General features: G+C 43.2%; 55 protein-coding genes and 1 other annotated feature (2 of these 56 cut by a window edge). Of the genes, 19 read left to right on the top strand and 36 right to left on the bottom strand.

From position 1 onward, the window contains the following. Both MHH63_RS09630 and MHH63_RS09625 read left to right on the top strand, forming a co-directional pair. Positions 1-949, top strand: the 3' portion of a protein-coding gene (locus MHH63_RS09630) for an MFS transporter (protein WP_341171437.1). The gene continues 287 nt to the left of window position 1, outside the view; 949 of the gene's 1236 nt are visible here — the last part of the coding sequence; the start codon falls outside the window, past its left edge; it ends in the stop codon at positions 947-949. 61 nt (positions 950-1010) lie between these two features. Beyond that, positions 1011-1763 carry a YdcF family protein gene (locus MHH63_RS09625; protein WP_076129828.1) on the top strand — a complete coding sequence of 251 codons (753 nt, stop codon included), beginning with the start codon at positions 1011-1013 and terminating at the stop codon, positions 1761-1763. Here MHH63_RS09625 and ybaK read toward each other — a convergent pair. The 5 genes from ybaK to MHH63_RS09600 form a co-directional block, all read right to left on the bottom strand. Further along, positions 1752-2225: a Cys-tRNA(Pro) deacylase gene (ybaK, locus tag MHH63_RS09620; protein WP_341143226.1), complete on the bottom strand. Its 474-nt coding sequence runs from the start codon at positions 2223-2225 to the stop codon at positions 1752-1754. The two genes, MHH63_RS09625 and ybaK, sit on opposite strands and share 12 nt — an antisense overlap. Before the next feature lie 100 nt (positions 2226-2325). After that, positions 2326-2577: a YolD-like family protein gene (locus MHH63_RS09615; RefSeq protein WP_036688306.1), complete on the bottom strand. Its 252-nt coding sequence runs from the start codon at positions 2575-2577 to the stop codon at positions 2326-2328. An 85-nt stretch (positions 2578-2662) separates the two neighbouring features. After that, on the bottom strand, positions 2663-3481 hold the full coding sequence (locus MHH63_RS09610; RefSeq protein WP_076301595.1) for an SPL family radical SAM protein: 819 nt from the start codon (positions 3479-3481) through the stop codon (positions 2663-2665). Beyond that, positions 3478-4011: a methylated-DNA--[protein]-cysteine S-methyltransferase gene (locus MHH63_RS09605; RefSeq protein ID WP_076301596.1), complete on the bottom strand. Its 534-nt coding sequence runs from the start codon at positions 4009-4011 to the stop codon at positions 3478-3480. Before MHH63_RS09605 ends, MHH63_RS09610 begins: the two co-directional genes overlap by 4 nt. Then, positions 4001-4621 carry a bifunctional transcriptional activator/DNA repair enzyme AdaA gene (locus tag MHH63_RS09600; protein WP_341171436.1) on the bottom strand — a complete coding sequence of 207 codons (621 nt, stop codon included), beginning with the start codon at positions 4619-4621 and terminating at the stop codon, positions 4001-4003. Before MHH63_RS09600 ends, MHH63_RS09605 begins: the two co-directional genes overlap by 11 nt. Before the next feature lie 58 nt (positions 4622-4679). On the opposite strand from MHH63_RS09600, the gene MHH63_RS09595 reads away from it, so the two are divergent. Together MHH63_RS09595 and MHH63_RS09590 are read left to right on the top strand one after the other, a co-directional pair. Beyond that, positions 4680-4811, top strand: coding sequence for a hypothetical protein (locus tag MHH63_RS09595; protein ID WP_256716016.1), 132 nt, complete (start codon positions 4680-4682; stop codon positions 4809-4811). 23 nt (positions 4812-4834) lie between these two features. After that, complete coding sequence (locus MHH63_RS09590; protein WP_341171435.1) at positions 4835-5377, top strand: MerR family transcriptional regulator; 543 nt, start codon at positions 4835-4837, stop codon at positions 5375-5377. A 148-nt stretch (positions 5378-5525) separates the two neighbouring features. Here MHH63_RS09590 and aspA read toward each other — a convergent pair whose 3' ends face one another. Continuing rightward, positions 5526-6950, bottom strand: coding sequence for an aspartate ammonia-lyase (gene aspA, locus MHH63_RS09585; protein ID WP_036689072.1), 1425 nt, complete (start codon positions 6948-6950; stop codon positions 5526-5528). Between the two features lie 399 nt (positions 6951-7349). Further along, positions 7350-9026 (bottom strand): hypothetical protein, encoded by a 1677-nt coding sequence (locus MHH63_RS09580; RefSeq protein WP_341143227.1) that lies wholly within the window; start codon positions 9024-9026, stop codon positions 7350-7352. A gap of 229 nt (positions 9027-9255) precedes the next feature. Between MHH63_RS09580 and kduI the strand changes: the two genes are divergently transcribed. Genes kduI through kduD form a run of 3 tightly spaced genes read left to right on the top strand, consistent with a single transcriptional unit; the run spans position 9256 to position 11678 of the window. Next, positions 9256-10089, top strand: a complete 834-nt coding sequence (kduI, locus tag MHH63_RS09575; RefSeq protein ID WP_036688322.1) for a 5-dehydro-4-deoxy-D-glucuronate isomerase — start codon at positions 9256-9258, stop codon at positions 10087-10089. A 34-nt stretch (positions 10090-10123) separates the two neighbouring features. Continuing rightward, the gene (locus MHH63_RS09570; protein ID WP_076129821.1) at positions 10124-10879 is read left to right on the top strand and encodes a DeoR/GlpR family DNA-binding transcription regulator; all 756 of its coding nucleotides are present in this window, start codon (positions 10124-10126) and stop codon (positions 10877-10879) included. A gap of 43 nt (positions 10880-10922) precedes the next feature. Next, positions 10923-11678, top strand: a complete 756-nt coding sequence (gene kduD / locus MHH63_RS09565; RefSeq protein WP_036688326.1) for a 2-dehydro-3-deoxy-D-gluconate 5-dehydrogenase KduD — start codon at positions 10923-10925, stop codon at positions 11676-11678. 422 nt (positions 11679-12100) lie between these two features. Here the strand turns inward: kduD and MHH63_RS09560 are convergent, their stop codons facing one another. Both MHH63_RS09560 and MHH63_RS09555 read right to left on the bottom strand, forming a co-directional pair. Beyond that, positions 12101-12541 (bottom strand): hypothetical protein, encoded by a 441-nt coding sequence (locus MHH63_RS09560; RefSeq protein WP_076307739.1) that lies wholly within the window; start codon positions 12539-12541, stop codon positions 12101-12103. A 2-nt stretch (positions 12542-12543) separates the two neighbouring features. Next, positions 12544-13068, bottom strand: a complete 525-nt coding sequence (locus MHH63_RS09555; RefSeq protein WP_076307738.1) for a hypothetical protein — start codon at positions 13066-13068, stop codon at positions 12544-12546. A gap of 142 nt (positions 13069-13210) precedes the next feature. Between MHH63_RS09555 and MHH63_RS09550 the strand changes: the two genes are divergently transcribed. Together MHH63_RS09550 and MHH63_RS09545 are read left to right on the top strand one after the other, a co-directional pair. Then, on the top strand, positions 13211-13861 hold the full coding sequence (locus tag MHH63_RS09550; RefSeq protein ID WP_076190947.1) for an NUDIX hydrolase: 651 nt from the start codon (positions 13211-13213) through the stop codon (positions 13859-13861). Continuing rightward, positions 13858-14403, top strand: coding sequence for a GNAT family N-acetyltransferase (locus tag MHH63_RS09545; RefSeq protein WP_076129818.1), 546 nt, complete (start codon positions 13858-13860; stop codon positions 14401-14403). Before MHH63_RS09550 ends, MHH63_RS09545 begins: the two co-directional genes overlap by 4 nt. Before the next feature lie 49 nt (positions 14404-14452). Here the strand turns inward: MHH63_RS09545 and MHH63_RS09540 are convergent, their stop codons facing one another. Continuing rightward, the gene (locus tag MHH63_RS09540; RefSeq protein ID WP_339187517.1) at positions 14453-16528 is read right to left on the bottom strand and encodes a beta-galactosidase; all 2076 of its coding nucleotides are present in this window, start codon (positions 16526-16528) and stop codon (positions 14453-14455) included. Positions 16529-16683: 155 nt separating this feature from the next. Here MHH63_RS09540 and MHH63_RS09535 point away from each other — a divergent pair, with 155 nt between their 5' ends. The 5 genes from MHH63_RS09535 (at position 16684) to MHH63_RS09515 (ending at position 21175) form a co-directional block, all read left to right on the top strand. Further along, the gene (locus MHH63_RS09535; RefSeq protein WP_254847677.1) at positions 16684-17589 is read left to right on the top strand and encodes a helix-turn-helix transcriptional regulator; all 906 of its coding nucleotides are present in this window, start codon (positions 16684-16686) and stop codon (positions 17587-17589) included. Between the two features lie 68 nt (positions 17590-17657). Next, positions 17658-18530, top strand: a complete 873-nt coding sequence (locus MHH63_RS09530; RefSeq protein ID WP_341171434.1) for a glycoside hydrolase family 43 protein — start codon at positions 17658-17660, stop codon at positions 18528-18530. A 20-nt stretch (positions 18531-18550) separates the two neighbouring features. Then, positions 18551-19537 (top strand): phosphotransferase enzyme family protein, encoded by a 987-nt coding sequence (locus tag MHH63_RS09525; protein WP_341143228.1) that lies wholly within the window; start codon positions 18551-18553, stop codon positions 19535-19537. Between the two features lie 187 nt (positions 19538-19724). Further along, a complete protein-coding gene (locus MHH63_RS09520) occupies positions 19725-20462 on the top strand; it encodes a glycosyltransferase (RefSeq protein ID WP_076190936.1) in 738 nt (245 codons plus the stop codon). Beyond that, positions 20459-21175, top strand: a complete 717-nt coding sequence (locus tag MHH63_RS09515; RefSeq protein WP_076190933.1) for a glycosyltransferase family 2 protein — start codon at positions 20459-20461, stop codon at positions 21173-21175. The genes MHH63_RS09520 and MHH63_RS09515 overlap by 4 nt, the downstream gene beginning before the upstream one ends. Before the next feature lie 100 nt (positions 21176-21275). Here MHH63_RS09515 and MHH63_RS09510 read toward each other — a convergent pair whose 3' ends face one another. Both MHH63_RS09510 and MHH63_RS09505 read right to left on the bottom strand, forming a co-directional pair. Continuing rightward, positions 21276-22886 carry an S-layer homology domain-containing protein gene (locus MHH63_RS09510; RefSeq protein ID WP_341171433.1) on the bottom strand — a complete coding sequence of 537 codons (1611 nt, stop codon included), beginning with the start codon at positions 22884-22886 and terminating at the stop codon, positions 21276-21278. A 94-nt stretch (positions 22887-22980) separates the two neighbouring features. Beyond that, complete coding sequence (locus MHH63_RS09505; RefSeq protein WP_339243897.1) at positions 22981-24414, bottom strand: MDR family MFS transporter; 1434 nt, start codon at positions 24412-24414, stop codon at positions 22981-22983. Positions 24415-24644: 230 nt separating this feature from the next. On the opposite strand from MHH63_RS09505, the gene MHH63_RS09500 reads away from it, so the two are divergent. Beyond that, entirely contained in the window at positions 24645-25349 is a 705-nt protein-coding gene (locus tag MHH63_RS09500; RefSeq protein ID WP_076304461.1) for a TetR/AcrR family transcriptional regulator, read from the top strand. 85 nt (positions 25350-25434) lie between these two features. Here the strand turns inward: MHH63_RS09500 and MHH63_RS09495 are convergent, their stop codons facing one another. The 4 genes from MHH63_RS09495 to MHH63_RS09480 form a co-directional block, all read right to left on the bottom strand. Continuing rightward, positions 25435-27036 carry a hypothetical protein gene (locus tag MHH63_RS09495; protein ID WP_341171432.1) on the bottom strand — a complete coding sequence of 534 codons (1602 nt, stop codon included), beginning with the start codon at positions 27034-27036 and terminating at the stop codon, positions 25435-25437. After that, positions 27029-27742 carry an ABC transporter ATP-binding protein gene (locus tag MHH63_RS09490; RefSeq protein ID WP_076217841.1) on the bottom strand — a complete coding sequence of 238 codons (714 nt, stop codon included), beginning with the start codon at positions 27740-27742 and terminating at the stop codon, positions 27029-27031. The genes MHH63_RS09495 and MHH63_RS09490 overlap by 8 nt, the downstream gene beginning before the upstream one ends. A gap of 2003 nt (positions 27743-29745) precedes the next feature. After that, a complete protein-coding gene (locus tag MHH63_RS09485) occupies positions 29746-31485 on the bottom strand; it encodes an ABC transporter ATP-binding protein (RefSeq protein ID WP_076218623.1) in 1740 nt (579 codons plus the stop codon). Beyond that, positions 31482-33218 (bottom strand): ABC transporter ATP-binding protein, encoded by a 1737-nt coding sequence (locus tag MHH63_RS09480; protein WP_076127896.1) that lies wholly within the window; start codon positions 33216-33218, stop codon positions 31482-31484. The genes MHH63_RS09485 and MHH63_RS09480 overlap by 4 nt, the downstream gene beginning before the upstream one ends. A gap of 150 nt (positions 33219-33368) precedes the next feature. Here MHH63_RS09480 and MHH63_RS09475 point away from each other — a divergent pair, with 150 nt between their 5' ends. Then, positions 33369-34238 (top strand): LysR family transcriptional regulator, encoded by an 870-nt coding sequence (locus MHH63_RS09475; RefSeq protein ID WP_076272312.1) that lies wholly within the window; start codon positions 33369-33371, stop codon positions 34236-34238. A 9-nt stretch (positions 34239-34247) separates the two neighbouring features. Here the strand turns inward: MHH63_RS09475 and metG are convergent, their stop codons facing one another. Then, complete coding sequence (gene metG / locus MHH63_RS09470; protein ID WP_341171431.1) at positions 34248-35894, bottom strand: methionine--tRNA ligase; 1647 nt, start codon at positions 35892-35894, stop codon at positions 34248-34250. Positions 35895-35938: 44 nt separating this feature from the next. Beyond that, positions 35939-36200 (bottom strand) — a binding site (T-box leader). Between the two features lie 125 nt (positions 36201-36325). Here metG and MHH63_RS09465 point away from each other — a divergent pair. Then, a complete protein-coding gene (locus MHH63_RS09465; protein WP_076182589.1) occupies positions 36326-36790 on the top strand; it encodes a DUF4362 domain-containing protein in 465 nt (154 codons plus the stop codon). A 61-nt stretch (positions 36791-36851) separates the two neighbouring features. Here MHH63_RS09465 and htpG read toward each other — a convergent pair whose 3' ends face one another. After that, complete coding sequence (gene htpG / locus MHH63_RS09460; protein WP_076127889.1) at positions 36852-38732, bottom strand: molecular chaperone HtpG; 1881 nt, start codon at positions 38730-38732, stop codon at positions 36852-36854. A gap of 280 nt (positions 38733-39012) precedes the next feature. Between htpG and MHH63_RS09455 the strand changes: the two genes are divergently transcribed. Continuing rightward, the gene (locus MHH63_RS09455) at positions 39013-39435 is read left to right on the top strand and encodes a VOC family protein (RefSeq protein WP_076179899.1); all 423 of its coding nucleotides are present in this window, start codon (positions 39013-39015) and stop codon (positions 39433-39435) included. Here the strand turns inward: MHH63_RS09455 and MHH63_RS09450 are convergent. Then, complete coding sequence (locus tag MHH63_RS09450; RefSeq protein ID WP_076127886.1) at positions 39406-40281, bottom strand: LysR family transcriptional regulator; 876 nt, start codon at positions 40279-40281, stop codon at positions 39406-39408. The two genes, MHH63_RS09455 and MHH63_RS09450, sit on opposite strands and share 30 nt — an antisense overlap. A 121-nt stretch (positions 40282-40402) precedes the next feature. Here MHH63_RS09450 and dapA point away from each other — a divergent pair, with 121 nt between their 5' ends. Continuing rightward, positions 40403-41299: a 4-hydroxy-tetrahydrodipicolinate synthase gene (dapA, locus tag MHH63_RS09445; protein WP_341171430.1), complete on the top strand. Its 897-nt coding sequence runs from the start codon at positions 40403-40405 to the stop codon at positions 41297-41299. Positions 41300-41448: 149 nt separating this feature from the next. Here dapA and MHH63_RS09440 read toward each other — a convergent pair whose 3' ends face one another. From MHH63_RS09440 to yfmH, 17 genes are all read right to left on the bottom strand, one after another. Then, positions 41449-42837: a DEAD/DEAH box helicase gene (locus MHH63_RS09440; protein WP_081383205.1), complete on the bottom strand. Its 1389-nt coding sequence runs from the start codon at positions 42835-42837 to the stop codon at positions 41449-41451. Positions 42838-43480: 643 nt separating this feature from the next. Next, entirely contained in the window at positions 43481-44053 is a 573-nt protein-coding gene (pduL, locus tag MHH63_RS09435; protein WP_036688383.1) for a phosphate propanoyltransferase, read from the bottom strand. A gap of 138 nt (positions 44054-44191) precedes the next feature. Further along, positions 44192-45157, bottom strand: coding sequence for a dipeptidase (locus MHH63_RS09430; RefSeq protein WP_341171429.1), 966 nt, complete (start codon positions 45155-45157; stop codon positions 44192-44194). Positions 45158-45278: 121 nt separating this feature from the next. Beyond that, positions 45279-45539 carry a stage V sporulation protein S gene (locus tag MHH63_RS09425; protein WP_019910496.1) on the bottom strand — a complete coding sequence of 87 codons (261 nt, stop codon included), beginning with the start codon at positions 45537-45539 and terminating at the stop codon, positions 45279-45281. A gap of 199 nt (positions 45540-45738) precedes the next feature. Further along, entirely contained in the window at positions 45739-46533 is a 795-nt protein-coding gene (locus MHH63_RS09420; protein ID WP_076276224.1) for a TIGR00282 family metallophosphoesterase, read from the bottom strand. A 211-nt stretch (positions 46534-46744) separates the two neighbouring features. Beyond that, on the bottom strand, positions 46745-48289 hold the full coding sequence (gene rny / locus MHH63_RS09415) for a ribonuclease Y (RefSeq protein WP_370510565.1): 1545 nt from the start codon (positions 48287-48289) through the stop codon (positions 46745-46747). 316 nt (positions 48290-48605) lie between these two features. Then, on the bottom strand, positions 48606-49331 hold the full coding sequence (locus tag MHH63_RS09410) for a regulatory protein RecX (protein WP_076127881.1): 726 nt from the start codon (positions 49329-49331) through the stop codon (positions 48606-48608). Between the two features lie 110 nt (positions 49332-49441). Further along, the gene (recA, locus tag MHH63_RS09405) at positions 49442-50506 is read right to left on the bottom strand and encodes a recombinase RecA (RefSeq protein WP_076127879.1); all 1065 of its coding nucleotides are present in this window, start codon (positions 50504-50506) and stop codon (positions 49442-49444) included. A gap of 300 nt (positions 50507-50806) precedes the next feature. Continuing rightward, entirely contained in the window at positions 50807-52093 is a 1287-nt protein-coding gene (locus tag MHH63_RS09400; protein ID WP_036688393.1) for a competence/damage-inducible protein A, read from the bottom strand. A 108-nt stretch (positions 52094-52201) separates the two neighbouring features. Further along, positions 52202-52789: a CDP-diacylglycerol--glycerol-3-phosphate 3-phosphatidyltransferase gene (gene pgsA, locus MHH63_RS09395; protein ID WP_036688397.1), complete on the bottom strand. Its 588-nt coding sequence runs from the start codon at positions 52787-52789 to the stop codon at positions 52202-52204. A gap of 155 nt (positions 52790-52944) precedes the next feature. Further along, positions 52945-53436: a YajQ family cyclic di-GMP-binding protein gene (locus MHH63_RS09390; protein WP_076127877.1), complete on the bottom strand. Its 492-nt coding sequence runs from the start codon at positions 53434-53436 to the stop codon at positions 52945-52947. A 210-nt stretch (positions 53437-53646) separates the two neighbouring features. After that, a complete protein-coding gene (locus tag MHH63_RS09385; RefSeq protein ID WP_169744781.1) occupies positions 53647-53808 on the bottom strand; it encodes a hypothetical protein in 162 nt (53 codons plus the stop codon). Positions 53809-53887: 79 nt separating this feature from the next. Beyond that, positions 53888-54820, bottom strand: a complete 933-nt coding sequence (locus tag MHH63_RS09380; RefSeq protein WP_076179903.1) for a helix-turn-helix domain-containing protein — start codon at positions 54818-54820, stop codon at positions 53888-53890. A gap of 93 nt (positions 54821-54913) precedes the next feature. Continuing rightward, positions 54914-55681, bottom strand: coding sequence for a DUF3388 domain-containing protein (locus MHH63_RS09375; protein ID WP_036688406.1), 768 nt, complete (start codon positions 55679-55681; stop codon positions 54914-54916). A 177-nt stretch (positions 55682-55858) separates the two neighbouring features. Next, on the bottom strand, positions 55859-56122 hold the full coding sequence (locus MHH63_RS09370; protein WP_036688409.1) for a DUF3243 domain-containing protein: 264 nt from the start codon (positions 56120-56122) through the stop codon (positions 55859-55861). Positions 56123-56259: 137 nt separating this feature from the next. Next, positions 56260-57027: an elongation factor P 5-aminopentanone reductase gene (gene ymfI, locus MHH63_RS09365; protein WP_036688412.1), complete on the bottom strand. Its 768-nt coding sequence runs from the start codon at positions 57025-57027 to the stop codon at positions 56260-56262. Next, positions 57028-57671 carry the 3' portion of an EF-P 5-aminopentanol modification-associated protein YfmH gene (yfmH, locus tag MHH63_RS09360; protein ID WP_076179904.1) on the bottom strand. Its footprint extends 637 nt past the window's final position, so the window shows 644 of its 1281 coding nt (coding positions 638-1281); the start codon falls outside the window, past its right edge; the stop codon is at positions 57028-57030.

Below are 57671 nucleotides of genomic sequence, written 5' to 3'. Positions count from 1 at the left end.
GGGTTCCGCGATTGGATACTTAGTTTTTGGGATAGGAGGAGCGTTATGGGTTCTCTTTGTTGGACATTTAATAGAAGGTATAACCGGCGGAAGCATAGGTACTATCTTCGCCTATTTTGCTGACATCATTCCACCAGAACAGAGAACCAAATACTTTGGCTGGGTGAGTGCGGTTGTTGGTGTAGGCACCGTCATTGGTCCAACGCTAGGCGGTTTACTTGCCAAGTTTGGTTATTCTGTACCTATGTATTTCGGAGCAATAATAACCTTATTAAATGTTGTTTACGGATTCTTTTTTATGCCTGAGAGCCTTGACAAGAACAATAGACTAAAAGAAATTACCTTGGTAAGACTGAATCCATTTACACAGCTTGCAAGCATATTGTCCATAAAAAACTTAAAAAGGCTACTGGTCTCAGCATTCTTACTCTGGATACCCAACGGATCTTTACAGGCTGTTTTTTCACAATTCACAATGGATACTTTCAGCTGGAAGCCTGCACTAATCGGACTGATGTTTTCAATTATGGGCTTCCAAGACATCATTTCACAGGGTTTCATCATGCCTAAGCTTTTGCTGAAATTTAGGGATAAACAGATCGCAATTCTTGGAATGGTTTCGGAGATTATAGGCTACAGCCTTATTGCACTATCTGCTTTGTTCTCATACTATCCGCTTTTTATCGCTGGAATGTTTATATTTGGTTTTGGGGATTCGATCTTTGGGCCTTCATTCAATGGGATGCTTTCCAAGTCTGTCGATTCTAGTGAACAAGGGAGGATTCAAGGAGGTAGCCAATCTATTCAGGCTTTAGCAAGAATGATCGGGCCTGTCATTGGAGGGCAAATATATGTATCACTTGGCCATGCTGCACCCGCTTTTATGGGGATGATCCTGATAGCTGCGGCAATATCCGTTTTGTATAAGGATGCGCATGTAAATATGTAATCTTGCAATCTCATGTTACAATACAACCTGAACTTATATTTTTAGAAGGCGGTTGATACTGTTGATTTACATCATCAAATTTGTATACAGCTTTGTGCTTCCTCCCGGCCTGTTTATCGTGCTTCTGCTAGGTTTAGTCATTTGGTTATGGAAAAAAAACCGCCGGCCAGCACTAGTTCTACTCGGGGTTACACTATTAATGTATTTCTCCATGACACCCTTAGTCAGCGATGCGCTGATCGGCAGTCTAGAACGGAAATATCCGCAGCCGGAAACTTTGCAAGGAGATGTCATCGTCGTACTCGGCGGGGGCGCCAGCTCTGGCACACCGGATATAGACGGCGAGGGCAATTTATACGGATCAGCGGCAAATCGCCTGCTTACTGCTGTTCGCCTCCATCGGCAGACAGGTCTGCCAATCTTATTTTCTGGCGGACAAGTATTCTCCGACAGTGGTAATGAAGCGGATATCGCGCAAAGACAACTACTGGGTCTCGGCATACCCGAAGAGGACATCCTGATCGAAAATCAATCCCTCAACACGGAGCAAAACGCTGTAAATACCGCAGCCATCCTGCAACAAACCGGACTTATAAAACCTATACTAGTTACTTCAGGTTTTCATATGTCCCGAGCGATGTTGCACTTTAAGAATGCAGGGCTAACAGCGCAAGCCTATCCTACGGATTATATCGCCAGCGCTGATATTGCACTGCAGCCCGCCAAGTTCAGTCCATCCCCAGGAGCGATCTCCACAACAGGGTTAGCATTGAAGGAATATTTAGGCCAGCTTGCTGCTCGGCTATTTGATTAGTTCTGTAAATTTCGCATGTACAACCTCAGCGAGTAACTGTGGGGCTACATCCATTTGCTGGCCAATCTTCCCAGCGCTGACAGCCATCGTTTCCAGCCCTTCTGCGTTGCTGTCAATGAACGTGGGGTACAGCTTTTTCATTCCAACAGGTGAACAACCACCGCGGATATACCCTGTCCATTTCTGCAGATCCTTCACTGGCAGCATCTCAATTTTTTTCTCTCCGGCGGCTTTGGCCGCCTTTTTGAGATCCAGCTCTTCGGCAACTGGGATAACAAATACATAAAGATTTGCACCGCTATGAGCGACCAACGTTTTAAAAACCGTCTCTGCCGCCTTTCCAATCTTCTCAGCCACAGCCGTGCCATGGATTAGTCCATCTTCATTGTCATAGGCGAACACTTCATAGCCGATTTTTTTGGCATCCAGCATTCGCATCGCGTTGGTTTTGGTTACTTGCATTGTTGACCTCCCTTTCTATATCCTCTATTCCTTACCTTTATGATCAAAGAGGCCCCAAAGCTATGATAGCTTTCAGGACCTCCTGTTGCTGCCGTGCCCATTAATCTCTGGGATAATTAACCTGCATGATATCCATAAAAGGAACTTTTATGATTTCTTCATGGTTACTGAGGTGTACTTTCCCGGTTCGCGAATCCATTTCCACGATCATGCCGCGTACCTCTTCTTCTTTTCCCCATACGGTCAATAAAATCTCAGAACCTTCTTGCTTAGCTTCAACTAACTGATTACCTAACTCCTCAAGCACAAATTCATCTCTTGTGGGCCGCTTGGCCACCTTTGCTTTTGCCACACTAATCCTCCAATAAGCTATTACGGATATTAAGTATATTAAATACTAAGTATGAATGCTCTCATTTATTATACCATGTTTCAGATTAAGGCTCGAACCCCTTCTGGCTCAAGAATAGCTCCTCTTCGGAAAAAACTTGCTGAAGTCCTTCATACACTCTGCGATATGCTGCAGGATCATACCAATCTTCCAGTTGCAGCTCTTCATATAGGGAATAAATCCCTAATCTCCGTGTGCGTTTGCCGCCGCTGCCGTCGCCCATAAAATAGTCATCCACACAGACTCTATCCACCAAAGCCCTTAAGGTTGCTGGAAAAGTTGGACTGCTTGGCAGTACTGGCGCTATAGTAGCTTGAATGGGGATGCCAGCTTCACGTAAAAGCTGTAACGTCTTCAGTCTTGCAGCAATGGGAGGAGCGCTTGGTGTGAATTTTTGGCGAATATCTTCTCGGTCTGTTTCTACAGTTATACTTACACGAACCTTATCCTCTAAACGTAATAATAAATCTATATCTCTGCGAACCAGCGGACTACGCGTCTGCACGAATAGGAAATCGGGCGGATCTTGAACCATAACCTCCAGTAAAGATCTCGTCACCTCTTCCTTGTGCTCTACCGGTTGATAGGGATCTGTGCTTGACGACATAAAAATAGAGACGGGACCTTTCGCCTTCGCTTTGTGCAGTTCTTTTTGTAAAATTGCAGCCGCTTCTTGTTTAACATCTACCCACGTCCCCCACTCCTCTTTGCGGAACAGCGAGACAGGCATCTGACGTACATAACAATAGGAACAGCCATAAGTGCAGCCCGTATATGGATTTAAGGAATGACTGTAGCCTGACAGATAACCTGTTCCTTTATTCAGCAAGGTTTTTGGGGAGGTGTAATTGGACTCTATTTTCATATATCTGCTGTATACTCTCCTCTCTCCAACTGAAGTAGCTTGGTCTTCATATCCAAACCACCCCGGTATCCTGTTAATGTCCCATTCTTTCCAATAACCCGGTGGCAGGGCACCGTAATCAGAATCGGATTCGCGCCAATGGCAGTCCCTACCGCGCGTACCGCAGCTGGTTTTTGAATATGTGTAGCAATATCTGAATAGGACCAGGTTTGCCCATATGGAATTTCACATAACGCCTTCCATACCGCAAGCTGAAAAGGAGTTCCCTGATAATCAAAAGGAATGCCGAAGCTCTGCCGGTTCCCTTGCAAATATTCACTAAGCTCCCTCAAATAAGGCGCCATCTTCTCATCGTTCTGCACCAGTTCACTCCCCGGAAAACGACGTCTAACCCATTCGCTTAATTCCTCAAAGGGTTGCTGCTGCGAACCCACATAACTTAACCCCTTCTCAGTGGCTGCAATATAAAAACTCCAATCCTTATCGGTTAATAATGTCCAGTATAGAATAGCATTTTTTTTATTCTCCATGATTCGGTCCCTCCAAATTAAAATCAGAAGCCAACGTTACTTTCTGTTTGTTAAGCTGACGAAACTGTGTGGGCGTATACCCTGTTTTTTTCTTATATAAAGTAATAAAATACGATGTATTGGGCAGACCCACGCGCAATGCAATCTCAGCAACTGCCTGCTCTGTAGTAAGCAAATACTCAGATGCCTTAGCGATTCTCTTTTGCTGTATATAATCCACAGGAGTGATTCCTGTTACTTTCTTAAAGGTTCGATGTAAATGATAAGGACTGCCATGACATACCTCAGCTAACGTTTCAAGGGTGAGGGGGGCCATATAATTATGATCAATGTACTCCGTCATCACAGCTACCCATTCCTTATCAGGAAGACGCTCACCTGTCGGTTTACATCTTTTGCAAGGACGAAATCCGGCTGCCAGCGCTTGTTCAGCATTCTGAAAAACACACGCATTCTCCCGATTGGGTGCTTTGGATTTGCAGGAGGGTCGACAAAAAATTCCTGTAGTCTTCACCGCATAAAAAAATATGTCGTTATAAGCAACATCGTTTTGCAAAATAGCCTGCCATTGCTCCTCAGTCATTTGTTTCTCATCTTCAATCCTGTTCATCGCCTTCACCTCTAATGCAATTATACCCCTGAGCAGGCTCATCTGTACTCAATTTGGAATGGAAAAGCAAGATAGTGAAATCCAAAAGGGTGAGATTGCTCGTAATTACACTTTGTTTAGCGAATACGCACTACCTTTGTCAACCGTGCAGGGAGCCGCTGCTGGACAACGAATATTACTCATAACATGACTACGTGAACTGGAGGAATCGAAATGTATATCTTAAAAACAAAAGATGCCGCAGAGCTGCTGTCAGTTAGTCTAACCACAATTAAACGTTGGGCTGCCATGTTCCCTGATTTTTTTCCAAAAGACCGATTTGGCCATTATGTGTTCTCGGAGCAGCAAATCGACCTGCTCAATCATATTAAAGACCGTATTAATCACGGAGAGGCCTTGGAATGTATACAACTCACACTCACGAATGAGCAGCAAATTTCCACATCACAACAGGAAAATCCACTACAGCACACAGATGCTGAGCCTATGAAGGATATCTTGTCTCGCATCAACAATGTTGAACGTGCACTCGATCAAAAAGCCGATGAAGTAGTATTGATCCAACTGCTCCAGCAGCGTGAGGAGCTTGAGGACCTACGAATAATGATCAAGCAAATCGCGGCATCAATAGAACCGTTGCAAGTGTCTAACGGCAAACCGCTCACCTCTTATGAAAATTCCCAGTCCACTGCCTCTACCAGGCTAACGGCTCCGCCAAGAAAACGCGGCCTGTTACGTTCTTTATTTTTCTTTTAAGCCTGAAATGTAAAAAAAGAACCTACTTCAGACAATCGCGAAGTAGATTCATATAAATTAAAAACATATTTAAGCTCTCCCCCTGTCACCTTAAACGGTGGCGGGGGTTTTCTTTTTCCAAGCAAAAAGCTCACTCCTCCGGAACATCCTACTCTTTATGCAATAAAGCTGCTCCTGCAATTCCCGGGTGTGTCATTTCGTATGGATCCAGAATCAGATTAAGCTCTTCTTCGGTCAGCACATTATATTTAATGCACAATTCCCGTACAGATTCCCCAGTCAAAATCGCCTCTCTAGCGATCCGCGATACCACTTCATACCCCAGATGCGGGTTCACAGCCGTAATGATTCCGACACTCCGCTCCACGTCCCGCTCAAGCTTTTCCTTATTGGCTTCAATCCCAGCCAGACAGAAGTCTGTGAAGACTTGGAAGGAATTGTTCATGATGCTGATGGACTGAATAAGATTGAACACAAGCACTGGCTCCATAACATTCAGCTCCAGTTGACCCGCTTGGGAAGCCAGACAGATCGTATGATCGTTCCCTATAACTTGAAAAGCCACCTGATTAATGACCTCTGCCATAACCGGATTAACTTTGCCCGGCATAATTGAAGATCCAGGCTGGCGTGCAGGCAATGAAATCTCATTAAACCCAGTCCGCGGACCGGAGGCCATCAACCGCAGATCATTAGCGATCTTGGACATGTTCATCATGCACACTTTTAGGGCAGCAGACACTTCTGTATAGGCGTCCGTATTTTGGGTGGCATCGACGAGATGATCTGCCGTTACGAGCGGTAATTCACTGATCTCAGCTAAGTGCTCTACCACCAATTCAATATAACGAGGATCAGCATTTAATCCTGTACCCACTGCTGTTGCTCCCATATTGACTTCATACAAATGATGGCGTGTATGCTCAATACGTTTGATATCTCTTTCAAGCACTCTGCGATAAGCCTCGAATTCTTGACCCAGACGAATCGGCACTGCATCTTGAAGATGTGTCCGCCCCATTTTTATCACAGGATCGAATTCATCCGCTTTTACCGCAAACACATCATGCATTCTGTGCATCGTTACAAGTAGCTGCTCCAGCAGTGAAAGTGTGGCAATATGAATTGCCGTCGGAAACGCATCATTTGTAGACTGCGCCATATTTACATGTGAATTGGGACTTAAGTGACGATAGTCTCCCTTTTCATGGCCAAGCAGTTCTAAGGCACGGTTAGCAATAACCTCATTCGCATTCATATTTAACGAGGTTCCCGCACCACCCTGAATAGGATCTACAATAAATTGTTCATGCCACTGACCCTCGATGATTTCTTCTGCTGCTTTCACTACAACTTCTCCAAGCCCTCGATAGAGACGGCCAACTTCCATATTTGCAAGCGCAGCGGCTTTTTTTACAATCCCCATCGCTTTAATTAACTCTTTGTGAACCCGATAGCCCGTAATAGGAAAGTTCTCGACTGCGCGTAGTGTCTGAATCCCATAATAAGCGTTCTTATCTACCTGTTTACTGCCTAGAAAGTCATTTTCTACACGAAATTCAGTTTCAATCACTGTTATATCCCTCGCATTCATTATGATTAGGTTTATTAGAAAATAAGTAAGCGCAATCATTTCTATCTCACTTAGATATTAACCTTTATTGTGACAAATGTCTCTCAGAAAAATAGGGTTTAATGTAATTAATTACTATTTAGTAACCTAACACCGCTATTCTAAAGGGAAATGTGCTTAGGGAGGATTGAATTACCAAATCGTTAGGTCTAGTTTATCCAGATAAATCGTCGCTCACCCCAATTATAAGTATTTTGGACAAAATCACGTTTACAGATACTTAGGTATCTATTGCGGGCTGTGCAATGGGGCATCACATCCTTTCATGTAGCTCCTTATTAAAGAAGCCGGCCAAAAAGGCCGACTCGGATTACTATTTATCACAGTAATTGTGTTTTTTTATACTGAATAATGATCTAATGAGATCTGAATTCCATTAAGCTGAGCTTGCGGTAATTCTAACTCCCTACTAATACTCAAAACTAAGCTTTCACCATCCATGTTGGTATAATTCGCTGCTAATACCTCTCCCACTTCGAAATTCCTTTCTTTATGAGCCATAGCTGCGGCAAAAGCCTCTAAACCAATAATACCACATTCGGCAGCTTTCTTAATGCCCAATGCTTCAACGATCACACCGCCCGGCATCCCTGCGACGGATACCTCTATGAATCTGGACCGTTCCTGCAGCTGATAAGGGTGAGATAAATAAATAACAAAATACGTCTCACCAACTTGCCCGTACAATGTATACGGCTCTTGTTTCCATTCCCCTTGGGGAAGTACACCTATGATCGTATTCTTCTCACCCTGGGGGATTGGGAATAAAGAAATGATGACATTCTTGTGATAGAGAACCTCCATATAACGGCTTTGATGGCGGGGATCTCCCTCATTGTAGCCTTGTCCCGGGTGGAAGAAATACAGCTGATTTGCGCTTCCCTCTCCACTCACAGGTAACGAAAAAGCCCAGCGAAGCTGCTCATTATCGAATTCCTCAACCCGCTCCCACATCCCGCCTGCTGCAAACTCCTCTGTAATATAAGCATAGGAATGAAGCAAAGGCTGCGGCTGTGGATCCGTTGGGACAACCTTCTGAGTAATCTTCCCTACTTCCACTGGTGTCTGGCGATTCATGGCTGCGGCTAATATTTCATCGGATACTTGATAGAATAATAAACCGGCATACTCAGTGCGCGGCATCCTCTCAGGCAGCTGGAAGTCTCCAAACTGAACATAATCATGAAGTACATTAGCATCGCCGGGAACATCATGCGGCCAGCCTCTAGAATGCGCACCAACCCAAGCACCACGCAGATAGAATTCAGCTCGTACATTCCATAGATGGTCAAGCATTTCTTTAAGGCTTGTAGTAAGCTCCGTATCCTCAGGCAGGACAAGTTCCAACGCGCAGGTGAATGCCTGTACCCAATGCCAAAACCACGGAAGACTGCCGTATTCCGGCATCCCTTTAGTACGAATATAAGTCAGCGTATCCTTCAGACTCTGCCGGCCATCCTCAAGCAATATTTCATCCGCAAACAGGGTGCCAAAAATCAGCTTAGCAGCTGTATATTTAGCTTCATGATGCCCAAAAGTAACCACCGGCTTACGGTAGAAATCACTGCGATAAATATGTCCAAACGCTGTATTCAGAACTATGCGAAGTTGAGCATTTAATGCTCCTCCGTATCTTTTGCAAAAATACGCCAGCAGGCTGCCCATAAGCTCCACTGGTAACTCATGCGGTGACGCATCTCGCGGAACCGGATTCAAACCGAGCGGCCAATGACCGTATAACTCTGTGCCGGGCTGCCGGTTCTGAAGCATTAAAATCTCCAGCAGTACATCCTGTGCTTTCTGTTTCGCTTGCTCACGATCAAAAGGCAGCTCAAAAGAATCATCAACAGCCACTGCAAAAAGATACGAAGCATAATAAAAGTTATTTCGCACATCATCATGGAACCAGAGTCCACTTTCCAATAAAGGGCGTTGCTCTGCTTCCAGTGCTATATTAAAAATAATTTCTTGCTGACGTTCCTTATAAGTACTCTGGATATTTTTCAACCCCGGCATTACTTTTCAACCTCCATCATTTCAGTTTTATATCATCTTCCGTCATTCATGAAAATCGAGCATAATAGCTCTATTGTGCACACTTTTCGTTCATTTTGCAATTGGAAAAACCAATAAATAAACATAAATAAACGAAATAAAAAAGATTAGTACTTGTAAAATGAACATAAATGGACTAAAGTGTACCTATACGAACGATAATATGTACACAAAGGAGATTGAACATTCAATGGAAAGACGTTTCGCATCCCATCCTAATGAAGTAAAACAATTTGACACTGAGCGCCTCCGTAAGGAATTCCACATTCCCGTTATTTTTGCTCCTGATGAGCTAAAGCTTGTCCTAACCCATGAAGATCGTATGATCGTTGGTGGAGCTAATCCTGTAAAAGAAGAGGTTGCGCTAACTACTGACCTTAAAGAACTTGGGGTTACTTATTTCTTGGAACGCCGAGAACTGGGCATCATCAATGTCGGTGGTAAAGGCTCCGTGGTTGTAGATGGCACAGAATATGAAGTGGATTTCAAAGAATGTCTTTATGTAGGTCAAGGTTCTAAAGATGTAGTCTTCAAAAGTGCAGACGCTTCCAAGCCTGCTAAATTCTATTTGAATTCTGCTCCTGCCCATCAGTCCTACCCTACTACCAAAACCACACTGGCCGATTCTGAATCCGGTGCGATGGGTGGTCTGGAGAACTCTAACGAGCGGACAATCCACCGCTTCATTCACACAAATGGTGTGCAAAGTGCCCAACTGGTTATGGGTATGACCCAACTGAAACCAGGCAGCATGTGGAACACCATGCCAGCACATACCCATCCACGCCGGATGGAAGCCTATTTCTATTTTGATCTTCCGGACGATTCCGTTGTGTTCCACCTGATGGGAGAACCTGACGAAACCCGCCATATCGTAATGCATAACGAACAAGCCGTTATTTCTCCAAGCTGGTCCATCCACAGTGGTGTCGGCACTCATAACTATACTTTTATCTGGAGTATGGCTGGCGATAATAAAAGATATGATGATATGGACCCCGTATCCATGAAAGAATTACAATAGAGATAAATCAACTACGGAAAGATGAGGCAGGCGGATGAACCCGATACGACGACACGAGATGATTATGGAAGTTATGCTGAACCAAAAAGATGTAACGGTGAATGAACTGAGCGATAAGCTTCAGGTTACTGGAAAAACAATACGCGAGGATTTAAGCAGGCTGGAGGAACAAGGGCTGATCGTACGTGTACATGGCGGAGCTGTGTTGGCACAAAGCGACCAGTTTGGTATTTTGCCCTCCAAGGATCCGCTGGATAAATACTCTGACGAGAAGACGGAGATTGCCTTGCGTGCGCTTGCTCATATTGAACCGGACGATATTATCGCTCTTGATGGCGGTAGCACTACGCTTGAAATTGCTCGGCGTTTGGACAATATGCCACTAACGGTAGTCACCAATGATGTATACATCATCAGCGAACTGGTTCCCAAAGATAACATCCGTCTGGTCGTTCCCGGTGGTTATCGTGTCCGTAATATGTTGGCTGGTCCTGAAGCCGTCTCCTATGTACAAAAGCTTAATATTCAAAAAGCATTCCTTTCATCGACTGCTATTCATATAGAGCATGGGCTCTCCATTTATACCGGAGATTTAATTGAGTTCAAGCAAGCCCTTGTATCTACAGCCCGTAAGGTATTCGCGGTTGTAGATCATCATAAATTCGGCCATACTGCACTGCGTACCTTTGCTTCCCTACAAGAAGTTGACGTGATTCTGACGGACAAAGGGCTCTCCCCCGAAACGGCAGATCAGTTCCGCAGTGCAGGCGTTACCATTGAATGCGGGTAAACCCGGAATAACAATCCATTTACAATAAAGGGGCGTAATTTATATGTCATCATTATTCAGCTTGGCAGGTAAAACAGCTATTGTAACAGGCGCAGCTCAAGGTCTTGGACAAGGAATCGCGCTTGCATTTGCAGAAGCCGGTGCAGACGTTGCATCTGTCTCCCTTAATTCGAGTGAAGAAACCGTAAATGCAGCAAAAGCTTTTGGAGTAAAAGCAGTTAGTATCGAATCTGACTTAAGTGATCACAGCAAGCTGCAAAGCACTTTTGACCAAGCGCTAGAGCTGACCGGACATGTTGACATTCTCGTAAACTGCGCAGGAATGATCCGCCGTGCACCGGCAAAAGATCATAGTGAAAAAGACTGGTTTGATGTCATCAATTTGAACCTGAACACAGTTTTCCTTCTGTCGCAAATCGCAGGCCGCCACTTCCTGGAAAGAGGATCCGGCAAAATCATTAACATCGCCTCCATGCTCTCCTATCAAGGCGGAATCAATGTCCCTGGTTACACTGCGAGTAAACACGGGGTTGCGGGTCTTACTAAAGCTTTTGCCAATGAATGGGCAGGCTCCGGTTTGAACATCAATGCAATTGCACCAGGCTATATGGCTACTGAAAATACCGCACCAATCCGTGCCGACCAAAGTCGTTCGGACTCTATCTTAGACCGTATCCCTGCAGCACGTTGGGGAACGCCTGATGACGTTAAAGGCCCTGCTGTATTCTTGGCTTCCGCAGCATCTGACTACTTGAACGGTCACGTTCTTAATGTGGATGGCGGATGGATGGCTAGATAATCCATACAAAAATGGGTGTCCCATAGGGGCACCCATTTTTTGTGTGGATATGAAGCACTATCAGACTCAACTGAACAATCTGCACACGCAGCAGCTAAAGAACTCAACTGAACAATCTGCACATGCAGCACCTAAAGGACTCAGCTGACCGATCTGCACACGCAGCAGCTATCAGACTCAGCTGACCGATCTGCACACGCAGCAGCTAAAGGACTCAGCTGACCTTATACACCGTTTTATCCGCTATTTGGATAGCTATCGGACCTCATAGCCGCTATTGGCGCAAAAAACACCAATTATAAGCTCTTTCATGAGCAATAGCGTCGTTGGAGTCCGAAAACCTGCTCAAAAGGCGATAAATTCGCAAATAGGGGCATCTGGGTCCGAAAATCTCAGTATCAGTGGTTGTGGATCGTTCTACATCATTTAAATAAGCTTGCAATGGAATTCACATCAAAATCACTAGTCATTCTAAAGTTTCCCGAACTGTATTTGTCCTTCTTATCAAGATCTGTCACATACAGGAAGTTAGTATCCGTAAGATTCATGCCAAACCTCAAGCTGTTATTTACAATAATACTTATCCAGTAGGTCTCCGTAGATTTGTCCAAAGCACTACTTCTTCTCAATTTTACATCTGAAAAAGCATAAATGATCTTTTCAATTTCCTTCGGATCTTCAATCACTACCTTTTCATCCACTAAAGATTTCTCAATCTCGATTGAGGTGATTTCAGTTTCATCGATTTGATCCAACACTAAATTCTCAAATGAATTATAACTATGGTAGAGATTAATGATTACAGGGATTTCGATTAATAAAAAAATAAGTACGAGAAATACATAACGTTTCTTGATATTCATAATTATGAACACCCTATTTCTACAAACTCCTCTGGATGAGTGCGAATATATTCGCCGATAATTCTATGCGTATTTGGTGTCAGGTTCTTATATCGTTCGAATAACTCACTAATTACTTCTAACAGCTGAGGGTCTCGATCCAAATCCGTGATGGCCGCATCCGCCCACTCTTTACCCAGTCGATGATTTCTTTCCTCGAGAAATGTCTTTGTTTCCTGAAGCAAAAGAATCATGGGTGAATCGTCAAAAAATCGTATGCCTCCTATCACCCCTGTCCAATACCCTGGCAGGTCTTGCATGTAGGAAATCCAAGCATAATATTCCCCTTCGGAATTACAGCTGTGACCATATAGCACTCTGAACATGCATAAGGCTTGTTGCCCCTCTGTGAGCTTCGAGATCACTTCTGATTTGGTCGATGGCGATTTTCCGCGAATCAGCTGAAAGGTAGGCTCCATACAGGCCCATCCTAACCTTTCATCACTTAAAGTGTCCAAGTCTTCCCGCTTCATGGCTAATAAATTCATTTAACTCCTCCTTTGATTAACATCCAAAAATATACATATATTTCTTAACGATGTCAATAAAAATCACTTGGGGACATTAAGCAATTCGATCGTTTTTATGATAGGCTTTAAGCAGTAGATATTTTCACAAAGGAGCTTTTCTATGCATAATGAGATACTTACTATATTTGATGAAGCGGGTCACCGAATCGGTACAGCTCCACGGGCAGAAGTACATCGGTTAGGACATTGGCACGAGACCTTCCACTGCTGGTTTATAAGCAAAACCCAAGAAATCCCCTATATTTATTTACAGCTTCGTAGTGAGCAGAAACAAGATTATGCAGGATTGCTGGACATCACGGCCGCTGGACATTTGCTGACACACGAAACGGTAGAGGACGGGATTCGCGAGGTTCAAGAAGAACTCGGTTTGGAGCTAGCTTTTGATGAACTGATTCCCTTAGGTACGATTCCTTACAGTATGATCAAAGAAAATCTTATCGATAAAGAACGAGCGCATGTTTTTGTTTATAACAATCCTTATCCTCTGGACGATTTTAAGCTGCAAGAAGAAGAGGTCGCAGGAATAGTTATCACAAAGTTTGCCGACTTCCGAAGCTTTTGGCAAGGAGAAATACATAGTCTACAAATCAATGGTTTCAAAGTGGATTCAAACGGACAAAAAATCAACATTCAACAAAGTGTGGATCGGACTCATTTTGTGCCTCATGAAGCAGCCTATTTCACTCGGATCATTGAGGGCATCGAAGCAATAATTCTAACATCACCCATCGTCACGGAGGACATATGATCATTAATCCTCAAACATTTACAGTGAATGGAATCCAATACAGCATTAGATCTGCGGCCTCTCATGATGCTAAAGTGTTATCTGAATTAAGGGTGCGGATCGATGGAGAAACCGAGAATTTAGATCGGGAACCAGGCGAAGCCTTTATTGACGAAAAAGGGTTTGAACAGCTTATTCAAGCCGATTCTGAGAAAAATAATAACCTTTTTCTAGTCGCAGTAGTTGATAATCAAATCGTTGCGTTCTCCAGATGCGAAGGTTATCCCTTAAAAAGATTTGCTCATAAAGTAGAATTTGGAGTATGTGTGCTGCAGGATTATTGGGGATATGGTATTGGAAAAAATCTTCTCGCCGAATCGATTGCCTGGGCTGACACTAATGGTATTCAAAAGATCACCCTAAATGTGCTGGAAACGAACACCAACGCTATTAAGCTATATCAAAAGCTTGGCTTTGAAATTGAAGGGATTTTAAAGAAAGATAAACTTCTATCGGACGGCAAATTGTATAACACCATTATGATGGGAAGAGTTAAGAACTGATTCTATTCAAAAAAAAGGCAGAACCTGAAACTCAGGTCCTGCCTTTTTATTATACTAATGCTTTACGCTTCAACATCGCAAGTCCATTCACCGCTAGATTCAATAGGGCCGGAGCTGAAAGACCTGTTTCCAAGTCTGTGTATTCCGCTCCATCCAGCTCTACCGTTTGCGGACTGCCGCTGAAATTTTGCACAAAAACATAATCACTTTCGCCATCTGTGCGAAGTTGTGCAGTCACACCTGCTGGAAGCTCACTATCCATCGCACGGGTAATTCCTGCCTTAGATGTGATCGCTGCGTATAGCTCAACATAGAACGAAGTGTCTTTCACACGGGTAGCAAGATGGTACGCATTTCCTTCACCAAAACGATTGACTGTAAGCGCTGGACGGCCCGCATAGAAATCGTTGCGATAATGCCCCAAAGCCTCTGCACCTTCCAAATGAATCAGCTCGGCTATCTCATGCGCATCGTAGTCACCGCTTAGCTTAAGTTTATTACCGGCCTCCATCACTAACCCGTTCAGATCACGGCTGTGCAGCCCTTCTGTCTCCTCTGCCCAAATCCCCAGTGTTCTGCGCAGTGGACCAGGGAATCCTCCCAGATGACATAAATCCGTTTCGTTAACTACTCCTGACCAATAGGTTGCGAGGAATGTGCCGCCTTGCTCCACATATTTCTCAATGCGCTTTCCATTCTCTTCACTAATCAGGTATAACATAGGGGCAACAACCAGCTTGTAAGCAGACAGATCATCTCCAGAGCCTATAATATCAACTGGAATGCCCAGCTCCCAAAGTGCACGATAATGCTGTAGCACCGTCTCCTCATAACGTAATCCGGAATTACGGATGCCTTGCGCATCCTTTATCGCCCAGCGGTTGTCCCAATCGAAAATAATCGCCGTCTGCGCCGGAGTGGACGTACCCACTACTTCCGTCATTCCCGCCAGCGTCTTTCCTACTTCCGCTACATCTTGGAATACTCGAGTCTCGGAGTGGCCACTGTGGTCTACAACTGCGCCGTGGAACTTCTCACTTGATCCGCGGCTTTTGCGCCATTGAAAATACTGCACAGAATCCGAACCATGCGCTACCGCTTGCAAGGAAGACAGCTTGTGCATTCCGGGACGTTTCAGCTTACTGACCGATTGCCAGTTCGTAAGGGATGGCGTGCTTTCCATCAGCAGGAACGGTTTCTTTTTAAAAGAGCGCATTAAGTCGTAGTGCATCGCCGTCCATGCTGCCAATCTAGTATCGTCACCGTCTTCGGTATAATGCCAGTCTGGATAAGCGTCCCATGAGACCACATCCAGGATTTTGGCCAGCTCGCGGTAATCAATGCCATCGATCATATGCATATTCGTCGTGATAGGCAGCTCTGGATTGTAAGGACGAACCGTATTGATCTCGTGCTGGCAGAAATCAATTGTCCGTTCACTAACAAAACGCCGCCAGTCAAGATTCAAGCCGTGTACTTGTGTCTCACCATGTGGAGCTGGGGATTCAATCTGTGACCATGAAGTGTAGGTATGGCTCCAAAAAGTAGCCCACCAAGCATGATTCACCTCATCCAAACTGTTATTATATTTCACCTTCAACCATTCTCTAAAAGCATCCTGGCAGAGCTCGCAGTGACACTCCCCACCGAACTCATTCGAAATATGCCAACCGATAATGGCTGGATGCTGGCTGTACCGTTCCGCTAGCTTTGCATTCAGAATTGCAGTTTTCTCCCGGTACACTGGTGAGGTAAAGCAATGGTTATGACGGAAGCCATGCAAATTGTGAACACGGTTACGCTCCACTCTTAAGACTTCTGGATATTTTTGCGACATCCATGCTGGGCGGGCACCACTTGGCGTTGCCAAGATAGCGTAAATCCCATTCTCTGCAAAAGAATCAAGTACACCATCCAACCATTCGAAAGTGAACACACCCTCTTCAGGTTCAAGAGATACCCACGAAAAAATGCCTACGGACATGACATTGCAGCCCGCCAGCTTCATTAATCGGATATCCTCACGCAATACTTCCGGATATTTCAGCCATTGTTCAGGATTATAATCAGCACCGTGCAGCATGACACCAGCTTTTCTGCTTATCGGGGAATGTTTTTTATTCATTGTGTACGATCATCCTCTCAATTCTGCCCATTTATAGAATGGGACTATTCTCTGATGATAGGCTAGAAGCGTAAGCTATCTTATTCAGGAATCATCATTTATACTATTTATAATATAAGAAAATTCATTTCAATCAGTAGGAATATAGTCTCGAAGTGATAGCACAAAATGAAGATGAGGTGATAAACCTGCTACCTTTTTCTCTGATTGAATTACCGCGCGACTCTGGAACGTTGCCCCTATCCCCCTACTCTGTAGGTCGCCATATCCAATTCCATCATGTGCGCCCAGCAGGATTTCCTGTGTATCAAATCTTTTTAATCCGGACCGGAACCGGGTTATTTCGTGATCTGGAAAGTGGCACAGAAATCATACTGGAACCGGGGATGGCTTTTGCCTTCCCGCCCGATCGTGGTCATGAATATTATCCTACCTCTCATGAACCGTGGCATGTTGGCTTTATCGGCTTTCAAGGCAGTCAAGCTCATGGATTGCTGGAAGCGCTTGAACTGCTCCCTTCTGTTCCTTATCGAACGGATCGTTTTGAACAATGCTGGGAAGAAATCGGCCAAATCTGGCATACGGTGAATTCTCCTGCCCCCAATCGGCAGGACGAGATGTGGATGCAAGAGTTGTCTATCACACTCTATAGACTGCTCTTGATGCTGCGCCCTGCCAAGAGTTCAGAAGTCTCCGGTAATCGTCTAGCCTTCGAGTCGGTCCGAAATGAAGCCCTAACTACAGCCGTCGGGCTGATCAACGAACATTACACAGAACCGCTTCTGATCTCCAATCTTGCAGCAGCAGTCGGGTACTCTGTGCAGCATTTCCAGCGTTTATTTGTGCAGGAATATGGGGTCACTCCGCATAAGTATTTGCAGAATCTGCGGCTGGAGCGGGCGCTGCAATTAATGACGGAGGATGTGGAGATCCCCGTTCAAGATATTGCGCTTCAGCTGGGCATGGAGACTAATTATTTTATACGTGTCTTCCGAAAAAACTACGGCTGTACACCCGGAGTAATGAAAATACGTTTGCTACAAGACGAGCAAATGAAGTAACGCTTCCAAGCCTAAAGAAGATATTGTGAAATTAAGCAAATGATAGCTTGTAAATTGGGGGCACCTTAATGAAAACATTATCTGATATTAACTTTAGAGATCCCTATATCCTATCTGTTCCTGAACTTGGTCAATACTATTTATTTGGCACAGATGGCTTAACAGCTTGGAGTGGCGCACCTCACGGCTTCGATGTATATATCAGCTCAGATCTTCAGGAATGGTCCGGACCCATTGCTGCCTTTCGTCCAGATCCTGATTTTTGGGCTGATCATCATTTCTGGGCACCAGAGGTTCATCGCTACAACGGAAAATATTATATGTTCGCTTCTTTTAAAAGACATGGCGTTCCACGGGGGACACAAATATTAAGCGTGGAAACACCTGAGGGTCCTTATCTCCCTATCAGCAATCATCCGATTACCCCTGCTTCTTGGGAGTGCCTTGACGGAACGTTATATGTAGATAAAGAAGACAAACCTTGGATGATCTTTTGCCGTGAATGGATTGAAGTGACGGATGGAGAAATGTATGCCGTTCGGCTGAAGGAGGATTTAAGTGCTACTATTGGCGAATCTATGCTGCTTTTCCAGGCTTCACAAGCTCCTTGGACGGTAGGTGGCAAAGAAGGGCAATACGTAACTAACGGTCCTTTTATGCATCAGACTAGCAGTGGTGAGCTGCTTATGTTGTGGTCTAGCAGTGGAGCTAGTGGTTATGCCATGGGTTTAGCCCGATCCGTCAGCGGTGACATTAGTGGACCTTGGCAACATGATCCTGAGCCTCTTTATGCCAAAGATGGCGGACATGGAATGTTGTTTCGTGATTTGACGGGCAGACTTATGCTGGCCATTCATGCCCCAAATCTCAACCCACAAGAACGGCCGCTGCTTATTGAGGTCCAGGAAAGCTCCAGAACGATTTCGATAAAATCATTGTAATGTAGAACGGAGTAGAACCCTTGGAACAAAAGATTAAGTCTTTATTTAATGACCAGATTGTAAGTGCTGCCTGCACGAAATACGGTATCCCCATAGATGAGCTAAGCTTCATTGGCGGATTTCAAAATTTTGTTTATGAATATCAACTTAGCAATCATCAATATATTCTAAGATTTACTCATAGCTCGCTGCGCAGTATGGAATTGTTAACGGCTGAACTTGAATGGATTCTATACCTGGCTGATCATGGCGTTTCCGTATCAAGACCCGTAGGTTCTCTTCTGGGTAATCTAGTTGAGCAAATAGAGATTGGTGATTCATGCTTTATGGTATCTTCCTTTGAAAAAGCACAAGGGAAACGAATAGGTTACCCAGACTGCCTGAAGGATCTAGACCTCTATGAGCAGTGTGGCATGATCACTGGACAAATGCACAGATTAGCAAAATCTTATAAACCACAGTCCAAAAGACATGCGTGGCATCAGAACTACTACCTGCAGAATGTAACCAGGTTTATTCCTCCATCCCAAAGTGGCGTTTTGGAAAGCTGTAAGGCGCTTATGGATCAGCTAAAGCATCTCGACGCTGATATAAATACCTATGGTCTCATCCATGGGGATATCAATGTAGGCAACTTTTTGGTCGACAATGGCAAGCTGACCTTGTTTGATTTTGATGAAGCTCAGTACAGCTGGTTTGTAGAAGATATCGCCATTCAACTGTATTATCTAGTCTACGTTTACGGGGATGATAGCATGGAGGACAGGCAGCTTCAATGTCAGCGTTTTATGGAGCATTTTCTAAAAGGCTACGTTAAAGAGAACAGGATTTCAGAAAATGAGCTGAAGCTAATTCCTCTTTTTCTTCGATTAAGAGAGATTATTGTTTATACAGGGATGTACCGGAGTTTTGATATGTCTAACCTAGATGATTGGACCAAAGATTATTTAACGCAGAGTAAGGCGAGAATCGAGAATAGCGTATCCATCATTGAATCTTATTTCTGAACAAACATCCAAAGCGTTTCATATGAATTGTCTCTCTTACAAAACCCACAGCTATCACTGTGGGTTTTGTGTTCTTTAAACAAGTCCATTTTTGCTTGTAAGAGGTTGATATGCCGTTACTCTATCCTAACTTGGACATATCGTATTATGAGACTTTTCCCAAAAATGCATATGAGGGGTTGGTTAAATGAGTGCTGTACCTCACAACAAAGCGAAGCAACAAGGTGTTTCCATTATTACCTGTACCAATCGCCATAATTATTTAAACAACCTACTCCAAAATTTCAGCAGACAAAGATATGCAAATAAAGAACTTATCATTATTATCAATAATAATAAAATTCCACTTCCCCCCTACCAAACCTTAGCTAAAAAACACAAAAATATTAAGATATATCGTAAACCTGAACAGCAATCCCTCGGTTCATGCTTAAACTATGCCGTAACAAAATGCAAATATCATACCATCGCCAAATTTGATGACGACGATTATTATGCCCCTTATTATTTGACGGAAAGTATTCTGACCTTAAAAAGAACTAAAGCTGATATCCTAGGAAAACGGGCTCACTATATGTATTTACTAGGTTCAAAGACTTTGATTCTTCGTTTCGCAAATGATGAACACCGAATGGTTACCCATCTCCCTGGCGCTACGCTCGTCTTCAAACGAAAAGTATTCGATCATGTGAAATTTCCTAATAAAAACGTAGGTGAAGATGATCTCTTTTGCAGCAGAAGCAAAAAGAAAGGTTATAAGGTTTATTCTGCAAGTAAAAATAACTTCGTTGCCATACGTAGAAAAAACTCTTCAAAACATACATGGATCATCAGTGATAGTACACTAATAGCTAACCATAAGATCATCCGGAATATTAAAAACTACAGGAATTTTGTTGGACGCCGTCCAAAGATTTCGTTATGAAATTAACTGCTGAATCTACTTCATCTGCTGTGTCTATTCTAACTTGTACAAAACGAATGGATTGTATTAAAACAATATTTGATAACTATCAACGACAGAATTTCAAATCTAAAGAGCTTATCGTGATCATTAATAATGATAGCTTGAAAATAGAAGACTATATACATGCTGCAAAAAAACATAAAAACGTACGGATCTATAAACTACCAGAATATCGTTCACTGGGGTTTTGTCTGAATTTTGGTGTGCACTTAGCGAATTATAGTTGTATCGCTAAATTTGATGACGACGATTATTACTCTGCCAACTATTTAACGGATAGTATGAACATCCTCCATAAAACTAAAGCTGATATCGTTGGAAAACGAGCTCACTATATGTATTTAACTGATAAGAAGCTACTTTTGCTTCGTTATCTTCATATGGAAAATAAACAGGTAACCAATGTTCAGGGTGCGACCCTACTCGTAAAACGAAATGTCTTCCAGCAGATTTCCTTTCCAGATTGGAATAAAGGTGAATGCGTTAAGTTTTGTGCGGATTGTGCTGCACAGGGCTTTAAGATCTATGCAGGAAATAAGTATAACTTCGCTGCGATTCGTAGAAAAAACTCCAAAGATCACACTTGGGTCGTTAGCGACAAGAAACTTCTAGCTCAAAATGTTAAAGTTCTAAACGTGAAAAACTTCAAAAAATACGTAACGCGAGGCTGATTTAATCAATCTAATTCTACCAGCTATGCATTAATAACCCTATAAAAAGACTGGACAGCAATATAGCTAAGCGGCTATTCGCATCCAGTCTTTCATATTTTTAAAAAGTATAATCGTAAAATTTCTCTGCATTCCTTAAGCTGGACCATACATCAGAGCTTTCACCGCCTATATACCAATAAGCTACTCCAGCAAGTTTTTTAGTAACCGCTAAGTTGTATTTTGTTATTAATGAACGCCCATCCTCAATCCAGATCGTATGTTTTATAGCTTGTTTCGAGTAGCCCGCGACATATTGTCCCAGCGAAGGATTCCACACGGGTCTCGATGCATAGCTGCTGATAATCTGATTTTGCTCCGGAAGCGTAATATATTGAGAGGATAAAACCGTCCCCTTCTGGTTCAATGTCCAATCCCGATTATATAAGGGCAATGCCAATATAACTTTTTGACTAGGTACAACTTTTAGGATTGTATTCACAGCCTTTTGATCATAAGAAAGCGAGGCATTGGACCCCGGAACTTGACTCCCGTCATAATGCTCATCATAACCCATCATCACCATATAATTCACTTGCTTGCCTAGGGCAGCATAGTCAAAAGCTTCTGTCCAGTCCGTTCCAAGATCAGGAGATACATCCATCGACAGGATAACATCGAGCGAATGCATTTTCTCGGCTAATAAAGTAATAAACGAAGTCAAATACACACGATCTTCGGCCGCTACATTTTCAAAATCTATATTTAGTCCATCTAATCCATATTTACTCACTAAAGCAGCTAACTGATTAACTGCCGTATTCCTTGCGGTTGTACTCAACAGCATCTGATGCGTCGCTTCTTGATCCGATCGATTGCCAACCATCGCCCAGACTTGCTTTTTATTCTTTTTTGCCCAAGTTACCAGCGAGGCATCTGTCGAATCCGTTACTGCCCCTGTTTTTCCAACATAATACCAACGTGGTGATAATGTATTGACGTTCGATTGCAGAACATGATTCTCAAATTGTGCCGTCGTGAGACCATACTGCCAGCCTATAACAATACGTTTGTCCGGACTACTTTCCAGCTCTGCCGCCCAGCTTGTATGTTGCAGCACCCGATCCATCAGCACTGCCGTCTCTTGCCTGGTTATCGGGTCAGTGGGCCGAAAATTCCCGCTATTATCGCCTTTCATTAATCCGCGATCATTAACCTTAGCAACAGCAGCACTTGCCCAGCTAGCAATTTGTTGCCGATCCTTAAAATTAGTTTGTGCGGCAGTTGCAGTGTTTGTTTGCTTTAGAGCTTTGGCTATCCACACAGCCGCTTCCTGCCGAGTGACTGCTTTTGCGGGTGCAAAAGTAGTTGCCGAAGTGCCGTTTGCCAGTTCAAGCTGAACCGCGGCTTGGATCCAGCCGTAATACCAAGCGCTTTTGGCTACGTCGGTATAAGGAGATACCGGACTCAACGCTGGATCAAGCTTCAACAGTCGATCAAGAACTGTTATAAATTCAGCTCTAGTAATCGATTGAGTAGGTGAAAATTTAGTATTCGAGGTGCCAGTTAATATATTCCGGTTATATAAATCTATGATTTCTTTTTTTGCATAACTAGTGTTTATATCCTCAAAAGGAACCCCGTTATCGGCCGATATATGCTGAATAAATACTCCGGCGGCTAGCACGACAGCGAAGGTTATTATAGTAAATCTAGCAAATATATTTTTCACGGGTTAAGAGATTCCCCCTTGGTTATCAATCTTTGAATTATACCAAGGATACAATCAATAAACATCGCTAAAATATTGGTAGAGTACGATAGGATCAGCTCTTCGGATTACGCAAAAAGAGACTAAGAACCACACCACACAGCGCCAAGCCCAATGAAACTAGGAACGTGTCGTGGAATCCTGCAACCATAGCCGCTGAGGGTAGTTTCTGATTCCCTTGACTCATATGTGTAGCTATATTGGAAGTCAATAAGCCCGACATTATAGCGACAGCAAAGGAACCCACAATTTGTTGCGCAGAGGCAGTAAGTGGGGTAACACGGCTGATCAGATCCTTCGGAGCGGCTTTAAGCACATGTGTACCGAGCTGCATAGTAGTTAATCCTTGGCCAAGTCCCATAATGGCAAAATAACTGATCATAACGTATACACTTGTATCATTTTGTAAACGTGACAAGAGAAAGAGTCCGGTGGACAGCAGCACAAGTCCAGAGAACACAACGGGCCGAGCTCCAAACTTATCAAATAACTTTCCTCCAATAATCATGCCAGCAAAGGATATTAATGCTTGGGGAATTACTAAAAGCCCCGATTCAAAGGAAGAAAAACCTCTGACCTGCTGCAAAAAAATTGGAATTAACAGAATCGAACCAAATAAGGCGAACTGATTAATCCAGGTCAAAATCATACCTTTACTAAATTCTAGAGATCGAAAAGAGCGAAGTTCCAATAACGGTTCTTTTTGGCGCAATTCCACGAAAATAAACAAGGCTAAAGCAATGAAGCTGAACGCAAGAGATATAATCGTTATACGATCCCCCCAGCCATCTACTCCCCCTCTATGCACCCCAAATACCAAGCTGGAGAAGGCGAGCGGTGATAAAATCACACCCCAAATATCCAATTTAGCTTTATTCCCCTTCTCTATTACCGGAAGATATTTCACTCCAACAATCATTGCAATAATGCCAATGGGAACATTAATCAGAAAAATCCAGTGCCAGCTGGCATATTCCAACAGCCATCCTGACAGTACAGGACCAAGAACAGGCGCAATTAACATCGGTAGTCCAAGCAATCCCATGATTGAACCTCTTTTATCGGGAGGTGCGATTTTGAATGACATAGCCATACCAATTGGGGCAATCATCCCTCCGCCTAATCCCTGCAAAATACGAAAGATTATCAGCTCTGTTGTGGATTGTGCCATTGAGCATAATAAAGAACCTATGGTAAACAATACGATCGAAGCTAAAAAAACACGTTTGGCAGTAAATTTATCCGAGAACCAACCGGCCAATGGGATAATTACGGATAAAGCCAGCGTATAACCCGTAATGGCCCACTGTATTGTTTTTAGGCTGGCATCAAAGGTTTTTTCAAGCTGCGGGATCGCTACATTCATAATTGTACTGTCGAGCATAACCAGTAGCATTCCTGTTATAAGTGCCAGTATTACGGGAAGTATTGCTTTTATAGAAAATTCTTTGGTGACTGGTTGGGATTGTTCCACTTGAAGATTACTCATGGGTCTATACACATCCTTTTTGATTTTTACTAATAAAATTGCTAACTGCTGCCTCCTTTTTTTAAAAATCGCACCTTTAAACTAACAGCGTAAGATTAATATAGCACCCGTTTATTCACTTGTAAATATAAATATCTAACAGTGTAAGATAAAGCAGTAATCTAACGATGGTAGACCAGCCATTCATCTTCGCTTATGATAAAGAAAGACAGTAACAGGAGGTCGTTTCGATGAGAATCAAAAATCTGCAAATCACTGAACAAGATATAATAAAAGCTTCTTGGGTGCTGTTGGATGATATCGGCATAGAGGCATTTAGTATGCGTAAATTAGCAGAACTACTAAAAATACAAGCCGCCTCTCTGTATTGGCATTTTAAGAGTAAACAGAGCATTTTCCAGACGCTTGCTAATGAGGTCGCCAAAGAAGCCCTCGAAACTGCGAATCTCGAAGGTACTTGGCAAGAACAGTTATTTAATTTTGTGGACCGAATTCGTGGGGTTTTACATAAGTATCCTTGCTCGGCTCAGCTGATGATGAGAACCTTGCCTTCTGAACCTAATTATCTATCTTTACTGAATACTTTGCTTCAGATCGTGGATCATCTTCCTTTAAGCGATAGTGATAAATTCTCCTTAATTGCATGCGTGTTAAATTATGTGATCTCTTTCGAATTGGACAAATATGAGCAGGATCGAATTGACTTAGCCATGAAAAATGAACCTAATGGAGATGCTAGAGTGGTTTTCAAACAATCGCTTGAGCACTTATCCGGGGATGGACCTAATGTTATAAAACGAATGTACGAAAACAATATTTTTAATGAAATTGGCTCCGATAAGATGTTCTATACAGGTCTAAAAATAATGGTGGGCGGAATTGAACAGTTAGCTAATGAGCGACAAGAACAACAAGAACAACAAGTGCGACGGTAGAACTTAGGGATTTTTCACGAAAATAAATCTTGCACATAAAAAGGGCATCCCAGCAGCCAATTTCGGCTTTTGGAATGCCCTTTTTTTAAAGAGCCCGAAATAAAAATTCTCCTGTGGACTGGATGTATCTATACATCACTCCACACGCCACTAATATCACCACACCAATCCCTAACATAACGAGATTACCATTTAGATCAGATAAAAGAAAACTCAAACCAAATGGAATCAGCAAGCTGATAAATCCTATAATCATCGCTACAAGGACCGAAGCACTTTGTTTAATTACAGAGACTTCATTGGTCCACTCCAGTTTAGGAAGCTTCAAGTTTACGATCACACCTACCATTGCGGTAAGACAAGCGTATAGGACGGGGATTATTAGCAATAACAAGCTCTCCATCCAACCAGTGCCCAGAGAAATCATAAGAAGCACACTACTAACAATCACAATCGGCACAGTAATGGTGAGATTCACTGCGATTTTACTTAATAATATAGTTTTTGTCGGAACGGGAGCGCTTTTTAAAATCCAAATATGGTTACCTTCAAGCGAAATCGAACTCGAGGTCGTACAGCTTAATGCAACAAAGAGGGAAACAAATAATGGCGCCAATCTGCTTAGATAGTTAGAAAGTTCTGGTATTTCCATAATTTTTCCTAATTGCTCTGAGCTAACAAACAGTAGGGTAATCGCCATGACAAGTAACATGACCATACCAATACTCGTATTTAGCACATATATAGAAGAACTGAAATAGCGGCGCAGCTCTTTTTTATACAATGTGTAAAGCGGTGAAGAGACTGCAAGTGACCTCATTTGATACTTATTCTTTGAGTAAGAAGTCGTAAGGCCTGTGTGTATTGCTTTATATTTGCTGCCAAGAATAAGGGTAAACAACATAAAAGAAAGTAACGAAATCCCTATAAATAATAATAAAGGAGCAACCTGATACGAGCAGACAGCATCTACATATATGACCGTCAAAGGATATAAGTTAAAGATTTGATCGGCAATTTGTGTGCTCATATCCGCAAGTAACTGCGGGTCATTCCCATTCATTTGGCCTGAACCCAAAATAATAACAATGATTACGGCAAAAGTCAGAATGAGACTTATTAAACGACTTCCTTTAAACCGTGAGGAAATCCAACTAATCAATGCCCCAATAATCGTTGCAGCAATGATCGGCACTAATGGGATAAATAGCAGCGTTATCATGAAAAATAAATAATATACTACTGCCGGATTTACCTTTATAGCATAAACTACACCTGCTGGCACCATCACCATCAATGAGAACAGTATATTCAGCACGTAGAGCTGAACTACACGGCTTGCTACGATATGGCTCGTTTTGATAGGCAGCGACATTACGAGATCGTAATCTTTGGAGCCAAATAATACCCCACTCGCCTTATAGATCGTTGTAAAAAATCCAATCAAGCATGTAACAGCCATCATAATCGCAAGCAGCAGCTCTGCACGGCCTATCTGTTCAAGGGTCTCTGCTATCATGAAGCTATATCCAAACGAAACCACTGCCATCATGACAATCCCTATTAAGATACCGATGCTCAGCAAAAGCATTTTTCGTCTTTCTTTCATATCTCGTGTATGCAAAGCTTTATTTAACCCAAAGGATGAGATTAGCTGAATTTTCGTCAATCTCCAGATATTAATCATGTTTTATCAACTCCAAAAACACATCTTCAAGGCTGCTGTCACCCTTCACCTCTTCTGTTTTCCCATGAGTGATCAATTCACCCGCTTTGATAATGGCGATCTTATTGCAGAGCTTCTCGGCCACGTCCAGTACATGCGTCGAAAAAAAGATCGCACTGCCCTGGCTGCAAATATCCGCCATAATTCTCTTGAGCGTGTGTGCCGCTTTTGGATCAAGTCCCACAAAGGGTTCATCCAGAACTAGCAGCTTCGGTTTATGAATAAGCGCAGAGATAATCGCGAGTTTCTGTTTCATACCATGAGAATACGCGGAGATCAAATCCCCCAGATTAGAGGTAATCTCAAATTCATCGCTATATTTCTTTATCAGTAACTCCCGATCCGCTTTCGATACGCTAAAAAGATCACCAATAAAATTCAAGTACTGAATGCCCGTCAGATGATCGTATAAATCCGGATTATCTGGAATATACGCAGTAATCGCTTTGCAGGCTAAGGGATCTTTTTTAATGGAGTACCCACCAATCTCGATATCTCCCTCCTCAAAATCTAAAACTCCGACCACTGCTCGGATAGTCGTTGTTTTCCCTGCACCGTTATGACCGATAAAGCCGTAGATGTCACCTTTTTCGACCACCAAATTCAGATCATTTACCGCCTTCTTGCCACCCTTATAGCTTTTGGTAAAATGTTTGATTGTCAACATCTTGCCACTCCCCTTCCAATCTCATAACACTCTCAATATGCCATATTTACTGTAGCTTCGTCGTGTTCAATATACGTTTCTTATAATACGTTTAGCCCGTCCAGATAGTTCATTCGTTTGCAAATATTTTATTTTGAGATTTTCACCTCTAACGGGTGGGATAAAATTACGATTAAGTGCAACACGGTCCGTAAGGGCAAACAAACTACTTTGGGGACGTTGAGATAATTAGTTAGGTGACGATGAGATAGCTGACTTTGGAACGCTAAACAAACTACTTTCTAAGCATTCTACTCCGGAACAGTAGCAATCTACCTTTGGTCGTGGCTGCCATTGCTACGTATCGGACCGAGGCGCCCTTATTTCGCAAAATCATGCCTTTTTCCACTCCGTTCGGACTCAGCTGCAGCTATTGTGCCATATCCGCTCCTTTTTCCTGCAATTTCAGCTAGATAAGTGCTATGCAGTCCGTTACTTTGGGAAAAGGCGCCAAAAACACAATTTAGGTGCAATACGGTCCGCAAGGCTAAACAAACTACTTTGGAACGGTAAACAAATTACTTTAGTGACGATGAGCTAACTACTTTGGAACGCTAAGCAAACGACTTTTTAAGCATTCTACTCCAGAACAGAAGCAATCTACCTTTGGTGGTGGCTGCCATTGCAACGTATCGGACCGAGGCGCCCTTATTTCGCAAATTCATGCCTTTTTCCACTCCGTTCGGACTCAGATGCAGCTATTTTGCCATATCCACTCCTTTTTGCTGCAAATTCAGCCGAATAAGTGCTATGCAGTCCGTTACTTTGGGAAAAGGCACCAAAAACACCATTTAGCTGCAATACGGTCCGCAAGGCTAAACAAACTACTTTGGAACGGTAAACAAATTACTTTAGTGACGATGAGCTAACTACTTTGGAACGCTGAGCAAACTACATTGGAACACTGAGCAAACTACTTTCGAACGCTAAGCAAATCTTTGGTGACTATGAGATTGCTAACTTTGGAACGCTAAACAAACTACTTTGTTGACGGTGAGTTAGCTACTTTGGAACGTAAACAAACTGACGATGAGCCAACTACATTGGAACGCTGAGCAAACTACTTTCTAAGCGTTCTACTCCGGATCAGAAGCAATCTACCTTTGGTGGTGGCTGCCATTGCTACGTATCGGACCGAGGCGTTCTTATTTCGTAAAATCACGCTCTTTTCCACCCATTTCGGACTCTGATGCAGCTATTGTGCCATATCCGCTCCTTTTTGCTGCAAAATCAGGCGAATAAGTGCTATGCAGTCCGTTACTTTGAAAAAAGGCACCAAAAACACCATTTAGCTGCAATACGGTCCGAAACGGTAAGCAAATTACTTTGCTGACGATGAGATAACTACTTTTGAACGCTAAGCAAACTACTTTGGGGACGATGAGCTAACTAACTTTGGAAACGTTAAAAAAACTGACGATGAGCCAACTACTTTGGAAACGCTAAACAAACTGACGATGAGCTAACTACATTGGAACACTGAGCTAACTCCATTCTACTCCGGATCAGAAGCAATCTACCTTTGGTAGTGGCAGCCATTGCTACGTATTGGACCGAGGCGCCCTTATTTCGCAAATTCACGCTCTTTTCCACCCATTTCGGACTCAGATGCAGCTATTGTGCCATATCCGCTCCTTTTTGCTGCAAAATCAGGCGAATAAGTGCTATGCAGTCCGTTACTTTGAAAAAAGGCACAAAAAACACCATTTAGCTGCAATACAGTCCGTAACGGTAAACAAATTACTTTGGAATGATAAGCAAATTACTTTGGTGACGATGAGATAGCTACTTTGGAACGCTAAGCAAACTACTTTGGGACGGTGAGCTAACTACATTGGAACACTGAGCAAACTACTTTGGTGACGGCGGGCTACACCCAAACCAAACCAAACAAAACTAACTCAACCAAAAAAAGCATTCACCCCCAATTTAGGGATTGAATGCTCTTTTTCTTAATGCAAAGTCTAAGCTGATGCGAACTGACTGTTATATAATCTGGCGTAATATCCACCGCTGGCTAGGAGTTGGTCATGCGTGCCACTTTCGACAATGTCTCCGTCCTTCATGAAAAGAATGAGATCCGATTCTCGAATCGTTGACAAACGGTGAGCAATTACAAAGCTGGTCCGACCTGCGATCATTTTTAGAAAAGCCTTCTGAATCCGTACCTCAGTCAGCGTATCAATACTGCTGGTTGCTTCATCCAAAATGAGCATAGGCGGATCTACGAGCATCACTCGTGCTATGGTAAGCAGCTGCTTTTGTCCTTGCGACAAATTATCTCCTGAGCCACTGATCTTTGTATCATATCCCTCAGGCAGGCGTTTAATGAAGCTATGAGCATTTGCAGCCTTAGCAGCAGCGATGACCTCTTCTTCGGTAGCCTCAGGTTTGCCGTAGGCAATATTTTCTCTAATCGTGCCGCCAAACAGCCAGGTGTCCTGCAACACCATCCCGAAATTACGCCGCAGACTGTCACGGGTAATCGTCTTGATATCCACACCGTCAATCTTGATGGAACCCTTATCCACATCATAAAAACGCATAAGCAGATTAACCAGTGTGGTTTTCCCCGCTCCCGTCTGCCCTACAATTGCAACCCGGGTACCTGGTTTCACTTCCAGACTGAAATCATTAATCAGAGGACGTTCAGGATTATAAGCAAAGGATACTTTTTCAAAGGTAATCGTCCCTTGGCTTGTATTCATAATTTTGGCGTCTGTTGCATCCGCTGGTTCAGGCGAGAGGTCTAGAATGGCGAAGATCCGCTGCGCTGATGCCGTTGCCGATTGAAGCTGCGTAATCACACCTGTAATTTCATTAAACGGCTTAGCGAACAAGTTGGAGAAGATCAAAAAGCTGGACAAATCCCCTACCGTCACAAGCCCGCGAATCACCATAACACTACCGATCATCGCGATAACAGAGAAGGTAATATTATTTACTAACCGTGTTGTCGGATTGGACAAGGAACCGTAAAATTGTGATTTCACACCAGTCTGGTACAAAGTCTCGTTTCGTTCTTCAAACTGGGTCAGTGCACGGTCTTCATAATGATAAGCTGTGACCACTTTTTGTCCGCCAATCATTTCCTCCACGTATCCGTTGAGACCGCCCAGAATTTTAGCCTGCTCCTTAAACATCTTCTGGGAGCGCATCGTAATGAATCTTGCCACAAAAAATGTAACGGGTGCTGACAGAAGAACAACTAGGGTCATTAAAGGACTAATGTACAACATGAGTACAATTGCCCCCACGATAGTGATGATCCCCGTGAGCAGTGTTGAGAAGCCTTGCAGCAGTCCATCAGAGACCGCATCCATGTCATTAACAAACCGGCTGATGCTGTCCCCTTGCGGGTGGTTATCGTGAAATTTTAACGGCAAAACATTTAATTTATCAAAAAGCTCCCGCCGTAAGTCATATACAGTCCGGTAGGCAATTCGATTAGTCAGGTAGGTAAGAAGCCATCCGAAAAAGCTGCCGACAATATACACCCCTGCCAGAATCAAAAGCAGTCTAAGTACGGCGTCAAAATCAACCTCTCCCGGCCCGATCATAAAATCGATGGCGCTACCGATGAGCAGCGGGCCAATTAGACTGGCAATCACACTAAGTATTGCGCAGATTACTGCACCTATAGCTATTTTTTTATAATGCCCTGTGTATACAATAAGTCTTTTCCAAATGTTGTTTTTGTTCATTGGCCCGACTCCTCACTTGATAGCTGGGACAGGCAGATTTCTTTATACTCCTCACAACCACGCATCAGCTCCTCATGGGTTCCGACACCGGCGATCCGCCCTTCCTCAAATACCATTATTTTATCCGCTTGTCTTACAGTGCTTACCCTCTGCGAGACAAGGAGTACGGTCATTTCCTGGCTGCTCTCTTTGAGAGCCTTTCGAAGTGCCGCATCTGTGGAGAAATCCAGCGCACTGGAGGAGTCATCCAAAATAAGAATCGATGGCTTTCCTACTACTGCACGAGCTATGGTTAAGCGCTGCTTTTGTCCACCGGATAAATTTAATCCCCCACGAGATACTTGCGTATTCAACCCTTCGGGTAATTTACGTATAAACTCCTCCGCTTGAGCAATAGAGGCTGCCTGCATGATTTCTTCCTCAGTTGCATCTTCCTTGCCCCAACGTATATTCTCAGCGATCGTTCCTGTAAACAGCACAGCTTTCTGCGGTACAATCCCGATCTTCTCACGAAGCTGATGCAGCTTATAATCTCGGACATTCACACCATCCACTTTTACTTCACCTTGCACCGCATCATAAAAACGAGGGATCAAATTCACAAAAGTAGACTTACCTGAACCCGTACTGCCAATCAGGCCCACGGTCTCTCCGCGATTAATTACTAGAGATATATCCTCTAATGCCGATTCACCTGTCGTATTATACCCAAAGGATACGTGATCGAATTGTATAGCAGGGGCAGCATGGTCAGGTTCAGCAATCACAGCATTTCCTTCCTCAGACACGGAGACCTTAACACCCAGCACTTCATTTACACGATTAGCTGAGGATGAGGCTTTGGTAAAAATAATGACCAAGTTGGAGACCACTATCAGCGCCAGCAAGATTTGAGTGATGTAATTGATGAAGGCAATGATCTCCCCTTGAGACAATCGGCCCCCATCGATATGAATTCCGCCTACCCACAAAATAGCAATGATCGCCGCATTTACTACAAGTGTAGTCATCGGCCCAAGCAAAGCAGAAATCCGCGAAACCCGGATCGCTGTAGTAGTCAAATCATCGGATGAAGCATCAAAACGTTCTTTTTCTGTACGTCTTTTGGCAAAAGCACGAATCACTCGAATCCCCGATAAATTCTCACTCAGTACGAGCGCAAGGGCATCCAGCTTCTGCTGGTATTTTCGGTACAAAGGAGCACTACGGGTGATAATAAAATATAAAATAATGCCAAAAATCGGTGTTGCCGCAATTAGAATCAGCGATAATCTAAAATCCAAAATCATGGACATTAGGATAGCCCCGATACAGATAAACGGTGCACGAATAACTAGACGAATTAGCATAGCCACAGCAATTTGCAGCTGGTTTACGTCATTGGTAATCCGATTAATCAGTGTAGGTGTACCTAAGGTATCCAGCTCAGCATATGACAAAGATGTGATATGTCTAAACATCTTATTGCGTAGTGTCGTACCGAATCCCTGTGAAGCCCGGGCTGCATAGTATTGGCATACCATGGAGCAGCCGAAGCCAAGCAGTGACATCAGCACCATTAGGCCACCCATGCGGTAAACATAGGCGCTGTCATGATTACCAACCCCGTTGTTGATGATCAATGCGACAATGGTAGGCAAAATCAGCTCCAGTATCGCTTCCATCAGTTTGAAGATCGGTCCAATGATCGCTTCTTTTTTGTACGGCTTTAAATATACTGCAATTTTGAACAAATTCATCCACACCCAACATAAGAAGTATTTAACCACTTGAAATATGTATAAGAACAGTTATGATTATGGCATATCTACTCACATATTAATAATATTGGATTCGTATCGCTCCCATACGATTAGCATATCTCAAGTTCGGAGGATTTTTATATGGATATTAGACAACTTAAATATTTTATGGCGATAGCTGAGGAAGGACAGATTACATCTGCAGCCAAAAAACTGCAAATGGCCCAGCCTCCGCTGAGCCAGCAGCTAAAGCTCCTAGAGGAAGAACTCGGTGTAAAACTAGTGGAACGAGGTCCACGCAGCGTGCAGCTCACTGAAGCTGGAGCCATATTGCGGGACCGTGCCCAACAAATCCTGGAGCTGGCAGATTCCACTGCCCGTGAGCTCACTGATTTTGTCAAAGGTTTAAAAGGAACCCTAGCCATTGGTACAGTTTCCTCCTCTGGAGCTACGTTGCTTCAAGATCGGCTATGTGAGTTCCACAAAACGTATAAAGGTGTGAAGTTTGAGATTCATGAAGGAAATACCTTTAGAATCATTGACCTCTTGAATAAAGGTATTGTCGAAGTCGGGATTGTTAGGACACCCTTTAATGGTACAAATTTAGAATGTCTTTACACACAAGCTGAACCTATGATTGCCGTAATGACACCTGAGTATGACTGGAAAACGGATGAAAACTTTATTGAGATCGGTGAGTTAAAGGATAAGCCGCTTATTATCTACCGCCGTTTTGAGCAGCTTATCCGGGAAACATGTCTTGAGAACGGCTTTGATCCGCTGATTTTCTGTATGAATGATGATGCTAGAACAACACTGCTCTGGGCAAACGCTGGTCTTGGCATCGGAATCATCCCCAAATCCGCTTTCGAATTAACGAGTAACCGTAATTTGATCTATAAAGAAATCAGTAGTGAATCACTACGCACGCGGGTCGCCGCCGTGTGGATTAAGGATAAATACTTGTCATCATTGGCTTCCAAGTTTATTGAAAGCTTCAAGAATGGATAAATACCAGCTCTATTTATTCACTTGCTGTTGATCTAGCCTATCCTCTTCTTCTTTAATACGGCTAATATCAATTCGTTCAAACAATAATTGTAAATCAGTAACCTGTTGGTAAGGGGGCACCAAGCAAGGCTGCCAATTCGGTAGTTCTAACGACAGGAACCCCCTGATCTTGTCACAAGAGAACGGTAGAAACGGATGCAACAAATTCGCTAAGTTCGCAATAATCTGCACACATGTGTATATTGCAGAATCACAAGTAACCTGATCCTCTTTTATCTGTATCCATGGTTTTTGCAGATCGAAATACTGGTTTGCCTTGCGCACATAAGAAAAAATAAACTCCAGCGCATCTTTTAGATTCCCAGCCTCAATAAGTCGTCCTGATTCCAGATACAAGAGGTCGATATTGTCCTTCCACCCCTTATCTAATTGCCCATTTGGCACTTTCCCTTCATAAAACTTTTCTACAAAAGCCAATGAACGGTTCACTAAGTTACCAAATGCTCCAAGCAGCTCTCCATTATGGCTATAAATAAACTCTCTCCAGGAAAAATCCGTGTCCCGCTTCTCAGGTCCATTGGCAATTAAGAAATAACGAATAGAATCTGGCTGATACCGATCTAAAATATCAGGTACCCAGACCGCCCAATTTCGGCTAGTGGAGAATTTCTGCCCTTCAAGGGTTAAATATTCGCTAGATATAATCCTGTCCGGTAAATGCAGACCTCCTGCTCCTAATAATACAGCCGGCCATATTAAAGTGTGAAAAGGAATATTGTCTTTACCATGCACATAATAAGCGGCAATCGCCCCTTTTTCCTCTAACCAAAAATCCTCCCAGCTTCCTCCGGACTGTGCAGCCCACTGCTTACTGGCTGATAAATAACCACTTACCGCCTCAATCCAAACATAAATTTTTTTATCTTCAAATCCAGCCACAGGAACATCTACACCCCAAGACAAGTCTCTTGTTACCGCGCGGTCCTGCAGCTCTTCTTGTAAATAGCGTTTAGTCAGTTTTATAGTGTTTTCTCTCCAAAATTGTGCTTCCTCTACATATTCCGTTAATTCAGACTGAAAATTAGATAAGCTAAGATAATAATGTTCTGTCGGCCTTTCTGTTGGTGTATTCCCACATAATTTGCAGACTCTGTCTAACAAATCGGCAGGATCTAGAATCGTAGAACAATAATCACATTGATCCCCTCGCGCCCGCTCACCACATACCGGACAAGTCCCTTCCACATATCTGTCTGGCAAAAAGCGCTGATCCACCTCGCAGTAACATTGCGCAATGGTTTTTTTATATAAATGACCATTCTCTAGCAGCTTTGTAAACAACGCTTGCACAACCTTATGATGCTGCTGTTGATCCGTTCGAGTATATAGATCATAACTAAATCCCAGCTGTTCAAAACACTTCAGAAACTCTTCATGATATCTGCTTGCAAAAGCTCCCGGCGTAATCCCTTCATTCGCAGCCTGAACTGCTACGGGTGTGCCATGGCAATCACTGCCTGATACATATAATACGTTATCCCCTTTGGAGCGAAAATATCGTGCCAGCACATCCCCAGGCAACACACTTGATAATCTCCCCAGATGTAAAGATCCATTCGCATACGGCCAAGCGCCACCTATAAACACATTACTCATTAACCTTCTCCTCCTTTTTTTAGACAACAAAAAAACTCCCATCCACAAAGGACGAGAGTTCTACTCACGTGTTACCACCTAATTTTATAAATGCCTCATGACATTTACCTCTTCAGGTACGACGTTAATTAACGTTTATACCCTAGCACTGTAACGGATGCAGGTTCCGGCGCAGCCTACAACCCATAAGGTTTCGATGCGCAGCTCTGAGACCATATTCCCAAGGGTTTTCTTTACTCCTTTTCAGCGACCGGAGCTCTCTGTTGAAAGAATTGCCGTGGTACTCTTTCTCTTCTTTGCTTTTACATATTCAAGTTAGAGAAAATATTACTCAATTTGTTGTTTATTGTCAATGTGAAACATCAAGCTCTCTGTAACTTTTCCAGTTAATCTCCGTCTTTTATATAAATACGTTACAAGGAGGTCCCTCAGTGAAAAAAGTAAATTTGCTTACACTCTCTGTTCTTTTACTAGCAGGAGTATGGGGTTGTTCCGATCATAAAGTTAATTCTGTTCCCAAAAGTGAACCCTATACTTCCAAAGAAGCCATCAGTAGAGGGGATATTGTTTCTTTTGAAAAAGTGTACAACCTCGATAAATTCGAGAAATTTATAACTAATCTCTCCAGCAAAAAAGCAGACAATATACGCGTTACAAGTTACACAGATGAAGGCGATCCCATATTTAAGGATTTAAAATTTGACGGTAACGTGATTAATTACAGCTATGATACTTCTAATGATGCATTCGGTGGAAGCAACACAGGAGTCAGAACCGATACCTGCTCCGAAGTGACGAGTAAAAAAAGCACACAAGGTGAAATTATCTATTCGATCAGCGGTTGCACAAATAATGACTCTGAAATTGATTACTACCTTTTTCGCACAACAAAATGAAATACTGAAATAAAAAAGACCACCCAATCATAATACAATTGGATGGTCTCTGTACTTCATATTATTTCATGATTTTGCAAATATCATTGGTGAATTGAACAGGATCACTAACCTGTAGACCTTCGATCAACAGGGCTTGGTTGTACAGCAGGTTCGTGTATAAACCGAGCTTTTCTTTGTCGTTCTCTGCTGCCGCCTTCAAGGACTGGAACACTTCGTGATGGATGTTGATTTCGAGTACCTTATCCGCTTGCACCTCTTGGCCATTCGGCATCGATTTCAGGATTTTTTCCATCTCGATTGTCAGTTCACCTTCAGCAGAGAGACATACCGGATGAGTCTTTAAACGTTTGGAAGCTTTGACATTTTTCACTTTGCCGGACAGGATGTCCTTCATCGCTTCAAAAAGCTCCTTGTTTTCGTTCTCTTCCGCTTCCGTTGGCTTGTCCGCTTCGTCGGCTTCGATCCCCAGATCTCCGCTGGATACGGATTTAAATTCTTTTTCCTTATAAGACTGAATCATCTTGATCGCAAATTCATCAATATCATCAGTGAAGTAGAGAATTTCATACCCTTTATCCGATACAAGCTCGGTTTGCGGGAGCTTCTCGATTCTGTCGATCGACTCTCCGGAAGCATAGTAGATATATTTCTGATCTTCTGGCATTCTTGAGACGTATTCGTCCAGCGTAACCAGCTTCTTCTCCTTAGAGGAGTAGAACATCAACAAATCTTGAAGGGTGTCTTTGTGCATCCCATAATCGTTATAGACACCAAACTTAAGCTGTCTGCCAAAAGCATTATAGAACTGCTCATATTTCTCTCTTTCATCCTTCAGCAGGCTTTGCAGTTGGCTTTTCACTTTATTCTTAATGTTCTTAGCGATCAGAGTCAGCTGACGGTCATGCTGGAGCATCTCTCTGGAAATGTTCAAGGAAAGATCCTCTGAGTCCACCATACCTTTTACAAAGCTGAAGTAATCAGGCAGCAGATCCGCACATTTGTTCATGATCAGCACACCGTTGGAATAGAGCTCAAGACCTTTTTCATATTCCTTTGTGTAATAGTCAAACGGCGTATTTTCTGGAATGAACAGGATTGCATTGTACACTACAGCACCATCAGCACTGATATGAATATGTTTAAGCGGCTTATCGAAGCCGTAACGTTTCTCTGCATAGAAGTTATCATAGTCTTCTGTAGTCAGCTCGCTTTTGTTCTTGCGCCAGATAGGCACCATGCTGTTTACGGTTTGTTCTTGAATAACTTCTTCGAACTCGTTCTCCGTGCCTTCTTTTGGCTTTTGCTCCTTCACGTCCATTTTAATTGGGAAACGGATGAAGTCGGAGTATTTTTTAATGATGGATTTCAGGCGGTACTCTTCCAGATATTCATCATATTGATCTTCTTCCGTATTCTCTTTAATCTTCAAAATCACATCAGTGCCGACAGAATCCTTCTCGACAGTCTCGATGGTATAGCCGTCAGCGCCCTTAGACTCCCATTTAAAGGCCTCGTCACTGCCTAATGCCTTACTGATCACTATAACGTCATCAGCCACCATAAACGCAGCGTAGAAGCCCACCCCAAACTGTCCGATGATGTTGTGGCCATCTTTAGCTTCGTTCTCTTTCTTAAAAGCAAGAGATCCACTCTTCGCGATTGTACCTAAGTTATTCTCCAGCTCCTCTTGTGTCATCCCGATACCTGTATCGGAAATCGTCAAGGTTCTGTTCGCCTTATCGGCGGTCACTTTAATATAATAATCCTCTTTATTGAAGACCAGGCCTTCATCAGCTAATGCTTTGTAATAGATCTTATCAATCGCATCACTTGCATTGGAAATCAGCTCACGCAGGAATATTTCCCGTTGTGTATAAATGGAGTTAATCATCATTTCCAGCAATCTTTTCGATTCGGCTTTAAACTCTTTTTTGGCCATGAATAAATAAATCTCCTTTCAAAATATCCTTCTTATCCAGCACATCGTGATTAGCACTCTTCTTAGATGAGTGCTAATTCTTCTTTTTATATAACATAAACTCATTTTCAATGTCAATATTTACAGCGACTTTCATTAAATAAAGCTGTATTTTGCATACAAATTTAGGATTTGATCGATAAATAACATTCAACTTGCACATAGGATGATTCTATGTTTTAAATAAATTAGATACATAAATTACAAATAAAGGTCTAGCATCTTCTCTGGAGGGATTCAAATGCATGAACAAGCACAGTCCATTGTAAATTCTTCAGCAACAAGTCCCATTAAGAATTTGATTGGCAGTGTATTTATCCCCGTACACGATATTGAAAAAGCCCGTAACTGGTATTGCCAAGTCCTAGGACTCCAAGAAGCAGATCATTCGATTATAAACGGTCATTTATGTCCGTTAACTATGCAAGGAAGCACTGGGATCATTCTGGACACCATGCCCATGTGGGGAGGTTTAGAGCCTGAAGGGGCTCCTCCAATTACAACACCTGCTCTTATGCTTATAACCGATGATCTGCAAGCCTCTTTCAACTATATAAAGGAGCTCGGTGTAAATATAGTAACCGAAATTCAAGATCAAAAATGGTTTGTAGTAAAAGACCCTGATGGAAATAAACTAATGATTTGCAAACAGCATTTGGATTAGAAATTGCAGTGGTTGTGATTTCCACTTCTTAGGGTGCATCAGAAGCTGCAGATCAAAATGAATTTCGGGATGAACAAAGGACAGCTCAGCCAAGCTTCCCCGTTCAATTTCTTCCTCTGCCACGATTTTGGGTAACAAAGCAATTCCAAGACCATTCATTACACAACGTTTAATGGCCTCCAGATTCGAAAGCTCAAAACCTATGCGGAATATGATCCCGTGCTCTTTTAACAAATTCTCGAACAAACTCCGGTAAATACAGCTTTCCTCCGAGACTATTAGCTCACAGTTATTCAGATCCTGTAGGGTTACCGTATCCATCTGGGCAAGCGGATGATGAATGGGAGCTATCAAAACAAGCGGCTCATCTCTGACGATCGTACGCTCAAGGATGGAATCCGCAGTGGTGCGATCCAACATTAAGCCTAGATCTACTTCGCCATCTTTTATTTTGGCAAGAAGATTAGCTTCCTGCATCGTTTGCAGATGAATATCCAGCTTCGGAAATTTAGTCCTTAGCTGCTGCAGGTAAGGAGGTAAATAAAAGGCCGCTAAAGAATCTATCGTCCCAATAGTTAACGTACCTCCGATTTGCTGGGCGATGGTTTCTTTTGAACGATCATATAAATCCAAAATCTCCACGAACAGCTTCAATAACTCTTCTCCTGGCGGGGTAAGCCGCAGCTGACGGCCATGCCTCTCTATTAAAGGTACTCCATATTCCTTCTCTATCTTCTGTATCTGCATCGTCACACTTGATTGTGCATATCCCAATTCTTCAGCAGCTCGCGTAAAGCTCTGACGTTTAGCCACCTCGCGGAAGGTTCGTAAATAGGTTAAATCCATTACCTCACCCTAACATCAATATTTTTGATGATCCATATCATTTATTATAGCTAACGACGATGCTACTTTCCATGGTAAAGTGTATGTAGAGGAATTAAAATATTTTGGAGGCCGATAATTTATGCTTACAGAACAACAGATTTATGGAGTTTATGTCCCCGTGGTCACCCCGTTCAATGCTGCTGGTGAAGTTGATTTGGATTCGTATCAGCGTTATGTAAAGAACATTATTAACAACAGCATACAAGGTCTGGTCGTTAATGGAACCACCGGAGAATCGCCCACTGTAACCGTAAATGAAATGCAGCTTCTAGTAAACACTTCCCGTGAGCTTCTACAATCCACATCAATCCCCTTAGTAGTTGGTACAGGTACCAATGATACAGCCTCTACGGTTGCACGCACGGAAATTGCTGCAAACCTTGGTGCTGATTGTGCACTAGTAGTCGTACCTTATTATAGTCGTCCTTCACAAGAGGGTATCATTGCCCATTTCCGCAGAGCAGCAGAAGTAGGCATACCAATCATGGCTTATGATATTCCAAGTCGTACAGGTACGGCCATGACGGTAGATACTGCACGTACAATCCTAGAAATGAATAATGTTGTCGGTTTAAAAGACTGCTCAGGCAGTACAAAAATGGTTACAGAGTTAGTCCGTACAGGTGCTAAACCTGTGCTTGGCGGCGATGATTCCCTCTTTTATGAAATGCTTAGCTGCGGAGCAGCTGGGGGTATGCTTGCTACTGCCAACGTTTTCCCGGCAGAATGCCTTCGTATCTTTGAAGCCTTTACATCTGGTCAAGTGGACTTCGCTAAAGAAAGCTTTGAACAACTACTGCCGATCATCCGCCTATTATTCAAGGAATCGAATCCCGCTCCAATTAAATGGATGCTTAGCCAAAACGGCCTACTGTCCTCGGATACGCTTCGCCTCCCTATGACTTCCATCAGCGCAGGACTTCAGCAAGAACTGAGCCCCTATGTTCAGGAGAATACAATTGAAGCAACCGCATAAATGAAATAACAACAGCCGTTGTACAGTGAGGAACTGTTTAGCGGCTGTTTTTTGTTGTAAATTATCAGGACATAAAACATAAAAAACCATCAGATTTACTCTGACGGTTTTTTTATTTTGCTATAGAAACGATACGCATTCAAACTAACTTATCTGCTGCTCGTTTTTTGTCTTCCTTTTGTGAACCACTCGGACTTTGGCTTCAATGGAGGGTTAGACTTAGGTTTTGCTTTAGCTGGTTTAGATGCCGCTGATTTTGTTGCTGCCGGTTTTGTTGCCGCAGGTTTAGCAGTTGCTGGTTTGGAATTCGACGGTCTGGAAGACGATGGTCTCGAAGCTGCTGCTTTCGAACCTGACGGTTTCGCAGAACGATCTGTCTTCATTTGCGTTTTACGAGACATCGGATAAGGATGGTCCTTAACTTCCGGAATCGATTTTCCAATCAATTTTTCAATATCTTTAAGGAAAGGAAGCTCTTCAGCTTCGCAAAAAGAAATTGCCGTTCCGCTCAATCCCGCTCTGCCTGTACGACCGATCCGGTGCACATAGGTTTCCGGAATGTTCGGTAAATTGAAGTTGATTACGTGAGACAGCTCATCAATATCAATTCCCCGGGCAGCTATATCCGTAGCTACGAGAACACGAGTCGCACCGCTTTTAAAATTCCGCAAAGCGTTTTGGCGATCATTTTGTGATTTATTGCCGTGTATGGCTTGAGCAGCAATGTTCACTTTAGCCAGATCGCGGGTAACACGGTCTGCACCACGTTTAGTACGAGTAAACACCAAAGCTGAGACGATGGATTTATCCTGTAACAGCAGGTTCAATTGGTTTTGCTTATTTCCGTTCTCTAATAAATAGATCGATTGATTGATTCTATCCGCAGTAGATGACACGGGTGTGATTTCTACCTTCACTGGATTCACAAGCAATGTTTTGATCAATTTAGAAATCTCAGTTGGCATCGTTGCCGAGAAAAACAGAGTCTGCTTCTTCGTAGGCATTTTGGCGATGATTCGTTTCACATCATGAATAAAGCCCATATCCAGCATCCGGTCAGCTTCATCCAGAACTAAAATTTGTACATATTGCAGATCTACACGTTTCTGATTGATCAGGTCGATAAGTCTACCAGGGGTAGCAATAAGAATATCGGCACCTTGATTCAGTGCGCGCTCTTGCACTTTCTGTGACACACCGCCAACAATGGCAGCTGAGCGGATATCTGTATATTGGCTATACGCTTTTATGTTATCAGCAATTTGAATCGCTAGTTCTCTTGTCGGTGTTAAAATCAACGAGCGAATGCGTCGCACATTATTGGATTTGTTTGGGCTCGATTGTTCGCTTAGCAATTGAATAATAGGCACGGAAAATGCAGCTGTTTTTCCTGTTCCCGTTTGCGCGCATCCAAGTAAATCTCTACCCGCTAATACAGCTGGAATCGACTGCTCCTGTATTGGTGTAGGTGATGTATAGTTTTCTTTGCTTAAAGCCTTCAAAATTGCAGGCACAATATTCAGTTCATTAAATGTCATTGGGTCTCCTTAATTTCTAATACATATATTCTTAACAATAAATCCTTTTGTCACGTCATAAACCATAATCATAACACAATAAGTTACATAATAATAGATTTTCTTTATCATCACACCAATTTTCATTAAAAATCCATTTCAGGATACTATCCGTTCTGCTCTTACAGAAATATTTTTACTAACCGTAAAATACTCCTTCTCAATTTATCCTGCGGCGTATCTTTTGTTGAGCCTGTTGATCCTGCTGAGCCTGCTGAGCCTGTTGAGCCTGTTGAGCCTGCTGAGTCTGCTGAGACTGCTGAGACTGCTGAGTCTGCTGAGCCATCGGACTCAGACGCCCTTATTTTGAAAATTCGTGGATTTTGGACATGCTATCGGACTCAGATGCAGTTATTCACACCTTCGAAGCCCAATTCAGTACAAATATAAGGCAATAAGAGCTATGCAGTCCGAAACCTTGGCAAAATAGATCAAAATGCTGAAATAGCTGCAATACAGTCCGATAAGTACAAGCCGTCGGGTAAACCACGCAATCCTTACAGCACGCCGATCAACCACACAATCCTTACAGCACGCCGATCAGACACGCAAAAAAAGCGAAGGATTTCTCCCCCGCTTCTTATCTTTGCTATAACTATGATGACTATTCTACGATTTCAGCAGTATCGCCGTTGTTGGCACCTGCAGCGTTAGCTTCGTCAGTGTCAATATGCATATCCAGTTTAAAGCTGTCTGATACGCGTGCAATTACGTTCTCCAATACGAGACCACGGTCGCCTCCGAGGCGAACTTTAAGCAATTGCTTATCAGCAATGCCCCAAGCTTCAGCTTCAGAAGTATGGAAGTGAATGTGACGAGCGGCGATGATAACGCCTTGTTCCAATTCTACTTCGCCAGCAGGTCCTTTAAGCGTAATGCCAGGTGTTCCATCAATATTTCCAGATTCGCGAACTGGAGCTTTCACGCCAAGTGCGAAGGAGTCAGTACGGGAAATTTCTAATTGGGAAGCCGGACGAGCAGGTCCCAAAATTCTTACTTTGTCAAATTTACCTTTGCTGCCGATAACTGCTACTTGCTCATTTGCTGCAAACTGTCCTGGTTGAGAGAGGGGTTTGAACTCCGTTAGTTGATATCCTGGGCCAAACAAAGCCTCCACATGCTCTTGCGTAAGGTGAATATGTCTAGCCGACACACCTACGGGTACAGTCTTACTCATAGTAAAGTCACTCCTTGTATTTTCTCTAGTATCTGTACAAGCCATTAACCATTATACATCTTCTTAACCAAAAATAAAAAGCCCCACGTCATAACGAGGGCCTTTTTTTCGACAATTCATACTTTTAGAACAGGATTGTCATGATTTAGACACCTGAGAAGGTAAGTTTGTGCGCAAGTAGGAGACCGCATTCTCATATAACCAACCTTTTACGGAAGCTTCTGGATAGTAACGAAGCAGGTGCTCCGCGAGCTCAGGGTATTTTCCCGGATGTTCCATGTTCTCTACCCAAGTGTCAATGCCGTCAAAATCCGAACCAAACATCATATGTTTCTCGCCACCTAGACTACATACATGATCAATATGCTTTAATAAATCATCCATACGAGCTTTTCCATCATCACACACAAACCACGGATAAAAGGTCAGGCCCATTCTTCCGTCCATTGCAATCAAAGCTTTAATTTGTTCATCATTTAAATTTCTAACATGCCCACAGATTGCTGCGGCGTTCGAATGGGAAGCTATAAACGGACGTGTGCTTAAGTCGGCTAGCTCCCAAAAACCTGCCTGAGACAAATGCGACACATCAAGCAGCATTCCACTGTCGTTGCACCATTCGATCAGCATTCGCCCTTTTTCCGTAAATCCGCCGTTGCGCTGCTCCAGAACACCGTCCGCTGCCCAATTGGCATAATTCCAAGTGATTCCCAAAAACCGCACGCCAAGCTCAAAGCAGAGCTGTGCATAAAACAAGTTCCCTTCTAGACCGTCTACACCCTCCAGAGAGAGCATTCCCCATGGGGATGCTCCAGCTGTTCGTTTTCCTACCTCCTCCTTCCAACGCAGCCACTGAAGGCTCTCTGTGCCTATTATTTTTTGCCGGAACAAATCAATTTGTCCTAAAACATTCTCAAAGCTAGGTCTTCCTCTACTTGCCGAAAGGTATATTGCAAAAATCTGCAATTCCACACCGCCCGCTACCAGCCGCTCTCCGGTAACATCCAGCCGAGGATCATTCTTAAAATCCATATCCGGTGATGCTTGCATTTTACTCAGCACATCACAATGAAAATCCGCAACCTGTAGCTTATCGGTTCTCATCCCAAGCCCTCGCTTTCATGCAGCCCTATTCCAGATTCTATGCTTAAAAACGCCAGACTATATACGAAAAGCAAAAAACCTGTTTACATAAGTAAACAGGTTCATCCGTTCTATGCTTCTATTATCTGGGTTCTACAATCAATTTAATCGCGGTTCGATCCTCTCCATCAATCACAATGTCTGTAAATGCCGGAATGCAGATCAAATCTACTCCGCTTGGTGCAACAAATCCCCGGGCAATGGCAACTGCTTTGACTGCTTGATTCAGTGCTCCAGCTCCAATAGCTTGTAATTCGGCCGATCCACGTTCACGAAGAACACCTGCTAAAGCGCCGGCGACGGAATTTGGATTGGATTTAGCTGATACTTTTAATACATCCATAGTAAGTACCTCCCCTGGGAAAATAATGGTGTTCTTCCACTACTTTAGATGTTATTCGCGAGAGAAGAAATAATTCCTTCTTTTTGCGGACTACTCTGGAGAAAATGGTACAATAGATACTCTTTTTCGATATAATAAATATCACACTTTACCCTTATTCGGCGAAATTACCCGGAAAATCACTTATCTTATCCTACTACTAGCTCATTACCCATTCATCTTCACGTAGCCGTATTTTCTCCAGACGGGTAGCCGCGCCAGTACTCTCGTCTAACTCTGCAAATAAACCGTGAAGCTGCCACTTGCCTTCATCAACAACAAATCGTGCTGGAAGCTGTGTAGTGAACTTATAAAGTACTGCATCTCTTTCCATACCCAGAATCCCTTCGCTTGAACCAACCATGCCCGCATCGGTCAAGTAAGCTGTTCCACCCGGCAAAATCACATCATCATTCGTCTGAACGTGAGTATGGGTCCCTACTACAATTGATGCGCGACCATCCATGAAATAGCCCATGGCGATTTTCTCAGAGGTAACCTCTGCATGGAAATCAACGAGAATGCATTTATGATCTCTACGTAGCTCTTCCACAATTTCTTCACCCACACGGAAAGGACAATCAATCGCAGGCAAAAATGTACGGCCTTGCAGGTTAACTATAGCTAGCTCTTTGCCGTTACCTTTAACAACTGTATATCCTCTTCCCGGTGTTCCTGGAGGAAAATTAGCAGGACGGATAATCCGGGCCTCATCGTCGATAAACTCGAAGATGTCCTTGTTGTCCCATGTGTGATTACCCATGGTGATTCCGTGAACGCCCCAGTTAAAAAATTCATTTGCGATCGCTTTAGTAATACCTCTACCGGCAGCAGAATTCTCACCGTTAACTATGATTATATGTGGTTGATATTTGCTTTTTAATGAGGGCAACATCTCCCGAAGTGCCTTCCTACCTACACTACCTACGATATCTCCAATGAATAGTACTTTAATGTTTCTCTCCTCCTAATCTTAACCTCTGCATCTAGCGGATAAGTCTTCATATTTAAAAGAAAAAAGGCCCCGCTTAGGGGCCAATTTTCATCAAATATAAGAAAGTATAAGTTATATCTTATCCTTTAACCTTATATTCCTAGCAGAAACATATACCAGGAAACGATCATAAATATCGTTATTTCCGAAGCGTATGTTATCTACTTATTGCCTATTTAGCGTATTCAACAGCCCGTGTCTCACGAATAACGGTAACCTTGATATGTCCTGGATAATCCAGTTCACTTTCAATCATCTTCGTAATATCGCGAGCAAGACGGAATGCCTCTGCATCGTCAATCTTCTCTGGCTGTACCATCACGCGCACCTCACGGCCCGCTTGAATAGCAAATGATTTCTCAACGCCTTCGAATGACTCTGAGATTTCTTCCAGTTTCTCTAGACGTTTAATATACGTTTCCAGTGTTTCACGGCGAGCACCAGGTCTAGCAGCCGACAATGCGTCAGCGGCACCAACCAACATAGCAATAACCGAGGTAGCTTCGCAGTCTCCATGATGAGATGCGATACTGTTGATAACAACCGGATGTTCTTTATATTTCTTCGCTAGTTCAACGCCGATCTCAACATGCGAACCTTCCACTTCATGATCCAGCGCTTTGCCGATATCATGGAGTAATCCTGCACGTTTTGCAAGCACGATGTCTTCCCCAAGCTCACCGGCCATCAGTCCTGTTAAATAAGCAACCTCCATGGAGTGCTTCAATACATTTTGACCATAGCTTGTACGGAATTTCAGACGCCCCAGAATCTTGATCAAATCTGGATGCAAACCGTGAACGCCCACTTCGAAAGTAGCTTGCTCACCATATTCCCGAATCCGTTCGTCCACTTCTTTGCGGGATTTCTCCACCATCTCTTCAATACGAGCGGGGTGAATACGTCCATCAGCCACCAATTTCTCAAGTGCCGTACGGGCCACTTCACGGCGGATTGGATCAAATCCTGACAAAATAACTGCTTCCGGCGTATCATCAATAATGAGGTCGATACCTGTAAGAGTTTCCAAAGCACGAATATTACGGCCTTCACGACCGATAATCCGACCTTTCATCTCTTCATTCGGCAACGTAACAACTGAAACCGTTGTTTCCGCTACGTGATCAGCTGCACAGCGTTGGATAGCGAGTGTGATGATTTCACGGGATTTCTTATCCGCTTCTTCTTTCGCCTGCTGTTCAATTTCTTTGATCATTTGTGCCGTTTCATGGCGAACTTCTTGCTCAACATTGCTAAGAATGATACTTCTTGCATCTTCGATGCTTAAATTGGAGATACGTTCCAATTCAGTGACTTGGTTTTTGTAAATAACATCAATTTGCTGTTGGGTTTCATCAATTCGTTTCTCTTTGTTAGCTACTTGTTCTTCTTTTCTTTCAAGCGATTCCATTTTTTTATCCAGAGATTCTTCCTTTTGCAGCAAACGTCTCTCTTGCCGTTGGATTTCATTCCGACGTTCACGAGTTTCTTTCTCAGCTTCAGTACGGATTCTATGGACTTCGTCCTTAGCTTCCAATACTGTTTCTTTCTTCAGCGCCTCAGCGTCCTTCTTCGCATTCTCAACGATGACAACGGCTTCTCTTTCTGCGCTTTGGATTTTAGCTTCTGCAAGGGATTTACGAATAAAATAACCGAACCCAAAGAATATTGCAGCTACAACGAGAACGATAATGACCCAGATCCATGATTCCAGCATCTGTTCACCTCCTCGTTGGTTCCTCTCCAAGGTATATCCCTGGGAATTGTGCAGTTGTTTAACTATCCGTTCATCACCATACAAAAAACCGGTAAACAACCGATTGCCATACTGCACATGCTGCACATGCACACTGCCCGCCTTATCCGGCGATTACATTTCATATGAGTTGTACGTGAACCGTTTAAAACAGTCTCCTTTTTGGGAAGGAAAAAGGATTCTAATTTTATGCCGATTCATGTTATATTTTATTATTTATAAAAAGACATTGTCAAGAGAGTCGATATACGCATTAATGTCAAGAGAATCAGTGATTCTAGTAAAACTCCTCATCTTCACCTTCATAATTGTCTTCCGCAAGTAAAGTATTGATCACTTGGCGAACCATATCGCCCGAAAATCCACGGCGCATAAGGAAGGCTCCAGTCTTTCTTCGCTTATCTGAAGCTTCTCCACGGATGAGATTCCATTTCTTGCGCCCAGTTTCGAGTGCGCTCTCCAGCTCTTGTTCAGGAGTAATATTCTCCAAAGCTTCCGATATAAGGGTTTTGTCTATCCCTTTCTCACGTAGCTCTTGTCGAATCCACATCTTCCCTTTCCGCTGGTTCGCTATTCGTTGCTCTGCCCATTGCTTAGCATATAAAGGGTCATCAAGAAGTCTTTCCTCCTGCAGCCGCTGCACCACTTCCGCAATAATAGTCTCTCCTATTTCCTTCTGGCGTAAACGGCGAGTCATTTCCATAGCGGTGCGTGGTTTACGTTCTAGATAACGGAGGCCTTCTACATAAGCTCGTTGACGCTCATCAGCTACAACAATTTCCACCAAATCAGCCTTCATAAAAGAATTACCAGTAATCATTCGATATTTAATCATGACGTCCTCGTGCACAGTCATGTTATATGCTCCGAAATGTATGATATAACGGTGGTCAGATTTCTTTTGACGTTCTACTTTAGTGATCTCTAAGAGTTCTCCTTCAGGAAAATCAGATAACACCTGCTCATCTTGTTCTTCTGCTTCAAAATCCAGTTGTATTACCATAGTTGTTTGTCACCTCGTAGCAATAGATCGGTTATCGTCTTACTTTCGTTACTTGTTAAGAAAAGACACCCTGCAACAATCAATCACAGGGCGTCCTATTGCTTAATATACTATTCGATTTCGAGAAGCAATTTCTCTTCTTCTTCTTGCTCTGCAATAATATCTTCATTCTTCGGCGCAGCAACAATAGTGGATAAATTACTTGCTTCACGGATCTTATTCTCAATAATAAGGGCAATATCCTGATGTTCCTTCAAAAACTGTTTAGCATTCTCACGTCCTTGACCGAGACGCTCGCCTTCGTAGGAATACCATGCACCACTCTTATTCACGATATCCATTTCAGTACCGATATCTACAAGACTTCCCTCTTTGGAAATCCCTTCACCGTACATAATATCAACATCAGCCTGTTTAAAAGGAGGGGCTACTTTATTCTTCACAATCTTGATCTTAGTACGGTTACCAACCACATCGTTCCCCATCTTGATGCTCTCTACGCGACGTACATCTAAACGTACAGAAGAGTAGAATTTCAATGCACGACCACCCGGAGTTGTCTCAGGGTTACCGAACATAACACCGATCTTCTCACGAAGCTGGTTGATAAAGATAGCGATCGTATTGGATTTGCTAATGGCACCAGAAAGCTTACGAAGTGCTTGAGACATCAAGCGAGCCTGCAATCCGACGTGGGAATCACCCATATCGCCTTCAATTTCAGCCTTAGGTACCAAAGCAGCAACGGAGTCAACGACAATAATATCAACGGCTCCACTACGAACGAGTGCTTCGGCGATTTCCAGCGCTTGTTCACCCGTGTCTGGCTGAGAAAGCAGCAACTCATCGATATTTACGCCCAAGTTACGTGCATATTTCGGATCAAGCGCATGCTCGGCATCGATAAATGCAGCTTGTCCGCCTTGTCTTTGCACTTCTGCAATAGCATGAAGAGCAACTGTTGTTTTACCTGAAGATTCCGGTCCATATACTTCAATAATACGTCCCTTTGGAAGTCCGCCTATACCTAACGCAATATCAAGTGCCAAAGATCCGCTAGGTACAACTTCCACTTGCATATGCGTGGATTCTCCCAGTTTCATTACCGAACCTTTACCAAATTGTTTTTCTATTTGACGAAGCGCCATATCAAGCGCTGCACGACGATCTGACAATCAGACCACTTCCTTCACTGTTTATAGTAATATAATAACGTGTTTTTAAGGTCTTGCCAAGCTTTTTTTCGAACATACATTCGTTTTTTTTGTCTTGGGCGTTATTTATCCCTTTTATTGTAAGCCTCCCTCCGGAGATAGAAGTTAATTAAATTCCCCACTTCACCGGACATCAACGACTTATGATCATGAGTAGCCATCGTGATCAAAATCTCTGCAAATATACAAAAAACCGCAGCAAAGAAATCTCAGTGCCACGGTTCTTCCGTATGTGTTTATTATAACTGGGCTAATCTCCCATTACAAGTCTGAACCCTCAAGAGGTGTCTCCACCTTGCGTTCCTCAAGTCTCCGCCACAGACGATACAGCAGAGCCTTTACAGTACGCAACCGGATATTTTCCCGTGTACCTTTAAGATTAAGCTCATAGACCTCTGTCTTACGTCCCCGTTCAGCCAAGCCGATAAATACAAGTCCAACAGGCTTGCGCTCAGAATAACCCGGTCCAGCCACACCCGTAACAGATAAGCCGAAATCGCTGTCTGCAATCATTCTCACTTGGTCAGCCAACACCTCGGCAACTTCTCGACTTACGGCTCCAGGAGCATTGGGTCCCTCCAAATAAGCACTTGGTACATTCAGTAACTTTTTCTTTAAGTCATTCGAATAGCAGACGATTCCGCCGGCAAACATCGATGCACTGCCTGGAATATTTGTTATGCTCTCCATCAGCAAACCTCCGGTGCAGCTCTCTGCCGCACTTAAGGTCAGGCCGGCATCCGCCATCCAATCCACAATCAATTGCTCCAGCGGCACATCAATGTTCGCATACAAATGTTCCGGCAAAATCTCCTTGATTTGTTGTTCCAGTATCTCCAGCTTTTTTGTAGCTTCATGCTCAGAAGGGGCCTTTGTCGAAATACGAACAGTTACCTCTCCCTCTTTGGCATACGGAGCAATCGTTGGATCAGTCTGACTGCGAATCAGTTCGATGAGCTTGTCCTCCAGCAGTGATTCTCCGATGCCGGCAAATTTGAGCATTTTTGAATAAAGCGGTGTTTCGTTCGTCAAGGCGTGCTGCTGTAGCCACGGTACTGCTTTATCAACGAACATCGGTTTCATCTCACGAGGTGGACCTGGAAGCACAATATAATATTTCTTCTCATGCTCAAAAGCAATCCCAACCGCAAGACCGATTTCATTCGGCAACGGTGTAGTTCCTTCAATTATAAGTGCCTGTTTGCGGTTATTTTCGGTCATAACGATCTTACGATCATCAAAGAAACGTTGTACATGATCCATCGCCAAACGATCAATATGGAGCGTTCTACCTAGCGATGCAGCCAGTGCGTCTTTAGTCAGATCATCCTCAGTGGGGCCAATTCCGCCCGTAAAGATAATAACGTCAGCCCGACTCTGAGCGATCTCGATGGCTTGCTGTAGGCGGCTGCTGTTATCACCGACAACGGTTTGAAAGTATACATCGATCCCGATGGCAGCTAGCTCGATAGACAAAAACTGGGCATTACTATTCACGATTTGACCGAGCAAAAGCTCTGTCCCTACTGCAATAATCTCCGCTTTCATACCTGGCTTTCGCCTCCTCGTTATAATGTAGGTACACTGCTTTTGGATTTCAAAAAAGGTAATAGGTGCTTCACCTATTACCTTTCCTTGTATATCCAGCTTACATGCTTACGCATTATGCAGCTGTAGCAGATCCTTATTCTTCACAAAATAATCAATTCCAGAATAAATAGTGATCAGCGCTGCGGCCCAAATAGCAATATCGTCTACAGGAATACTGACAAATTGAAATGGGAAATTATTCAACAACAGCAGTGAGATCGCAACAATTTGTACAACCGTCTTTATCTTGCCCCATTTGCTGGCGGCAACCACTTTTCCCTCTAGCAATGCAATCTGGCGAAGTCCGGTGACTGCAAACTCACGACTGATGATTACAATAGCAATCCATGAATCGCATCTGCCCAGCTCCACAAGTGAAATCAGAACTGCAGATACCAGCAGTTTGTCCGCAAGTGGATCAAGGAGTTTACCGAGATTGGTGACCATATTATATTTCCTAGCAATGTAGCCGTCTATTCCATCCGTGCTGGCCGCAAGCAAAAAGATTACAGCTGCTACCAAATGATTAACAGATAGCTGAAACGAGCCCCAATGTATCGGTTCTGGATAAAAACTGAAATCCACCAGTAAAAAAAACATCATAATCGGGATCAGGCAAATACGAGCTAGCGTGATGCGGTTGGGCAAATTCACTGAAGTTTTCCTCCCCTAAATCGTTCATACAAATTGCCTAAATCAGGCTAATCCATTTCTACTTAAGCAAGTATATTATAGCAATAAATAGGTGTCAAAAAAACAGAAAGCACCCCGCGTTGTTAGTGCTAATAAGCACTGCGGGGCACAAAATTCTATTTCATGTTCATGAATTGTAGATCCAGCGGCAAATCAGCTTTACGCAAGATCTGAATAATCTGCTGCAAATCGTCGCGGCTCTTACCGGTTACACGAATTTGATCCCCTTGGATTTGGCTCTTCACCTTTAATTTTGAATCACGGATCAGAATATTAATTTTTTTCGCATTCTCCTGATCAATGCCTTGCTTAAGCCCTAAACGTTGACGTACAGATCCCAGGGAAGCCGGTTCTACTTTACCGAAATCCAGATTTTTTAGGGTAATGCCTCTTTTCACCATCTTTGATTGTAAAATATCAATAACAGCGTTGAGCTTATATTCGTCTTCAGAGGCGATTATAAGTGCGTCTTTCTCCAGCTTCAGACTGCTTTTGCTGTTCTTAAAATCAAAGCGGTTGTCGATCTCTTTCTCTGTTTGGTGAATAGCATTCGTTAACTCCTGCATATCCATTTTGGATACAATATCAAATGAACATTCTGAACTCATTAAACTCCACGTCCTTTATACAATTAGTCTGCTACTATTATAAGAGAATGGTACTATTAAGTCTAATTTTGGATAAATCATTATGTAGCTCACCCGACATAGAAAACAGCCCCACTAAGTGGAGCTTTTCCTTCGAGTGAGTTTGGTTCAAAGGGTAGAAACACGTCTCCACCGGAAGTACGCCGTTGGAGACGTTCATTTCTACAGCTTCTATCTGCTTCGGACCGGATTACGAAACATATCCAGAATTCCTAGCACAATATGTGCAATACCGAATCCGAGAATTCCGTATCCCCAAGCACCTGGTGTCAAATAGTATCCGATGAGACTGACAACAACCCCAAGGCCAGCTACAATCCAGCTAACTGTCATAAGATGTACACCTCACTTTGGCTAAAACTGAAAACAGTCTTATGTTCTCCCTAAAGCCAAAGTCTATACATCCTATTTGTTATTCGCCTGTCCCGTCACTTTGGGTACCTTCACTTCCAGAACCGTCGTCAAGATTAAGCAGGAGACGTGAGGACGTCTTCTCATCCGTGATTACTTGACCATTTACGGTAATTTCAGTTGCTGGGGAATACCCAGACTTAATATACATGCCCTCACTACCAAGAACGAAGCTCATAGTTTCTCCTGCTGCAGTATTTCCGAAGGAGAGTTTTTCACCTTTAGAGTTTTCGCCTTTGTAAACTTCAAGCCAGCTTACTCCGGATGCAACAATCTCAACCTTAACTTCGCTTCCGGCAGGAGCTGTAACCTTAAATTTCGTTGTTTTGCCTGACTTCCCATCTGGTGTAACTGTGATCGATTGAGGAGACGGCGTTGGTGTCGGTGTTGGCGTAGGCTCCGTAGTTGGCTCAGTAGTTGCTTCTGCACCTGCCGAGGAAGTAGGCGCTACTACACCGCCTCCTGATGCGGGTGGAGATGTTTGTGCTGTATTAGGATCCTGCACATTATTGGTGATATTTGTTTGATCAACTTGATCAGGGTCTGCTTTGTTTAAACTAGAAGCATAAATGTAAATCACCACAATAATCAATATAGGGAATGTCCACATCAGCACCGTTGGCAGCCATTTTGCATTCCGTTCGGTTTCGGGTCTACGGCTGCGCTTTTGAATCACCGTCTCCATGGTCGTGTCTGCGGGTGGTGCAGGTACGTTCCCATGCTCCTCGAGCAGTTCGTCAGGACTCATGCCTACTGCTTCTGCATACGTTTTGATAAACGCCCTCACATAAAAACTTCCTGGAAGCACCTTGTAGTCTCCAGACTCGATGGCCTCCAAATACTTTTTGCGAATTTTTGTTACTTCCTGGACATCGTCAAGACTCATCCCTTTTTGCAGACGTGCCTCTTTCAATTGCCGGCCCAGTTCCGACATACCATCACCTCCTGTAAGTTCTATGAATGTAAACTTCCTTAACCAGCTTTATAAAAAAACATGCTCGGAAGTGTATTCTTCATCGTTTGTGTTCTATAAATCATCACTGTAGCTCGTCGTAAATGACTCGTACAAGATTTCTTCCGTTGGATTATTCCGCAGCTCAATAATAATATCAAAGTCATCATAACTATACTCAGATTCGCGTACGAAAATATCTGGATGCTCAATAACCTTTGTGCTTGGCATGCTCATAACATTTTGCAATAAATTATAATGTTTCTCATTAGAGCGGATCGTACTAACTATACCATCAATTATAAATACATTATGTGGGTTCATCTCATCTTCAGCCAATTGACTGCGCACCGTCTGCCGCAATAATGTGGAGGAGACAAATGTCCAGCGTTTCATAGCACAGACACTGCCAGCTATAATGGATTCCGTCTTTCCTACACGGGGCATACCACGAAGTCCTATAACCTGATTCCCATCTTTTTTAAACAGCTCACCGAGAAAATCAACCAATAGACCTAGCTCATCGCGGGTGAAACGAAACGTCTTCCGATCATCTGAATCCCGTTCAATATATCGCCCATGGCGCACAGCCAGCTTGTCCACGAGCCTTGGAGACCGCAGAGCTGAAACTGTAATATTATCAACTTTTTTGAGCATTTCGCCCATCAGCATAATTTTCTCATCATCATTGGTCTCCAGCAACATTCCGCGAGTTTTTCCTTCAACTCCATTAATCGTCAGAATGTTAACTTCCAGCATCCCTAACATTGAAGCGATATCACCAAGCAGACCGGGTCTGTTCTTGTGAATCTTGTATTCCATATACCACTGTTTATATTCCACTTGTACACCTCATAGATTCCTTTTCCCTACCCTTTGCCAATACAGCAAAAAAAGCTGCCCCGGCAAAGCGGTCTTTTACACGGGTCATGTTAATGATATATAAAATAAAAATGAAAGGCAAGGTCAGTCCTGTAATAATTGCAGAAAAGCTCCCACAGGGGGAGCTTTTCCGCAAGCTTAGGCGTTGTCTTTCGCCAACTTGACCATGAGTTTAGCAATCGTTTGCTTTTCTTCATCGTTGCCGACATCCCATAGCTCTTTGATCGCACGGTTTTGAGTGTTTGCTGGATCCACTTTTTCATCAAGGAATTCCCCGATTTCAAAAGCCAGCTTTGAGATTGTATCTTGACTCATCCCAAGTTTCTCCGCCTGTACAACCCGTTTACCTAGGAATTTCTTCCAGGTGTCAAAATTTTTGATTACGCTATCGTCTTGTGTCATCTTAAATCCTCCTTCATGTTTACGGTCAAACACCTGCATACAGGCTGTAAGCCGCCTTACGAGAGATTAAAAAACAACACTTATAATATGTCTCAGACGATAGATTCTTATGCTGGAGCTTTTCTCCAAGTTAAGCATTAAGTAATCCAGCCACCGTTAGGGCTAATGATCTGCCCAGTAATATACCCGGATTCAGGCAATGCTAAAAAGTAAATCAGTGAGGAGATCTCGTTCGGTGTAGCCAAACGTCCCGCCGGAATCTCATCCTCCAGCATCCGGACCTCATCCTCCTGTAGGTTAGACAACATATTCGTATTAACCGCTCCTGGAGCTACCGCGTTCACAGTTACGCCAGAAGGTGCTAGTTCCTTGGCTAACGCCTTAGTAAACGCATTTACTCCGCCTTTACTGGCTGAATAAGCGACCTCGCAAGAGGCTCCCGATATTCCCCACACGGAAGAAACGTTGATGATTCGACCATAACGCTGGGATACCATGTACGGCATAAAAATCTGGCTGCACATAAAGGTACCTTTCAAGTTAATGGCCATAATATCATCCCATTCCTCTTCACTCACATCAGCCAGCATCCCATAATGAGATTTACCGGCATTGTTGACAAGAATATCCGGCTGCATTCCATTACTTTCAAGCTTCTCCGCCATTCGTACAATCTGACTGCGATCCTTCATATCCGCATTTACAGTCATTACCTTTGCTCCAAGAGCCATACAACGCCGAGCGACATCATTAGCAGCTTCATGTGAGTGCTTGTAGTGAATAACAATATTCATGCCTACAGAGGCAAACCGTTCTGCAATGGCGCCACCGATTCCCCCGCTGCCCCCTGTCACCAGAACTGTCATTTCTCCTAATGGTTTGTTGCTCTCTCCCAAAAGCGCCATTTAAGGACTCACCACTAGTGAAACAGCGAGCTGCTCCCAATTTACATGGGCATGTAAACGCTCATTCACTTCAGCTAAAGTAATCGATTCGTAAATAGGCAGAACTTCAAACAGGTCACCACCGCGGAATTGGTAACGTGTAAATTCATGTGCGATACTTTCAGGGGAGTTCAGCATGCGCAAATATCCGCCTATTTTCTTTTTCCGTGCCCGCTCGAAATCCTTCTCAGCAAAGCCAGACTTTAAGATCTGATCCACTTCTTCTTTAATTCGTTTTAGCAGCAAATCCGGGTCTTTGGTATCTCCACCCATAGCTGAAAAAGCATATTGTTCTGAACTATTAAATTCATGGCCAAAGCTGTCTGAGATCAGTTCTTCATCATAGAGTTTTTGGTACAACGCTGTGCTGCTGCCAACCAGCAAATCAAGCATAAGCTTTGTGGCGAGATCACGCTTAAGCGCAGCTTCACCTGTAAGACCATCAACTTTTTCCTTAAATCCAAACATAATCTTAGGCATCGAAACAGCGAGTTTGCTTTCTAAGCGCTTCGTAGCGACTTGTTCCGGCTCCTCTTCAAAAATACGCTTAATCTCACCTTGTTTACCATAAGATTTCCCCTGCTGATTGCTGCGAATCAAGGAGA

The organism is Paenibacillus sp. FSL H3-0310 (assembly GCF_038002785.1).
Taxonomy (GTDB): Bacteria; Bacillota; Bacilli; order Paenibacillales; family Paenibacillaceae; genus Paenibacillus_AQ; species Paenibacillus_AQ odorifer.
Note: the sequence above shows the minus strand (reverse complement) of the source record. Positions and strands in the feature narration are given on the sequence as shown.

What these genes read in the sequence shown, in the direction of transcription:
- MHH63_RS09390 (WP_076127877.1), bottom strand. Translation starts at nt 53,436, where the DNA reads ATGAGTTCAGAATGTTCATTTGATATTGTATCCAAAATGGATATGCAG.
- MHH63_RS09550 (WP_076190947.1), top strand. Translation starts at nt 13,211, where the DNA reads ATGCATAATGAGATACTTACTATATTTGATGAAGCGGGTCACCGAATC.
- MHH63_RS09430 (WP_341171429.1), bottom strand. Translation starts at nt 45,157, where the DNA reads ATGAGAACCGATAAGCTACAGGTTGCGGATTTTCATTGTGATGTGCTG.
- MHH63_RS09540 (WP_339187517.1), bottom strand. Translation starts at nt 16,528, where the DNA reads ATGAATAAAAAACATTCCCCGATAAGCAGAAAAGCTGGTGTCATGCTG.
- MHH63_RS09400 (WP_036688393.1), bottom strand. Translation starts at nt 52,093, where the DNA reads ATGAAAGCGGAGATTATTGCAGTAGGGACAGAGCTTTTGCTCGGTCAA.
- MHH63_RS09610 (WP_076301595.1), bottom strand. Translation starts at nt 3,481, where the DNA reads ATGAAAATAGAGTCCAATTACACCTCCCCAAAAACCTTGCTGAATAAA.
- MHH63_RS09580 (WP_341143227.1), bottom strand. Translation starts at nt 9,026, where the DNA reads ATGCCGGGGTTGAAAAATATCCAGAGTACTTATAAGGAACGTCAGCAA.
- MHH63_RS09440 (WP_081383205.1), bottom strand. Translation starts at nt 42,837, where the DNA reads ATGACATTTAATGAACTGAATATTGTGCCTGCAATTTTGAAGGCTTTA.
- MHH63_RS09490 (WP_076217841.1), bottom strand. Translation starts at nt 27,742, where the DNA reads ATGTTGACAATCAAACATTTTACCAAAAGCTATAAGGGTGGCAAGAAG.
- MHH63_RS09410 (WP_076127881.1), bottom strand. Translation starts at nt 49,331, where the DNA reads ATGGTAATACAACTGGATTTTGAAGCAGAAGAACAAGATGAGCAGGTG.
- MHH63_RS09545 (WP_076129818.1), top strand. Translation starts at nt 13,858, where the DNA reads ATGATCATTAATCCTCAAACATTTACAGTGAATGGAATCCAATACAGC.
- MHH63_RS09505 (WP_339243897.1), bottom strand. Translation starts at nt 24,414, where the DNA reads ATGAGTAATCTTCAAGTGGAACAATCCCAACCAGTCACCAAAGAATTT.
- MHH63_RS09595 (WP_256716016.1), top strand. Translation starts at nt 4,680, where the DNA reads ATGGAAAAGCAAGATAGTGAAATCCAAAAGGGTGAGATTGCTCGTAAT.
- MHH63_RS09570 (WP_076129821.1), top strand. Translation starts at nt 10,124, where the DNA reads ATGAACCCGATACGACGACACGAGATGATTATGGAAGTTATGCTGAAC.
- MHH63_RS09455 (WP_076179899.1), top strand. Translation starts at nt 39,013, where the DNA reads ATGCATGAACAAGCACAGTCCATTGTAAATTCTTCAGCAACAAGTCCC.
- dapA (WP_341171430.1), top strand. Translation starts at nt 40,403, where the DNA reads ATGCTTACAGAACAACAGATTTATGGAGTTTATGTCCCCGTGGTCACC.
- MHH63_RS09530 (WP_341171434.1), top strand. Translation starts at nt 17,658, where the DNA reads ATGAAAACATTATCTGATATTAACTTTAGAGATCCCTATATCCTATCT.
- htpG (WP_076127889.1), bottom strand. Translation starts at nt 38,732, where the DNA reads ATGGCCAAAAAAGAGTTTAAAGCCGAATCGAAAAGATTGCTGGAAATG.
- MHH63_RS09485 (WP_076218623.1), bottom strand. Translation starts at nt 31,485, where the DNA reads ATGAACAAAAACAACATTTGGAAAAGACTTATTGTATACACAGGGCAT.
- MHH63_RS09600 (WP_341171436.1), bottom strand. Translation starts at nt 4,621, where the DNA reads ATGAACAGGATTGAAGATGAGAAACAAATGACTGAGGAGCAATGGCAG.
- MHH63_RS09475 (WP_076272312.1), top strand. Translation starts at nt 33,369, where the DNA reads ATGGATATTAGACAACTTAAATATTTTATGGCGATAGCTGAGGAAGGA.
- MHH63_RS09515 (WP_076190933.1), top strand. Translation starts at nt 20,459, where the DNA reads ATGAAATTAACTGCTGAATCTACTTCATCTGCTGTGTCTATTCTAACT.
- MHH63_RS09385 (WP_169744781.1), bottom strand. Translation starts at nt 53,808, where the DNA reads ATGACAGTTAGCTGGATTGTAGCTGGCCTTGGGGTTGTTGTCAGTCTC.
- kduD (WP_036688326.1), top strand. Translation starts at nt 10,923, where the DNA reads ATGTCATCATTATTCAGCTTGGCAGGTAAAACAGCTATTGTAACAGGC.
- ybaK (WP_341143226.1), bottom strand. Translation starts at nt 2,225, where the DNA reads ATGCAAGTAACCAAAACCAACGCGATGCGAATGCTGGATGCCAAAAAA.
- MHH63_RS09500 (WP_076304461.1), top strand. Translation starts at nt 24,645, where the DNA reads ATGAGAATCAAAAATCTGCAAATCACTGAACAAGATATAATAAAAGCT.
- rny (WP_370510565.1), bottom strand. Translation starts at nt 48,289, where the DNA reads ATGCTGGAATCATGGATCTGGGTCATTATCGTTCTCGTTGTAGCTGCA.
- MHH63_RS09425 (WP_019910496.1), bottom strand. Translation starts at nt 45,539, where the DNA reads ATGGATGTATTAAAAGTATCAGCTAAATCCAATCCAAATTCCGTCGCC.
- kduI (WP_036688322.1), top strand. Translation starts at nt 9,256, where the DNA reads ATGGAAAGACGTTTCGCATCCCATCCTAATGAAGTAAAACAATTTGAC.
- MHH63_RS09370 (WP_036688409.1), bottom strand. Translation starts at nt 56,122, where the DNA reads ATGACACAAGACGATAGCGTAATCAAAAATTTTGACACCTGGAAGAAA.
- ymfI (WP_036688412.1), bottom strand. Translation starts at nt 57,027, where the DNA reads ATGGCGCTTTTGGGAGAGAGCAACAAACCATTAGGAGAAATGACAGTT.
- MHH63_RS09450 (WP_076127886.1), bottom strand. Translation starts at nt 40,281, where the DNA reads ATGGATTTAACCTATTTACGAACCTTCCGCGAGGTGGCTAAACGTCAG.
- MHH63_RS09590 (WP_341171435.1), top strand. Translation starts at nt 4,835, where the DNA reads ATGTATATCTTAAAAACAAAAGATGCCGCAGAGCTGCTGTCAGTTAGT.
- MHH63_RS09605 (WP_076301596.1), bottom strand. Translation starts at nt 4,011, where the DNA reads ATGGAGAATAAAAAAAATGCTATTCTATACTGGACATTATTAACCGAT.
- metG (WP_341171431.1), bottom strand. Translation starts at nt 35,894, where the DNA reads ATGAGTAATGTGTTTATAGGTGGCGCTTGGCCGTATGCGAATGGATCT.
- MHH63_RS09555 (WP_076307738.1), bottom strand. Translation starts at nt 13,068, where the DNA reads ATGAATTTATTAGCCATGAAGCGGGAAGACTTGGACACTTTAAGTGAT.
- pduL (WP_036688383.1), bottom strand. Translation starts at nt 44,053, where the DNA reads ATGAGTAAGACTGTACCCGTAGGTGTGTCGGCTAGACATATTCACCTT.
- MHH63_RS09380 (WP_076179903.1), bottom strand. Translation starts at nt 54,820, where the DNA reads ATGTCGGAACTGGGCCGGCAATTGAAAGAGGCACGTCTGCAAAAAGGG.
- MHH63_RS09495 (WP_341171432.1), bottom strand. Translation starts at nt 27,036, where the DNA reads ATGATTAATATCTGGAGATTGACGAAAATTCAGCTAATCTCATCCTTT.
- MHH63_RS09560 (WP_076307739.1), bottom strand. Translation starts at nt 12,541, where the DNA reads ATGAATATCAAGAAACGTTATGTATTTCTCGTACTTATTTTTTTATTA.
- MHH63_RS09520 (WP_076190936.1), top strand. Translation starts at nt 19,725, where the DNA reads ATGAGTGCTGTACCTCACAACAAAGCGAAGCAACAAGGTGTTTCCATT.